The organism is Pseudomonas sp. Q12-87, from assembly GCF_001269755.1.
GTDB classification, from domain to species: Bacteria; Pseudomonadota; Gammaproteobacteria; order Pseudomonadales; family Pseudomonadaceae; genus Aquipseudomonas; species Aquipseudomonas fluorescens_S.
In genome coordinates, this window is the sequence record NZ_LHVI01000008.1 from 1 (window position 1) to 55,952 (window position 55,952).

Annotated in this window: 55 protein-coding genes (1 of these 55 running past the window's edge); 26 read left to right on the plus strand and 29 right to left on the minus strand. The window is 60.3% G+C overall.

The window, feature by feature from the left end; genetic code table 11:
- Window positions 1-32: 32 nt before the first annotated feature.
- The 6 genes from AD663_RS03955 to AD663_RS03980 form a co-directional block, all read right to left on the minus strand.
- On the minus strand, window positions 33-371 hold the full coding sequence (locus AD663_RS03955) for a HopJ type III effector protein (RefSeq protein ID WP_003178063.1): 339 nt from the start codon (window positions 369-371) through the stop codon (window positions 33-35).
- The gene (locus tag AD663_RS03960) at window positions 364-660 is read right to left on the minus strand and encodes a DUF1244 domain-containing protein (protein WP_003178064.1); all 297 of its coding nucleotides are present in this window, start codon (window positions 658-660) and stop codon (window positions 364-366) included. Before AD663_RS03960 ends, AD663_RS03955 begins: the two co-directional genes overlap by 8 nt.
- A 39-nt stretch (window positions 661-699) precedes the next feature.
- Window positions 700-1,071, minus strand: a complete 372-nt coding sequence (gene folX, locus AD663_RS03965) for a dihydroneopterin triphosphate 2'-epimerase (protein WP_003178065.1) — start codon at window positions 1,069-1,071, stop codon at window positions 700-702.
- Window positions 1,072-1,632, minus strand: coding sequence for a GTP cyclohydrolase I FolE (gene folE / locus AD663_RS03970; protein ID WP_003178066.1), 561 nt, complete (start codon window positions 1,630-1,632; stop codon window positions 1,072-1,074). It lies immediately after the preceding gene.
- Between the two features lie 20 nt (window positions 1,633-1,652).
- The gene (gene folM / locus AD663_RS03975) at window positions 1,653-2,363 is read right to left on the minus strand and encodes a dihydromonapterin reductase (RefSeq protein ID WP_003178067.1); all 711 of its coding nucleotides are present in this window, start codon (window positions 2,361-2,363) and stop codon (window positions 1,653-1,655) included.
- Window positions 2,364-2,484: 121 nt separating this feature from the next.
- Window positions 2,485-3,045, minus strand: a complete 561-nt coding sequence (locus AD663_RS03980) for an antibiotic biosynthesis monooxygenase (RefSeq protein WP_003178068.1) — start codon at window positions 3,043-3,045, stop codon at window positions 2,485-2,487.
- Window positions 3,046-3,266: 221 nt separating this feature from the next.
- Here AD663_RS03980 and AD663_RS03985 point away from each other — a divergent pair, with 221 nt between their 5' ends.
- Complete coding sequence (locus tag AD663_RS03985) at window positions 3,267-4,226, plus strand: MerR family transcriptional regulator (protein ID WP_053213314.1); 960 nt, start codon at window positions 3,267-3,269, stop codon at window positions 4,224-4,226.
- Window position 4,227: 1 nt separating this feature from the next.
- Here the strand turns inward: AD663_RS03985 and AD663_RS03990 are convergent, their stop codons facing one another.
- On the minus strand, window positions 4,228-4,833 hold the full coding sequence (locus tag AD663_RS03990) for a hypothetical protein (RefSeq protein WP_003178070.1): 606 nt from the start codon (window positions 4,831-4,833) through the stop codon (window positions 4,228-4,230).
- 54 nt (window positions 4,834-4,887) lie between these two features.
- The gene (locus AD663_RS03995) at window positions 4,888-5,364 is read right to left on the minus strand and encodes a PAS domain-containing protein (RefSeq protein ID WP_003178071.1); all 477 of its coding nucleotides are present in this window, start codon (window positions 5,362-5,364) and stop codon (window positions 4,888-4,890) included.
- Window positions 5,365-5,518: 154 nt separating this feature from the next.
- Between AD663_RS03995 and AD663_RS04000 the strand changes: the two genes are divergently transcribed.
- From AD663_RS04000 to AD663_RS04015, 4 genes are all read left to right on the plus strand, one after another.
- On the plus strand, window positions 5,519-5,974 hold the full coding sequence (locus AD663_RS04000; protein WP_003178072.1) for a flavodoxin: 456 nt from the start codon (window positions 5,519-5,521) through the stop codon (window positions 5,972-5,974).
- Window positions 5,975-6,113: 139 nt separating this feature from the next.
- Window positions 6,114-6,896 carry a class II aldolase/adducin family protein gene (locus tag AD663_RS04005; RefSeq protein WP_053213315.1) on the plus strand — a complete coding sequence of 261 codons (783 nt, stop codon included), beginning with the start codon at window positions 6,114-6,116 and terminating at the stop codon, window positions 6,894-6,896.
- Window positions 6,896-7,798 carry an alpha/beta fold hydrolase gene (locus AD663_RS04010; RefSeq protein WP_053213316.1) on the plus strand — a complete coding sequence of 301 codons (903 nt, stop codon included), beginning with the start codon at window positions 6,896-6,898 and terminating at the stop codon, window positions 7,796-7,798. The genes AD663_RS04005 and AD663_RS04010 overlap by 1 nt, the downstream gene beginning before the upstream one ends.
- 245 nt (window positions 7,799-8,043) lie before the next feature.
- A complete protein-coding gene (locus tag AD663_RS04015) occupies window positions 8,044-8,955 on the plus strand; it encodes an SDR family oxidoreductase (RefSeq protein ID WP_053213317.1) in 912 nt (303 codons plus the stop codon).
- A 212-nt stretch (window positions 8,956-9,167) separates the two neighbouring features.
- On the opposite strand, the gene AD663_RS04020 is transcribed toward AD663_RS04015, so the two are convergent.
- A complete protein-coding gene (locus AD663_RS04020) occupies window positions 9,168-9,419 on the minus strand; it encodes a bacteriocin immunity protein (protein WP_033045914.1) in 252 nt (83 codons plus the stop codon).
- Window positions 9,419-12,160 (minus strand): S-type pyocin domain-containing protein, encoded by a 2,742-nt coding sequence (locus AD663_RS04025; protein WP_053213318.1) that lies wholly within the window; start codon window positions 12,158-12,160, stop codon window positions 9,419-9,421. Before AD663_RS04025 ends, AD663_RS04020 begins: the two co-directional genes overlap by 1 nt.
- A 634-nt stretch (window positions 12,161-12,794) precedes the next feature.
- On the opposite strand from AD663_RS04025, the gene AD663_RS04030 reads away from it, so the two are divergent.
- From AD663_RS04030 to AD663_RS04040, 3 genes are all read left to right on the plus strand, one after another.
- Window positions 12,795-14,588, plus strand: a complete 1,794-nt coding sequence (locus AD663_RS04030; RefSeq protein WP_003178079.1) for a DUF1302 domain-containing protein — start codon at window positions 12,795-12,797, stop codon at window positions 14,586-14,588.
- A 22-nt stretch (window positions 14,589-14,610) separates the two neighbouring features.
- On the plus strand, window positions 14,611-15,978 hold the full coding sequence (locus tag AD663_RS04035; RefSeq protein WP_053213319.1) for a DUF1329 domain-containing protein: 1,368 nt from the start codon (window positions 14,611-14,613) through the stop codon (window positions 15,976-15,978).
- 150 nt (window positions 15,979-16,128) lie between these two features.
- Window positions 16,129-18,678 (plus strand): LuxR C-terminal-related transcriptional regulator, encoded by a 2,550-nt coding sequence (locus tag AD663_RS04040; protein ID WP_053213320.1) that lies wholly within the window; start codon window positions 16,129-16,131, stop codon window positions 18,676-18,678.
- Here AD663_RS04040 and AD663_RS04045 read toward each other — a convergent pair.
- Window positions 18,675-19,493, minus strand: coding sequence for an IclR family transcriptional regulator (locus tag AD663_RS04045; protein WP_003178083.1), 819 nt, complete (start codon window positions 19,491-19,493; stop codon window positions 18,675-18,677). The genes AD663_RS04040 and AD663_RS04045 overlap by 4 nt on opposite strands.
- A 151-nt stretch (window positions 19,494-19,644) precedes the next feature.
- Between AD663_RS04045 and hmgA the strand changes: the two genes are divergently transcribed.
- From hmgA to maiA, 3 genes are read left to right on the plus strand one after another with little or no spacing between them, the layout of a single operon-like run.
- A complete protein-coding gene (gene hmgA, locus AD663_RS04050; RefSeq protein ID WP_053213321.1) occupies window positions 19,645-20,949 on the plus strand; it encodes a homogentisate 1,2-dioxygenase in 1,305 nt (434 codons plus the stop codon).
- A gap of 3 nt (window positions 20,950-20,952) precedes the next feature.
- The gene (gene fahA / locus AD663_RS04055; RefSeq protein ID WP_053213322.1) at window positions 20,953-22,257 is read left to right on the plus strand and encodes a fumarylacetoacetase; all 1,305 of its coding nucleotides are present in this window, start codon (window positions 20,953-20,955) and stop codon (window positions 22,255-22,257) included.
- 11 nt (window positions 22,258-22,268) lie between these two features.
- The gene (maiA, locus tag AD663_RS04060; protein ID WP_053213323.1) at window positions 22,269-22,904 is read left to right on the plus strand and encodes a maleylacetoacetate isomerase; all 636 of its coding nucleotides are present in this window, start codon (window positions 22,269-22,271) and stop codon (window positions 22,902-22,904) included.
- Between the two features lie 23 nt (window positions 22,905-22,927).
- Here the strand turns inward: maiA and AD663_RS04065 are convergent, their stop codons facing one another.
- Window positions 22,928-23,731, minus strand: a complete 804-nt coding sequence (locus tag AD663_RS04065) for a SirB1 family protein (protein WP_003178088.1) — start codon at window positions 23,729-23,731, stop codon at window positions 22,928-22,930.
- Window positions 23,732-23,918: 187 nt separating this feature from the next.
- Between AD663_RS04065 and AD663_RS04070 the strand changes: the two genes are divergently transcribed.
- A complete protein-coding gene (locus AD663_RS04070) occupies window positions 23,919-24,938 on the plus strand; it encodes a Glu/Leu/Phe/Val dehydrogenase dimerization domain-containing protein (RefSeq protein WP_003178091.1) in 1,020 nt (339 codons plus the stop codon).
- A 64-nt stretch (window positions 24,939-25,002) separates the two neighbouring features.
- Here the strand turns inward: AD663_RS04070 and glyA are convergent, their stop codons facing one another.
- From glyA to AD663_RS04095, 5 genes are all read right to left on the minus strand, one after another.
- Complete coding sequence (glyA, locus tag AD663_RS04075; RefSeq protein ID WP_053213324.1) at window positions 25,003-26,241, minus strand: serine hydroxymethyltransferase; 1,239 nt, start codon at window positions 26,239-26,241, stop codon at window positions 25,003-25,005.
- Between the two features lie 11 nt (window positions 26,242-26,252).
- Window positions 26,253-27,506, minus strand: coding sequence for a threonine synthase (gene thrC / locus AD663_RS04080; RefSeq protein WP_003178094.1), 1,254 nt, complete (start codon window positions 27,504-27,506; stop codon window positions 26,253-26,255).
- Between the two features lie 94 nt (window positions 27,507-27,600).
- Complete coding sequence (locus AD663_RS04085; RefSeq protein ID WP_053213325.1) at window positions 27,601-28,032, minus strand: Rid family detoxifying hydrolase; 432 nt, start codon at window positions 28,030-28,032, stop codon at window positions 27,601-27,603.
- 27 nt (window positions 28,033-28,059) lie between these two features.
- Complete coding sequence (locus AD663_RS04090; RefSeq protein WP_003178098.1) at window positions 28,060-29,232, minus strand: FAD-binding oxidoreductase; 1,173 nt, start codon at window positions 29,230-29,232, stop codon at window positions 28,060-28,062.
- Window positions 29,229-30,434: a benzoate/H(+) symporter BenE family transporter gene (locus tag AD663_RS04095; protein ID WP_003178099.1), complete on the minus strand. Its 1,206-nt coding sequence runs from the start codon at window positions 30,432-30,434 to the stop codon at window positions 29,229-29,231. The genes AD663_RS04090 and AD663_RS04095 overlap by 4 nt, the downstream gene beginning before the upstream one ends.
- A gap of 349 nt (window positions 30,435-30,783) precedes the next feature.
- Here AD663_RS04095 and AD663_RS04100 point away from each other — a divergent pair, with 349 nt between their 5' ends.
- A complete protein-coding gene (locus tag AD663_RS04100) occupies window positions 30,784-32,172 on the plus strand; it encodes a PLP-dependent aminotransferase family protein (RefSeq protein WP_003178101.1) in 1,389 nt (462 codons plus the stop codon).
- Window positions 32,173-32,247: 75 nt separating this feature from the next.
- On the opposite strand, the gene AD663_RS04105 is transcribed toward AD663_RS04100, so the two are convergent.
- Window positions 32,248-32,508 carry a YebG family protein gene (locus AD663_RS04105; RefSeq protein ID WP_003178103.1) on the minus strand — a complete coding sequence of 87 codons (261 nt, stop codon included), beginning with the start codon at window positions 32,506-32,508 and terminating at the stop codon, window positions 32,248-32,250.
- A gap of 291 nt (window positions 32,509-32,799) precedes the next feature.
- On the opposite strand from AD663_RS04105, the gene AD663_RS04110 reads away from it, so the two are divergent.
- Entirely contained in the window at window positions 32,800-33,300 is a 501-nt protein-coding gene (locus AD663_RS04110; protein ID WP_003178104.1) for a phosphate-starvation-inducible protein PsiE, read from the plus strand.
- Here the strand turns inward: AD663_RS04110 and AD663_RS04115 are convergent.
- Entirely contained in the window at window positions 33,297-33,614 is a 318-nt protein-coding gene (locus AD663_RS04115; RefSeq protein ID WP_003178105.1) for a DUF3509 domain-containing protein, read from the minus strand. The genes AD663_RS04110 and AD663_RS04115 overlap by 4 nt on opposite strands.
- A gap of 176 nt (window positions 33,615-33,790) precedes the next feature.
- Between AD663_RS04115 and AD663_RS04120 the strand changes: the two genes are divergently transcribed.
- Window positions 33,791-34,075 carry a hypothetical protein gene (locus tag AD663_RS04120; protein WP_033045915.1) on the plus strand — a complete coding sequence of 95 codons (285 nt, stop codon included), beginning with the start codon at window positions 33,791-33,793 and terminating at the stop codon, window positions 34,073-34,075.
- Window positions 34,076-34,119: 44 nt separating this feature from the next.
- Entirely contained in the window at window positions 34,120-34,530 is a 411-nt protein-coding gene (locus tag AD663_RS04125; protein WP_003178107.1) for an HPF/RaiA family ribosome-associated protein, read from the plus strand.
- A 203-nt stretch (window positions 34,531-34,733) separates the two neighbouring features.
- Here AD663_RS04125 and AD663_RS04130 read toward each other — a convergent pair whose 3' ends face one another.
- On the minus strand, window positions 34,734-35,609 hold the full coding sequence (locus tag AD663_RS04130) for an AraC family transcriptional regulator (protein ID WP_053213326.1): 876 nt from the start codon (window positions 35,607-35,609) through the stop codon (window positions 34,734-34,736).
- A 136-nt stretch (window positions 35,610-35,745) separates the two neighbouring features.
- On the opposite strand from AD663_RS04130, the gene AD663_RS04135 reads away from it, so the two are divergent.
- Window positions 35,746-36,648 carry a DMT family transporter gene (locus AD663_RS04135; RefSeq protein ID WP_053213327.1) on the plus strand — a complete coding sequence of 301 codons (903 nt, stop codon included), beginning with the start codon at window positions 35,746-35,748 and terminating at the stop codon, window positions 36,646-36,648.
- An 82-nt stretch (window positions 36,649-36,730) separates the two neighbouring features.
- Here the strand turns inward: AD663_RS04135 and AD663_RS04140 are convergent, their stop codons facing one another.
- The 4 genes from AD663_RS04140 to norR form a co-directional block, all read right to left on the minus strand.
- Entirely contained in the window at window positions 36,731-37,702 is a 972-nt protein-coding gene (locus AD663_RS04140) for a D-glycerate dehydrogenase (RefSeq protein ID WP_003178113.1), read from the minus strand.
- Window positions 37,703-37,913: 211 nt separating this feature from the next.
- Complete coding sequence (locus AD663_RS04145) at window positions 37,914-38,663, minus strand: YkgJ family cysteine cluster protein (protein ID WP_053213328.1); 750 nt, start codon at window positions 38,661-38,663, stop codon at window positions 37,914-37,916.
- A gap of 225 nt (window positions 38,664-38,888) precedes the next feature.
- Window positions 38,889-39,791, minus strand: a complete 903-nt coding sequence (locus AD663_RS04150; protein ID WP_003178115.1) for a chemotaxis protein CheV — start codon at window positions 39,789-39,791, stop codon at window positions 38,889-38,891.
- A gap of 280 nt (window positions 39,792-40,071) precedes the next feature.
- Window positions 40,072-41,625 carry a nitric oxide reductase transcriptional regulator NorR gene (gene norR, locus AD663_RS04155; RefSeq protein ID WP_053213329.1) on the minus strand — a complete coding sequence of 518 codons (1,554 nt, stop codon included), beginning with the start codon at window positions 41,623-41,625 and terminating at the stop codon, window positions 40,072-40,074.
- Between the two features lie 147 nt (window positions 41,626-41,772).
- Between norR and hmpA the strand changes: the two genes are divergently transcribed.
- The 7 genes from hmpA (at window position 41,773) to cyoE (ending at window position 49,403) form a co-directional block, all read left to right on the plus strand.
- A complete protein-coding gene (gene hmpA, locus AD663_RS04160; RefSeq protein WP_003178118.1) occupies window positions 41,773-42,954 on the plus strand; it encodes an NO-inducible flavohemoprotein in 1,182 nt (393 codons plus the stop codon).
- Window positions 42,955-43,272: 318 nt separating this feature from the next.
- On the plus strand, window positions 43,273-43,782 hold the full coding sequence (locus tag AD663_RS04165) for a disulfide bond formation protein B (RefSeq protein ID WP_003178120.1): 510 nt from the start codon (window positions 43,273-43,275) through the stop codon (window positions 43,780-43,782).
- 774 nt (window positions 43,783-44,556) lie between these two features.
- A complete protein-coding gene (gene cyoA, locus AD663_RS04170; protein WP_003178122.1) occupies window positions 44,557-45,501 on the plus strand; it encodes a ubiquinol oxidase subunit II in 945 nt (314 codons plus the stop codon).
- Between the two features lie 3 nt (window positions 45,502-45,504).
- Window positions 45,505-47,535 (plus strand): cytochrome o ubiquinol oxidase subunit I, encoded by a 2,031-nt coding sequence (gene cyoB, locus AD663_RS04175; RefSeq protein WP_003178124.1) that lies wholly within the window; start codon window positions 45,505-45,507, stop codon window positions 47,533-47,535.
- Between the two features lie 3 nt (window positions 47,536-47,538).
- Window positions 47,539-48,165, plus strand: coding sequence for a cytochrome o ubiquinol oxidase subunit III (locus AD663_RS04180; RefSeq protein WP_003178126.1), 627 nt, complete (start codon window positions 47,539-47,541; stop codon window positions 48,163-48,165).
- Window positions 48,166-48,504, plus strand: a complete 339-nt coding sequence (cyoD, locus tag AD663_RS04185) for a cytochrome o ubiquinol oxidase subunit IV (RefSeq protein ID WP_003178128.1) — start codon at window positions 48,166-48,168, stop codon at window positions 48,502-48,504.
- Between the two features lie 11 nt (window positions 48,505-48,515).
- Window positions 48,516-49,403 carry a heme o synthase gene (cyoE, locus tag AD663_RS04190; RefSeq protein WP_003178131.1) on the plus strand — a complete coding sequence of 296 codons (888 nt, stop codon included), beginning with the start codon at window positions 48,516-48,518 and terminating at the stop codon, window positions 49,401-49,403.
- 174 nt (window positions 49,404-49,577) lie between these two features.
- Here the strand turns inward: cyoE and AD663_RS04195 are convergent, their stop codons facing one another.
- From AD663_RS04195 to AD663_RS04210, 4 genes are all read right to left on the minus strand, one after another.
- Window positions 49,578-50,282 carry a hypothetical protein gene (locus AD663_RS04195; RefSeq protein WP_003178132.1) on the minus strand — a complete coding sequence of 235 codons (705 nt, stop codon included), beginning with the start codon at window positions 50,280-50,282 and terminating at the stop codon, window positions 49,578-49,580.
- 139 nt (window positions 50,283-50,421) lie between these two features.
- Window positions 50,422-51,141, minus strand: coding sequence for a DUF72 domain-containing protein (locus AD663_RS04200; RefSeq protein WP_003178133.1), 720 nt, complete (start codon window positions 51,139-51,141; stop codon window positions 50,422-50,424).
- 8 nt (window positions 51,142-51,149) lie between these two features.
- The gene (locus AD663_RS04205; RefSeq protein WP_003178136.1) at window positions 51,150-52,163 is read right to left on the minus strand and encodes a sensor domain-containing diguanylate cyclase; all 1,014 of its coding nucleotides are present in this window, start codon (window positions 52,161-52,163) and stop codon (window positions 51,150-51,152) included.
- A gap of 140 nt (window positions 52,164-52,303) precedes the next feature.
- Window positions 52,304-53,221, minus strand: coding sequence for a LysR family transcriptional regulator (locus tag AD663_RS04210; RefSeq protein ID WP_003178137.1), 918 nt, complete (start codon window positions 53,219-53,221; stop codon window positions 52,304-52,306).
- Window positions 53,222-53,319: 98 nt separating this feature from the next.
- On the opposite strand from AD663_RS04210, the gene AD663_RS04215 reads away from it, so the two are divergent.
- The gene (locus AD663_RS04215) at window positions 53,320-54,495 is read left to right on the plus strand and encodes an aspartate aminotransferase family protein (protein ID WP_003178139.1); all 1,176 of its coding nucleotides are present in this window, start codon (window positions 53,320-53,322) and stop codon (window positions 54,493-54,495) included.
- Here the strand turns inward: AD663_RS04215 and AD663_RS04220 are convergent.
- Window positions 54,461-55,702 (minus strand): MFS transporter, encoded by a 1,242-nt coding sequence (locus AD663_RS04220; protein ID WP_053213330.1) that lies wholly within the window; start codon window positions 55,700-55,702, stop codon window positions 54,461-54,463. The two genes, AD663_RS04215 and AD663_RS04220, sit on opposite strands and share 35 nt — an antisense overlap.
- Window positions 55,703-55,806: 104 nt before the next feature.
- Here AD663_RS04220 and AD663_RS04225 point away from each other — a divergent pair, with 104 nt between their 5' ends.
- Window positions 55,807-55,952: the beginning of a helix-turn-helix domain-containing protein gene (locus AD663_RS04225; protein ID WP_003178143.1), read on the plus strand. 307 nt of this gene lie beyond the right edge of the window; only the first 146 of its 453 coding nucleotides appear in the window; the start codon lies at window positions 55,807-55,809; its stop codon lies beyond the right edge, outside the window.

Here is a 55,952-nt window from a genome sequence, read left to right on the forward strand (position 1 = left end):
AAAAGCGGATCTCACCACACAGGCAGGGTTGATCAGCGCCGTTGCAGCGGCTGCGCCTCGAATTTCACCCCCGCCAACCCATGGACCATCAGCGCACGGATATTGCCGTGATCGCTGCCTTCGGGCGTGGCCAGCACCGAGCGGTAATGTTCGCCAAACGCCAGGAGTGCTTCTTCATCGCTCAAGCCTTCGAGCAGCGCCAGGCCCAGGGTCTTGCACGAACCTTCGTTCTGCCCGGCAGCGTTTTCTACGCCGCCGTTGTTGAACGCCTGTGGCTGGTAGTCGTAGCCGGCGGCGATAAAGGCCAAGGTGTCGGCAAAGAGGTGTTCGCCGCTCTTGAGGCGGGTTCGCAGGGCATTCAGATCAAGCATCGGGTTTTCCTTTGGCGAACGCCGCTTGTTGTTCGGCGCTGGCTTCTTGCTGGTATTGGGCTTTCCATTCGGCGTACGGCATGCCGTAGACCACTTCGCGGGCGTCGTCGAGGCTGACCTCGATCTGGCGCTCATCGGCGGCGGCCTTGTACCACTTGGACAGGCAGTTGCGGCAGAAACCGGCGAGGTTCATCAGGTCAATGTTCTGCACATCCTTGCGGCTGTCCAGATGAGTGACCAGCCGGCGGAAAGCGGCGGCTTCGAGTTCGAGGCGTTCTTGAGGAGACATAGGACTCACTGCGAATGTAAGGATAGGGGTAGCTTGCGGCTAGCGGCTTGCAGCCAAGGTGATCGAGACCGACTCGGCAAATCGCAAGGCGTGGGGCTTGTCGACTTCGACCTCGGCGTACAGCACCGATTCGTTGGCCATGACCAGGTCGAGCAATTCCTGGGTCAGGCGTTCGAGCAGGGCGAAGCGATTGCCTTCCACGTGGGCGATGATCGCCTTGGTGATGGTGCGGTAGTTCAGCGCATGATCGATGTCGTTATCGCGGACTGCCTCCTGTGCTGCATACAGGATGGTCAGGTTGATCAGCACGTCCTGCTTGTTGAGGATTTCGTCCTCATTGATGCCGATGAAGGTGCGCAGGCGCAGGTCCTTGACCTTGATGCGTGCCATGGCTGGCTGAAGTTGTGGCATTTATTTGCTCCGTCGAATCAATTGCAAGAACTCCTGGCGGGTGGTGCTGGACTCGCGAAAGGCGCCGAGCATCACCGAGGTGTTCATGGTCGAGTTCTGTTTTTCGACACCGCGCATCATCATGCACATGTGTTGGGCTTCGATCACCACCGCCACGCCGGCGGCCTGGGTGACCTGTTGCACCGCGTCGGCGATCTGCCGGGTAAGGTTTTCCTGGATTTGCAGGCGGCGCGCGAACATATCCACCAATCGGGCGATCTTCGACAGTCCCAGGACCTTGCCCGTAGGAATATAAGCCACATGGGCCTTGCCGATGAAGGGCAACAGGTGATGTTCGCACAGCGAATACAGCTCGATGTCGGCGACGATGACCACTTCATCGCTGTCCGAGGCAAACAGGGCGCCGTTGACGATCTGCTCGACACTTTGTTCATAGCCGTTGCACAGGTACTGCATCGCCTTGGCCGCCCGTACCGGGGTGTCCAGCAAGCCCTCGCGCTCCGGGTCTTCGCCCAGGCCAATGAGGATCTCGCGGTAGTTCTGGGGCAGGGATAGCGTCATGGTGCATCCTCGGGGCAGGGCTATTTGACGTGCCGCCCGCCGTTGACGGTCAGGGTCGTGCCGGTGACGTAGGGATTGTCCAGCAAGTAACGCAGGCTTTGGTAGACCACTTCGCTGCCGGGTTCGATGCCCAGGGCGGACTTGGCCAGGGCCTTGGCACGGTAGGCCGCGTCGTCCTCGGGGTTGAACAGTAGCAGGGCCGGGGCGATGCCATTGACTTTGATGGCGGGCGCGAACTTCGCCGCGAACGACAGGGTCAGGCTTTCCAGGCCGGCCTTGGTGGCGCAATAGGCGATATGCCGACTGCTGCCCTTGCGTGTCACATCATCGCCGATATGCACGATGTCCGCTGGCGTCGAGCGCCGCAGCAGTTCGGCGCAATGCAGGTTGATCAGGTAGGGCGCAAGCATATGCACACTGAACATGGCGTTGAACGCCGCTGCCTCACTGCCCGGATTTTCGGCCAGCCAGGCCGAGGCGTTGTGCACGACAGCCCGCAGTCGGTCGGTGTGCTGCTTGAGCTGTTCGATAAAGGCCAGTATCCCCGCTTCACTGGAGAAATCAGCGAAGAGCATGATCGCTCCCAGCTCACGCAGCGTTTGCACGCCGGGACGTTCGGTGCGATAGGTCGCGATCACCGGTTGGCCGTCTTCCAGCAACCGTCGGGCGCAATGCAGCCCGACGCGCTGGGCTGCGCCGGTGATCAGGATCGGGGCGGTGGCGCTGGACATGGGTGGGCTCGGTTCACTGCAAAAGCAAAACTATAACAGCGACGCCGGGCGCGTCCTATGTACAAAGGTCAATCCGGTCGCGACTCAACTGCCCACAGGAATACTGTTGAGGCTGCTGGCATCAATGATTCTGAGCGGCCGGCTGCGTCCGTCGTGGCGTGCCGTTGAGCCAGTTCGCCAACAGATGAGTGGACATCGGAATAAACAGGTAGACCATCAATGGCGTCAGCACCAGCGTACTGATGAACACCCGGCTCAGCAGGCCCAATTCACCCAGCAGCGGGCCCAGCAGGAAATTGAACAACAGCGACACGGGGAAGAACGCGAGCCAGATCGCCACGGCCTGTTTCCAGCGCGGCGGCCGCTGGCCGACGGTACCGAACCAGCCATCGATACCACGAACCCGATGTTCGGAGGGATGGGCAAACAGATCACCGCCCCGTCCCAGCCAGGCCGTGCGGGACGCCGAGTGTTCCCAGGCGTGCAGGGTCTGCTCGTCGGCAAAGCGGAAAATAATCTGGAATTCGTCGTCCTGGGGCGGTGGCGCGAGGACGCCCGAGCCCAGGTAGCCGGGGAAATCGGTGGCCAATTGTTCGCCTTCGCGCAGCCAGGCGATCAGGTCTTGATAGCGGCCATTGGCGACGCGGCGGGCCACCATCAACGTGACGGGTGAGGTAGACATTTTGTATCTCCGTAAAACAGGCGCGGTGCTCCGGATAGGAGGTTCGCGGGGGACGCCCCGGGGTGGTGGGTAGCGTCTGGTCGCCAAAAAACAGGCAAGGATTATTCCCGATTGCGCGCAAAACAACAAAACCGCACGTCAAAGGCCGTTTGTTGTTGTAATGACGTGTCGGAGTGGGAGTAAACTGGGATCCAATTTGCCAGTCGGATTTGTCTGCCAAAATGAGCGTAAACACAGAAGACAACCTTGTTCTGCTGGCATCCGGTGCCTTGAAACGCGAGGAACTGTTCCCCATTCGCGAAGTGGCGCGCTTGACCGGCGTGAACCCAGTGACGCTTCGCGCATGGGAGCGGCGCTACGGTCTGATCCAGCCTACTCGCACCGAAAGCGGGCACCGTCTGTATTCTCTGGGCGATATCGAAAAAGTGCGCAACATCCTGGCCTGGATCGAGCGCGGCGTGGCGGTGAGCAAAGTCGGTAAGATCCTGGCAAAGACCGAGTCGGTGCAACCGGTCTCCACGCTGATCTCGTCCGATCTGGTCAGGGCCGATTATGCCCAGTGGCAGCAACAGGTGATGGACGCGGTCGGCAAGTTTGACGATGTGGAAATGGATCGTGTCTACGGGCAGATTTTTTCCACCTACGCCGTGCCGATCGTATTCCAGGACATCCTGCTGCCCATCTGGCGGCAATTGCTGCAACGCCAGCAGGAATTCGGCCGGACCAGCGAATGGGTATTCTTCGACGGCTTCCTGCGTTCGCGCATCATCCAGCGGCTTTTGCTCAAGCGCGAAGGCTATTCGCCGCGTGTGCTGATCTGCGGTATCTTCGGCCAGTGCCGTGAGTTGGATCTGCTGGTTGCGGCGTTGTTTCTTTCCAAGGCTGAGGTAGGCGTCCGGGTCTTGGCGATCGGCTTGCCCTTCGACGAGTTGACCCTGGTGTGCCAGAAGATCCAGCCTTTGGCGCTGGTGCTGGTGTCCAACCACGCGCCAGTCCCTGATTTACCGAAGCGCCTCTCGAGGTTGGCGATGAGCCTGGATTGTCCGTTGATGTTGGCTGGTGATGCGTCCGAGTTGGCACAGGATGCCCTGGCTGGGTCGTCGATCGCCTGTTTGGGGAATGAGGGAACCATGATGCCCCGGCGCCTGCGTCAATTTTTGGCGGGCAACCTGGACACCTGAATCAGAGGTGCATGGTCGGATGGGTCAAACGATGTTGCTGCAGGATGTATTGGCGCAGGCGCTCGGTCTCGTCTTGATCATTCTGGCTCAGGTGATAGGCGAACAACCCTTGGTCCGTTTCCCGCTCAAAGACGCCTCGCAACGAAATTCTCTCGTAGCCTGACGGGCTGAACCACAAAGAAAACTGCCTGGGTGGCTTGGCGCGACTGCGACTCTCCAAGAGGACGCCTTTACAGGAGACTTCGTGGACCCAGAGGGGGCCCGGCTGGCCCTTGATGTTTTCCAGGGCTACGGGCTCGTCGAGCGTCAGGCGCCACGGGCGGATTTTCGGCCCGTCTTCATAGATGCTCGGAACGCCCAGGCGCAAGTGCATCGCATGGAATTCGTCTTCTACCAGGTGCAACGGAAAGGTCATTTGCTGATTTTCGAAATTGGCTTGTAGCGTGACCTGCTCGTTTGCCGCCAGGCGCGTCAGCAGGTCACGGATCTGCGATCCACCATTCACCAGCAGGCTCGACGTGACATCCCGCTCGTTCAACTGCGGGTTGTGCTGCATGGTGCGGATGAAATCCAGTTCATCCTGGGTGAGAAGGGCGTCACGCTGCATGATCTGCTCGAAATAAAAATTTACGTTTTCACTGGTGATTGTAGTGACTGACCATTAATTCGGGGTTTTGTTTGAACCGTTCGTCGCTTCAAGACGGGCAATTGTCTCCCGCGCGTCGGCCAGGTCCTTTTCGAGCTGGATGACCCGTTGTTGAGCCTTGACCTGGGCGGTGACATCTTTTTGCACACCTACGAAATAAGTGCGCCCATCAGCTTCGTTTTTTACCGTGGACAGTGACAGCTCGTTCCAGAACGGAGTGCCGTCCTTGCGGTAATTGCGCAGCACTTCGCGACAGGCTCCGCCTTCCTTCAACGCCTTGCGGATGTGTTCCAAGGACGGCTGGTCGCGATCGCCCGATTGCAGGAACCGGCAATCTTGGTAGAGGACTTCATCGCGGTGATAGCCGGTCAGTCGTTCGAAGGCCGGATTGACATAAATGAGGATGTTGTCTTCGTCGCCTTCTTGTTCAGCGACGACAATTCCGTCGTTAGATGCATTGATGACCAGTTGCATCAGTTGAGCGTTGATCATGGAGAACCCCTCTGCACGTCCCTGTTGAAGCAGCATTCTAGAAGAAAGCCGGGGGCTGTCTACTGGCCATTACCGGTATTGAGAGCCATTCGCGGCTTTGTGGGCGCAACTGTTACCATGACGGCTCTTTTATACAGTTTCAGGGAACAGATTGATGAAAGTCGCCATCCTTTCCGGCTCGGTTTATGGCACCGCTGAAGAAGTCGCCCGGCATGCTGCCAAGCTGCTTCTTGAAGCCGGGTTCCAAGCCTGGCACAACCCCCGTGCCACCTTGGCGGAGATACAAGCGTTCGGCCCGCAGGCTCTGCTGGCGGTGACCTCGACCACGGGCATGGGCGAGTTGCCTGACAGCTTGATGCCGTTGTATTCGAACATTCGCGATCAGCTCCCAGCTTTTTTTCGTGGCTTGCCCGGCGCGGTGATCGGCCTGGGCGATGCCAGTTACGGAGATACCTTCTGCGCGGGTGGCGAGCAGATGCGCGAACTGTTCGCCGAGCTGGGGGTGCACGAGGTGTTGCCGATGCTGCGCCTGGATGCCAGCGAAAGTGTAACGCCGGAAACCGACGCCGAGCCTTGGCTGGCTGAATTGGTCGGTGCGCTGCGCTCTTGAGTCGTTTGGCTGACCCGCTCGGTCAGTAAGCTGGCTGCCAATGCAACTACCGCTGCTGGAGGAGCTGACTAGACTGGTTTTCTTGCATGTGAAGTCTTGATGACAGGATTCCTATAATAAGAAACCAGAGGTCAGAGCCGTGAGCGTAGCGCCCCTCCAAACGACACCCAGCGTCAAGGAACAGGTCAGTGCGGCCGAGTGGCAAACCCGGGTGGATCTTGCCGCCTGTTATCGGCTTGTCGCACTGCATGGGTGGGATGACCTGATCTTCACCCACATTTCCGCGAAAGTCCCCGGCACCGAGGATTTCCTGATCAACCCGTTCGGGTTGATGTTCCATGAAATCACCGCTTCCAGCCTGGTCAAAGTCGACCAGGCCGGTAACAAGCTGATGGACAGCCCCTACGAAATCAACCCGGCGGGCTACACCATCCACAGCGCGGTCCATGAGGTGCGCCATGACGTGGCCTGCGTGCTGCACACGCACACCGCGTCCGGCGTTGCGGTCTCGGCACAGAAGCAAGGCGTGTTGCCGATCAGCCAGCAATCGCTGTTCGTGCTGTCGAGCCTGGCCTATCACGCTTACGAAGGGGTGGCCTTGAACCATGAGGAAAAGGCGCGCTTGCAGGCGGACCTGGGCGAAAGCAACTTCCTGATGCTGCACAACCATGGCTTGCTGACGTGCGGCGGCACCATCGCCGATACCTTCCTGATGATGTTCACTTTTCAGCGGGCCTGCGATATTCAGGTCATGGCACAGAACGGCGGGGCCGAATTGATAGCCATTGAACCGCAGATCCTGGCCGGCGCCCGGGCGATGATCGCCGGCGTAACCAAAAGCGCCCAAGGCATGGGTGGCGCGCTGGCCTGGCCGGCGCTGCTGCGCAAGCTCGATCAACAAGACGGCGGGTATAGAAACTGATGCACCCCGCCCAGATCCCCCTGCGTATCTGGCGCCAGCGTAGCCAGACCTTCATGTTTCGCGGCCATGCCATCCGTTATTGGGTCGCGGGCCAGGGCGAGCCACTGCTGCTGATCCATGGTTTCCCCACGGCCAGTTGGGATTGGCATTACCTGTGGCAGCCGTTGGCACAGCGCTACCGTGTAATAGCATGCGATATGCTCGGGTTCGGCGATTCCGCCAAGCCCATCGACCATACCTACAGCCTGCTGGAGCAGGCGGATCTGCAACAGGCTTTGCTGGCGCATCTGAAAGTGAATCAAGCGGTGCATGTGCTGGCCCATGACTATGGGGACAGCGTCGCCCAGGAGCTCATCGCGCGGCACTACGAAGCGCGCACCCAGCTCGCCAGTTGCGTCTTTCTCAATGGCGGTCTCTTCCCGGAGACTCATCGCCCCGTACTGGTCCAGAAGCTGTTGCTCAGCCCCCTGGGCTGGTTAATCGGCCGGGCATTCTCCCGACAAAGCCTGGCGAAAAGCTTCCGCGAGATTTTCGGCCCCGACAGTGCCCCCACTGAAAGCGAGCTGGATGATTTCTGGAGCCTGATACAAACCCATCATGGCCCAAGGATCATGCACAAACTCATCGCCTATATTCCCGAACGACGGGTGCAGCGTGACCGCTGGGTGCGGGCGATGCAGCGCGGTGAAATACCGTTGCGGGTGATCGACGGCGCGCTCGATCCGATTTCCGGTGAACACATGGTGGCGCGCTACGAGGCCCTGATCCCGAACCCCGATACGGTGTTGCTACCCGATATCGGCCACTACCCGCACACCGAGGCGCCGTTGCAGGTACTCAAGCATTACCTGGCGTTTCGCGAAAACATCGCCGCGCCACACAGGCAGTTGGCCTGCTCATGACCCTGGCAGGCAGGCCTTCGGGCGTTTACGAGACCACATTCCACCGTAGATCCCTTGTGGGATCGAGCTTGCTCGCGATAGCGGTACGTCTGCCAGCAGCCAATCGAATGCGCCGCCGTGGCCTGGGCCCGCATCATCCCCCCGCCTTATCGCCCACCATTCACTCGCAATCGTGTTGATTGTGACCGGCTGATTTGTGCCGGACACTCGTGCCCATTGTCCTGTCGGCCTGCTGGAGTTCTGCCATGAATGAGTCTGTGCGCTTCGAAGATAAAGTCGTGATCGTCACGGGGGCCGGCGGTGGCCTGGGCCGTGCCCATGCGCTGCTGTTCGCCAGGCAAGGGGCGAAGGTGCTGGTCAACGACCTCGGCGGCTCCGCGCAGGGCGAAGGTGCCAACGCCTCGGCGGCGGACCGGGTGGTCGCCGAGATCCGCGAGGCAGGCGGCATTGCCGAGGCCAACCACGACTCGGTCACCGATGGCGACAAGCTTGTACAGAACGCCCTCGATGCCTTTGGCCGGGTCGACGTGGTGGTCAACAACGCCGGGATCCTGCGGGACAAGACCTTTCACAAGATGGACGACGCCGACTGGGACCTGGTCTATCGCGTCCATGTCGAAGGCGCTTACAAAGTCACCCGCGCCGCGTGGCCTCACCTGCGCGAGCAAAACTATGGACGGGTGATTTTCACCGCTTCCACCTCGGGCATCTACGGCAACTTCGGCCAATCCAACTACGGCATGGCCAAGCTCGGTCTTTATGGCCTGACCCGTACCCTGGCCATTGAAGGGCGCAAGAACAACATTCTGGTCAATGCCATCGCCCCCACTGGCGGCACCCGCATGACCGAAGGCCTGATCCCGCCGCAGGTGTTCGAGCAACTCAAACCCGAACTCGTCAGCCCTCTGGTGGTGTACCTGGCGAGTGAAACCTGCCAGGAAACCTCCGGCCTGTTCGAAGTGGGCGGCGGCTGGATGGGCAAGGTGCGCTGGGAGCGCAGCCTGGGCGCGGGCTTTGATCCGCGCAAAGGTTTTTCGCCCGAAGATGTCGCCGCTCATTGGCAGCAGATCTGTGATTTCGAGGATGCGGTGCATCCGAACGATAATCTTGAAGCGTTGAAGGAAATGATGGCGAATCTGCAGCGTTACGCTGTTTAGCCCGTTGCCTCGACCGCTTGCCGTCGTCAACGGCAACGACGGTCAGGGAAAGTATTTCTTCACCAAGGCCGTCCGGTTCGCGGCGGTCTCGATAGAGCACGGGTTTATCCCGTACGGCTTCTGTTGCGGGTTATTGGGGCACCGCTCTTGTATGATCAATGAACCCTTTCGCTGCATCTATCAGCAGCGAAAGGGCGCAGATTTAAACAGGCTCAGGGCTGCTTGAAGCCTGGTTTTCCGTTGGCCGCGCGCCAGTTTTTTATCTCGTCGACTATCGCCTCAGAGCTTTCCTTGCCAGGCTCGGGATAAAATAGAAGATCCGATCCTGCGGGGTGCTCTGAGATTCTCTCGAATTCTAGTACTGCATCGACATCGGCTTCTTCTGAAGGATAGTTGCCCTCTGAAATTTCTATTACAAATGCGAGGAACTCTTTCTCGGTTATGTCTGTTATTGAGTTTTTCATTACTTGCGCTCTCTATGAATTTCAATGTGTCTTTTAGGAGTGATGAGAGTAATGTTGTCGATATCGTAAACTTGACCATTTAAGGAGATGAAATGTTTGTGGTGAAGTTCATATCTTGTTCGGGCGCCAATTTTTTCAGCTTTCCTGACGTAGGCGGAGCGTCCTTTCTCCATACGAACCCGATTGCGTAAATTAAACTGTTGAGAAAGTATAGGATCCCCAGCGACGGCTTTCCAAAAAGCCTCCCGAAACCCCCTGAAATTCCTGAATTCCTTCCCTCTCAACTGTTCCGCAATCTGCGACGGAATAGGTGCCCCTTCTCCTTTTGATGCTGCATCCGCCCATATCCCTGAAACGGGAGTACCACTGCCCAGTGCAACCCCAGGATCTTCCCGCCGATCCCTGAACATGACGTACAGAGGCGGCAGGCCTGAGTCGATTGGGAAGACGAAAATATAATCATCGAAGCTGTTTACGGTTATTTCGGGGAACGGATCGATCCTTCCCGAAATGGGCGTAACCGATGCGCCTGTATAAACAGGCGGGGCAGGCGGTTCGGCGGGAAGCGCGGTGGAACTGTTTGCGGGTTGAACGACCGGCGTCCACGTCAAAGTTCTGGGTGGGGTTTCTTCAGTTTTAGCGATGTAGAGGTTCTGTTGCGCGTTATAGGTAACGGGCGCCACTCGGACTTTCGACGGGTGGGTTACACCATCAGTGTTGATCACCAGGATCTCTGACTGGTCATCCGCTGCTTCTTGGGAAGTGAGGCGTACCGGCAAGTCAACGACTCCGTCGGCCGCCGCGATTGCATGCAAGTCGTGGTGATGTGTCGGCGCGAGCTCGGAAAGTGGTGTGCTGAACGCATATCGCTCGGGTAATTCACCGTTCGCAAGCTTGGGTGAATAGAGCAGCGCGCCAAAACCCGCCAAGGCCGGCCCTGCCACTGCCGTGAGCGATTCGACAGCCATGGCGACTGCGGCTCGTAGCGCAGCCTGGATAGCCAAGGTCGCTTCCGGGCTTATGGCCAGGCTACTGCCGACGAGTGTGAACACTGGACCGGCTGCGGCTGACGCACCCGGTATTGGATATGCGCGCCCCGCCAGGACTTGTTCCAGTGCTTGTGCCTGGGCTACGCGTAGGGTCTCGGCTTCGGCCGCCTTGCGTGCTTCTTCCGCGGATACCCATTCATCAGAACTGTTAAAGACGGTATAAATCGGTGGAATACCCGACTCGACTGGGAACACCGTGACGAACCCGCTGCCAAAATCATAATCCTCTAGCTCCGGTTCCTCCGCTAACCAGTTGATAGAGGCCCAAGGGCTCCTGCCCTCATAGAGAACAATATTTGGGACGCTAAAAGGCCGAGTCGTAGATGCGTCGGTCCCTTTTACGATGGGCGTCCAGGTCATCCTGATAGACGAGCCGTCCGGACTGTAGGACCTATAGACATTGTTGTGGGGGTCGAGTGTCGCAAGCCTGATCGGCACGCTGGAGGGTACCGATGTTCCGTCGGCGCCCGCCACGACGAAATCCATTTCGTGATTGGTGGTCACTGAGCCCAAGACAACCGGGAGATCGATTTCTCCTTTTGATACTGCAACTGCAAGTAAATCATTGGCGTTGTCGGGTACAAACTCTGATAGCGGAACACTCAGGGCGTAGCGTTCTCCGTTGCCAAGCTCTGACGGGTCGACAAGTGTTGCAAAGCCTGCGACGGCGGGTAACGCTGTTGCTGCAACCGCTTCTAGGATCGCCGAAACCGCGGAGCGTAACTCATCCGCGATACCCGAGGCGGTCACAGGGTTGGGAGCAAGACTCCCTCCTGCAATTGTAAATACGGGGCCGGCGGCTGCGGCGGAGCCCGATACGGGAAATGTACGGGTAGCCCGGTCTGGTTTACGTGCCTTCTGAACTTCTGCCTGGCGCCTCGCTTCTTCCGCGTCCCGTTCTGCAATGCGGGCCCATCTTTCGGCCTCCCATAACGCCATGGCGGCCTCGTGGGCTTGTTTAGCCGCTACTGTTGCGGCAACCTGTGCAATCCGTGCTTGTTCTTCAGCAGCGCGTTTAGCCTCGGCTTCGGCTGCCTTGCGCGCCTGTTCCTGTGCCAGGCGTTCGGCTTCCGCTTGGGCCCTTGCCTGAGCCTCTGCGGCTGCTTTCGCGTTTGCCTCGGCAATGGCTTTGTTGTGTGCGGCTAAGCGAGCATCCATTAGCTTGATTTGCTCAGCCAGAAACTTCGCCTCGTACGCCGCAGCATAAGAGACATTCCACTTGGAAATGGCATTGTAATAAGCCCTTTGTCCTCCACGACGGCCAATGAGCTCGAAACCTTTATAACGTGCGTCTTGAGTTTTGTGTGTCAGTGGATCATGACCATAATAAAGATTAGCTATTGCTATGTGTTGTTGATGGTCTGTCCTCGCTTTGAAAAGTTGTAATTTGAGTGTTCGCAATTCAATTTCGATCGCATCGGTTCCAGGAGGAACCACCGCAGCAACGGCCGCTCTTGTTTTTGCGAGTTCGGCGTTGGTTATATTAATGATATTGCCGATATTTTCGTTGAAAAGTTCTTCCGTGGATGTGTTGCTTTCCTCCAGCCAATCATAGGCATAATCCATGGCGTCGTAGGCACGATCGGAGTGGTCTGGGCCTGATACGCGACTTGCGCTAAATCCAAACCCGTCAGATGACGAAGGTGTGCGAGGTATACCTCTATTCACAAGGATGTTTTTTTCTTGCTGCATATCGAGTTCCTTTCGAATCGAATCTGAATAGCCAAACCGTCATTCAGCACGTACGGTCGTTCGTGGCTATTTGCGTAGCCCCCCATCCTGGGCGACCAAGGAAACTATAAGTTCGATCTCTAAATGCAGGCAGGTGAGCCTTTCCGACAATAACGTAGGAAACAAGAAGTTTTAACTCGGAAATAACCCCACATAAAAAAGGCCGCTGCAAAAAGCAGCGGCCTAAGGCATGACGTTGCAAAGGAGCTACAAATCAACGTCGGTAAAACACGGGATGACGGACCGATACACCAGCCCATCCGAATGACGGTGCGCCAGGCATGAGGGATGCCGCGGCGACTTGTGCTTGCAGGCCCGTTGCCCTGCAAGCCCGGCCAGCATAGGCATCGAGCCCAGCGGGAAACAGCCCGGATCCGGACATGCACCGTTGCAGGGCGTGTAACAGTAGCAGGTGCCGCATGAATATGCGCGGCGCTGATAGTCCATCATCCAGAGCGTCCATGCGCAGCGCAAAGGCCCGTCTCGCATGGGCTGTAATCCTTTTTAGGTACAGCGCGAATACCTCCTTGGTGCGCTTATCGCCCATGGCGTGCGGCAGTAGGGTGAAGCCTCTGTCACTCACCGGGGAAGACGCATGACAACAATAACAATGCGCGCCATCTTCAAGCCGCAGGCGCTGGCCGCCGCGGTGGCCTTGGGCTGCTGTGCCCAGGCGCAGGCCGTTTCATTCAACATTGGCGAGATCGAGGGTCAGTTCGACTCGTCGCTGTCCGTGGGCGCGAGCTGGGGCATGCGCGATGCCGACAAGGATCTGGTGGGCACGGTCAATGGCGGCAGGGGCCAGTCCTCCACCGGCGATGATGGGCGGCTGAACTTCAAGAAGGGCGAGACCTTTTCCAAAATCTTCAAAGGCCTGCACGACCTTGAACTCAAGTACGGCGACACCGGTGTGTTCGTGCGTGGCAAGTATTGGTATGACTTCGAACTCAAGGACGAAGGTCGCGAATTCAAGGACATCAGCGACAGCAACCGCAAGGAAGGCGCCAAGTCGTCCGGCGCGCAAATTCTCGATGCCTTCGTCTATCACAACTACTCCATCGCCGATTTGCCGGGCACCGTGCGGGCCGGCAAGCAGGTGGTCAGTTGGGGGGAAAGTACCTTCATCGGCAACTCCATCAACAGCATCAACCCGGTGGACGTATCCGCGTTCCGTCGCCCGGGTGCGGAGATCAAGGAAGGCCTGATCCCGGTGAACATGCTGTTCGCTTCCCAGGGTCTGACCGACAAGCTCACCGTCGAAGGTTTTTATCAACTGGAGTGGGACCAGACGGTTGTGGATAACTGCGGCACCTTCTTCGGTAACGATGTGGTGGCCGATGGCTGTACGACCGGTTACACCGTTGGTAGCCCGGCGATTGCGCCATTCGTGCCATTGACGCGTGCGTTCGGCCAGGAAATCCAAGTGAACCGCGAAGGGGTCGTCGTTGCCCGTGGCGGCGACCGCGATGCCCGGGATTCCGGCCAGTGGGGCACGGCGTTGCGCTGGCTCGGCGATGACACCGAGTACGGCCTGTACTTCATGAATTACCACAGCCGCACGCCTACCGTCGGGACCACAACGGCGGGGCTCTCGACCTTGGCAGCGTTGCCGGGAATGGTCGGGATTGCCAACGGCCTGGCCCCTGGCAGCGGCGCGGGCCTGGCCCAGAGCGTGATGCTGGGACGCGGTCAGTATTACCTTGAATACCCGGAAGACATTCGCCTGTACGGCGCCAGTTTCTCCACCACGCTGCCCACCGGTACCGCGTGGACTGGGGAAATCAGCTACCGCCCCAACGCCCCGGTGCAGATCAATACCAACGACCTGACCCTGGCGCTGGTCAACCCCATCGCTGGCGGCGCGGCATCGCCGATTGCAACCACGCCGGGTGCGGATAACACCGGTTACCGGCGCAAGGAAGTGACCCAGATCCAGAGCACCATGACCCATTTTTTCGACCAAGTGCTGGGCGCTGATCGCCTGACCGTGGTCGGCGAGGCGGCGGTGGTGCACGTCGGTGGCCTGGAGTCCAAGGACAAGCTGCGTTATGGCCGTGATTCGGTCTACGGTCAGTACGGGTTTGGCGGCGACACCGATGGCTTTGTCACCTCGACTTCCTGGGGCTATCGCGCCCGGGCGATCCTCGACTATTCCAACGTCATTGGCGGCGTGAACTTCAAGCCCAACGTGTCGTGGTCCCACGATGTGGCCGGTTACGGCCCCAACGGCCTGTTCAACGAAGGCGCCAAGGCCATCAGCGTCGGTGTCGATGCCGACTACCGCAACACCTACACCGCCAGCCTGAGCTACACCGACTTTTTTGGCGGCGACTACAACGTCCTTGAAGACCGCGACTTCCTCGCGTTGAGCTTCGGCGTGAACTTCTGATCTGGCTGACAAGGAAAACCCAATGCGCAAGATGATCCTGCAATGCGGTGCCCTGGCCCTGAGCCTGTTGGCCGCGAACGTGATGGCGGCGGTTTCGCCGGATGAAGCGAACAAGCTGGGCACCAGCCTCACGCCCATAGGCGCGGAAAAGGCCGGCAATACCGATGGCTCGATCCCGGCCTGGACCGGTGGGATTGCGAAAAATGCCGGCGCCGTGGACAGCAAGGGTTTCCTGGCCGACCCGTTCGCCAATGAAAAACCGCTGTTTACCATCACCGCCGCGACGGTGGACAAGTACAAGGACAAGCTGTCCGAAGGGCAGGTGGCGATGTTCAAGCGCTACCCCGAAACGTACAAGATCCCGGTGTACCCGACCCATCGCAGTGTTGCGCTGCCGCCGGAGGTCTACGAGGCGGCCAAGCGCAGCGCCCTCAATGTGACATCCATCAACGACGGTAACGGCTTGTCCAATTTCACCGGCAACCGCTACTACGCGTTCCCGATCCCCAAGAACGGCGTGGAAGTGATCTGGAACCACATCACCCGCTATCACGGTGGCAACCTGCGGCGCATCATCACCCAGGCCACGCCACAGACCAATGGCGGTTTCACGCCGATCCGCTTTGAAGAAGAAATCGCTGTGCCGTTCCTGATCAAGGATGCCGACCCGGAAAAGGCCAGTAACGTGCTGACCTATTTCAAGCAGGAGGTCACCGCCCCGGCGCGCCTGGCCGGCAACGTGCTGCTGGTGCATGAGACGCTGGACCAAGTGAAGGAACCGCGTCTGGCCTGGATCTACAACGCCGGCCAGCGGCGCGTACGTCGCGCCCCGCAAGTGGCGTATGACGGGCCAGGCACCGCCGCCGACGGGTTGCGCACCTCCGACAACTTCGACCTGTTTTCCGGCGCCCCGGACCGCTACGACTGGAAGTTGGTCGGCAAGAAGGAAATGTACATCCCGTACAACAGCTACAAGCTCGACTCGCCCAGCCTCAAGTACGACGATGTGATCAAGGCCGGCCACATCAATCAGGACCTGACCCGCTATGAACTGCACCGGGTTTGGGAAGTGGTCGGTACGGTCAAGCCCAGCGAGCGGCACATCTACGCCAAGCGCCACATGTATTTCGACGAAGACAGCTGGCAGGCGGCACTGGTGGATCACTACGACGGTCGCGGCCAACTGTGGCGCGTGGCCGAAGGTCATGCCCAGTTCTACTACGACCATCAAAACCCGGGCTACACCCTTGAAGCGCTCTACGACATCATCGCCGGCCGCTACATCGCGTTGGGCATGAAGAACGAAGAGAAACACAGCTACGTGTACGGTTTCGAAGCCCGGGCGGCCGACTACACGCCGGCGGCTTTGCGTTCGACCGGGGTTCGCTAAGGGTTCGCCACGCTGGAACAATCACTAACGACCGGCAAGGGGCTTGCCGGTCGTTTTTTTATGGGCGCCAATCAGCGCGCTGAATACTTCTCCAAAGGTCAGCGACACAGGTCTAGGGTGGTGGAACAACAATAAACAGGATCTTCGCAAATGACTGCCATGACCCCGTGTCCGGACCGTCCAGGATTGCTGCCTCGCCTGTCCTCGACGCACATGCCGCGGCGGTCCTTGAGCGAGCCCCTGTTGAGCTCCGAAGCGCGGGTAAAGCTGCTGTGCGCGCCGGCGGGCAGTGGCAAGAGCGCATTGTTCGCCGAATGTTTTCTCCAAGCCCCCGGCGACTGTCGACTGCACTGGTTGCCGCTGGGAGGTGCTGCGCTGGATGCGGCGCAAATGTGCGAGCGGTTGGCACAGACCCTCGGGTTGCCGGTGATGGACGAAGCCGGGCTCCTGGCCCATCTGGCGCGGTTGCAGACGCCCACCTGGCTGTTCCTGGATGATTATTGCCGGGTGCCCAATCCCGGGCTGGACCAGTTTCTCGATCGTCTGTTGAGCGCCAGCAGTCCAGCGCTGCAACTGTGGCTCAATGGCCGGCGTCGGCCTCACTGCAATTGGCCGCGATTGTTGCTCAATGACGAGCTGCATGAATTTGACGTGCAGGCGTTGCTCTTCACCGCACAGGATGTCGAGCAGTTGCTTCGCCATCTGCCTGGCCCGCAGGTGACCCGCACCGCCCGCGAAGTGATTCAGCGCAGTGGCGGTTGGTGCGCCGGGGTGCGCATCACCTTGCTCGAACGCTGTGAGTGGGCGCGCAGTCACGCATCGCCGAGTCGGGCGGGGACCTTGCCAGATTACCTTGAGTACGAGTTGTTCAGCTCGCTGACTGCGGACTTGGCCCAGGCCTGGCGAGTACTGGCGCACCTGCCGCGCTTCAATGCGCGGCTGTGCGAGCATTTGTTTGGCGACACTGTGGGCGCGCAGTGCCTGCCCTTGCTGCTGGAGCTGGGGTGTTTCATCGAGCCGTGGGAGCAGACGTCGGACTGGTTGCAGATTTTCCCCGCCTTGGCGCGGTTGGTGCGCGAGGAGCCCTGGTCGCAACGGCGCTCCTGGCATCGACGGGCCTGCCAGTGGTTCGCTGCCGAGCAGGATTGGCAGATGGCCTTCGAGCAGGCCATGCTCGCCGAGGAGTTCGAGACGGCCGTCAGCTTGTTGCAGCATTTGAGTTTCGAGCACGTCTTGCAGCACCAGAATGTGCAGCTGTTGCTGAATCTGCATGATCAACAAGGCGAGGCCCTGAGCCTCGGCACGCCGCAGTCGGTAGGGTTGGTCACCGCAGCCCTGCTGTTCGCCGGACGTTTCGATCAGGCGCAGGTGTGCATCGAACAACTGTCCCGATTCGCGCCGCAACCGCTGGCGGGGCGGCAGCGCCAATTGGTGGCGCGCTGGCAGGTGCTGCGGGGCTGGCTTCTGCACCTCTGCGGTGATGGCGAGCCGGCGCGCGAGCATTTCCTCCAGGCCCAGGCCAGCCTCGATCCGCAAGCCTGGGCGTTGCGGCTGCTGTGCCTGTTGGGGTTGACGCAACAGGCGCTGCTCAACGGTGAACTGGCGTCTGCACAATGGACTAACCGCCAGGCGTTATGCCTGGCTCGCGCCCACGGCTCGCTGGTGTTTGAAGGTTTGCTGGAGCTGGACCACGCCCAAGTGCTGGAACAGCGCGGTGCGCCTCACCGGGCCGATCATCTGCTCAGCGAGGTCCAGGCGTTGCTCGATAAGCCAGGCCAGGATTTTTCCGCGCTGCTGGGACGCATTGCCCTGCGACGCGGGCGCCTGGCATTGCGCATGGGGCAGGAAGAGTGGGCCGCCGAGCAGTTTCAAACGGGCTTGGAAACGGGCCTGCGCAACCAGGACAAACAGGTGCTCTACGGCTTTCTCGGCAAGGCCTGCCTGGCTGCCCACCAGGGCGACTATGGCGAAGCGTTCGCGCAACTGCGCGATGCCGAACGGATCATGCAGCAGCGGCACATCCCCGACACCGTTTACCGTGGCGTCTTGCTGCAAACCAGTTGCCAGTTCTGGTTGCAACAGGGGCGTGCGGAGCTGGCCCATGAAGCCTTGACCCGAGTCCTGCGGCATTTTCGCGGACCGCAGGCCAAGCATGCGCCTCCGGCGACCCTGGAGCTGATTGCACGACTTGAATACTTGCTGGTGCTGACCGAGGTCTACCTGCATCAGGCACCGGACGCGGTAGCGCGCTTGCAGGCAATGATCGCCCGGGCCCAGCATAGTGAAATGCACAGCCTGGAAACGGAGCTGCACCTGGCGTTGACTGAAGTCGTCTGGTTGTCCGGTGACCGCGCCCAGGCCCGCGTGCTCATGCAGGAAGGGTTCAAGCGCGTCAGCTGTTGGCGGGCCGAGCAGGCTTTGCGCGAGCTGCGCCTGCGCCAGCCCGACCTGTTGCGCTGGGCTCAATCGACAACGCCGATCGAACAGGTGGCCGCCAATGAAGACACCTTGCTCAGTCATCGTGAACTGGAAGTGCTGGAGTTGATTGCCCAAGGGCATTCAAATCAGCAGATCGCCGAACGTCTGTTCATTTCGTTGCACACAGTGAAGACTCACGCGCGTCGCATACACAGCAAGCTGGGGGTGCAGCGGCGCACGCAAGCGGTGGCAAAAGCCAAGGTCATGGGTGTCATGGGCTAGAACGACTCGACGCGCAGGGTTTGATCCGAGCCAGGACTCGCCTCATAACCCATACGCCAACTCACGGCCCGGGTCGCCGACAACAGTCGTTGCGCCGCCGGGCCGTTTTCATCAGCGTGGAACAACGATGTCGGACCGACAATCGTCATGACCGCCGCCACCTGGCCGATCGCATTGAACACCGGGGCGGACAAGGCATCCACGCCCGGCATCAGCAAACCATGCACGTGATGCAGGCCGCGATTACGGATTTGCTCGCACAGGGTGGCATAGGCCTGGTCGTCGGCCAGGGCATGGTGGGTGGTGCCTTCGACTTCCTGTTCCCGCAAGCCGATCGTCTCGCGTTCCGGCAGAAAGGCACTGAATACCAGCCCCGTGGATGAGCTGAGCAGCGGCAATACCGAGCCCAGTTGTGTCACCACGGTCACGGCCCGCACGGCCGGTTCGATGCGCACCACGGTCGCGCCATGGTTGCCCCACACCGCCAGGAAACAGGTTTCGTTCAGGTCGTCGCGCAACTCGGCCAGGGGCAGGGCGGCCACTTGCAACACGTCCATGCCGTTCAAGGCCGCCAAACCCACGCGCAGGGCTTCGCGACCCAAGCCGTAGTGGTTGGTGGCCGCGTTCTGCTCGGCAAAACCACTGGCGATCAACGCCTGCAAGTATCGATGAACCTTGCTTGCCGGCATTTGCACGTGTTCGGCCAGGCGTGACAGTGACGTGGAGGGGGACAGTTCGGCCAGGGCCTTGAGAATGTCGGTGCCGACTTCGGCCGAGCGGACTTTCTGTTTACCGTTGCTGAGCGGGGTTTCCATGGCGGCGCTGGGTCCAGAGGCGAATGGGCGTCTTTATAGCTTGACGGTCGCTGTCGAGCAAATTACGTTATGCGTAATTGAATTACGATAAAAATAACCCAATGCGCCTTAATCGCTCCGAGGAGTGACGGGCCGCATGCCTGGAGGCTCCATGAAGCTCGATTCCACAGCGCCGGAGCTGGCTTACCAGTCCGGCTTTGGTAATGAATTCGCCAGCGAGGCGCTGCCCGGTGCGCTGCCCGTGGGCCAGAACTCCCCGCAAAAAGCTCCATACGGTCTCTATACCGAACTGTTCTCCGGCACGGCATTCACCATGGCCCGCAGCGAAGCGCGGCGTACCTGGATGTATCGCATCCGGCCCTCGGCCCATCACCCGGCTTTCGTCAAGCTTGAACGACAAGTCGCTGGCGGCCCGCTGGGGGAGGTGACACCCAACCGGTTGCGCTGGAACCCGTTACCGATCCCTGTCGAGTCCACCGATTTCATCGATGGGCTGGTGCGCATGGCGGCCAATGCCGGCGCGGATAAACCGGCCGGCATCAGTCTCTATCAATACGGCGCCAACCGCTCCATGGAGCGGGTGTTCTTCAACGCTGACGGCGAGTGGCTGATCGTGCCGCAGTTGGGGCGGCTGCGGATCGTCACCGAGCTGGGCATGCTGGACGTTGCGCCGCTGGAAATTGTCGTGCTGCCCCGAGGCTTGAAATTTCGCGTCGAACTGCTTGATCCCCAGGCCCGTGGTTATATCGCGGAAAACCATGGCGCACCGTTGCGCCTGCCAGACCTGGGGCCCATCGGCAGCAATGGCCTGGCCAACCCGCGGGACTTCCTGTCCCCCGTGGCCCATTACGAAAACCTCGCGCAACCGACCCCGCTGGTGCAGAAGTTCCTGGGTGAATTGTGGGGTTGCGAACTGGCCCATTCACCCCTCGACGTGGTGGCTTGGCACGGTAACAACGTGCCGTATAAATACGACCTGCGCCGTTTCAACACCATCGGCACGGTCAGCTTCGACCACCCGGACCCGTCGATCTTCACCGTGTTGACGTCGCCCACCAGTGTCCATGGCCTGGCCAATCTCGATTTTGTGATTTTCCCGCCACGCTGGATGGTGGCGGAAAATACCTTCCGTCCGCCGTGGTTCCACCGCAACCTGATGAACGAATTCATGGGCCTGATCCAAGGCGCCTACGATGCCAAGGCCGAAGGCTTCTTGCCGGGCGGTGCGTCCCTGCATAGCTGCATGAGCGCCCACGGCCCGGACGGCGAGACCTGCACCAAGGCAATCAATGCCGACCTCTTGCCTGCGAAAATCGACAACACCATGGCCTTCATGTTCGAAACCAGCCAGGTCCTGCGTCCGAGCCGTTTCGCCCTGGACTGCCCGCAACTGCAAACCGACTACGATGCTTGCTGGGCTTCGCTGCCTGTCACCTTCGACCCGACCCGGAGATAACCCATGACTCAACTTTCCAATGCCCGTAGCTGGGTTGCCTCCGCCAACGGCCATGCCGATTTTCCGCTGCAAAACCTGCCGTTGGGCATTTTCAACATCGAGGGCGGCGCCTTGCGCAGTGGCGTGGCTATCGGCGATCAAATCTTCGATTTGCAAGCCGGGCTGCATGCAGGGTTGTTCGACGGCTTGGCGCAAGATGCGGTCGAAGCCATGGCCGGCGGCCAGCTGAACGCGTTTTTCGAACTGGGCCGCGGCGCTCGGGCGGCTCTGCGTGAGCGTTTGCTGGAATTGTTGCGCGAGGACAGTCCGTGGCGTGGCAAGGTCGAGGCCCAGGATGCGAACCTGCTGTTGCCTGCGGCCGACTGCCAGATGCATTTGCCGGCGAAGATCAATGACTACACCGATTTTTATGTCGGCATCGAGCATGCGCAAAATGTCGGCAAGTTGTTCCGTCCCGACAATCCGTTGCTGCCCAACTACAAATACGTACCGATCGGCTACCACGGCCGCGCCTCGACCATTCGCCCTTCCGGCACCGATGTGCGCCGTCCCAAGGGTCAGACCCTGCCCGCCGGCCAGGCCGAACCGAGCTTCGGCCCGTGCGCGCGACTGGACTATGAGCTTGAACTGGGCATCTGGATCGGCAAGGGCAATGCCTTGGGCGAACCCATCGCCATCGGCGACGCTGCTGAGCACATCGGCGGTTTCTGCCTGCTCAACGACTGGTCGGCGCGGGACATCCAGGCCTGGGAATACCAGCCGCTGGGGCCGTTTCTGTCCAAGAGCTTCCTGACCAGTGTTTCGCCGTGGGTCGTGACGGCCGAAGCCCTCGAACCGTTCCGCCTCCCACAGCCGGCGCGCCCGCAAGGCGATCCGCAGCCACTGCCGTATCTGTTGGACAAACGTGACCAGGCCGGCGGCGCCTTCGATATCGAGCTGGAAGTCCTCTTGCTGACCGAAAGCATGCGTGAGCAGAACCTGCCGGCCCAACGCCTGACGCTGAGCAATACCCAGTACATGTACTGGACCGTGGCGCAGATGGTTGCGCACCACAGTGTCAACGGTTGCCAGTTGCAGGCCGGTGACCTGTTTGGTTCGGGGACCTTGTCGGGCCCTCAGAGCGGTCAGTTCGGCAGCCTCCTGGAAATCACTGAAGGCGGGAAGAAACCGATCGAACTGGCGTCCGGTGAAGTGCGCCGGTTCCTGGAGGACGGCGACGAAATCATCCTGCGGGCCCGTTGCCGTCGCGAGGGTTTCGCCTCCATCGGTTTTGGCGAGTGTCGCGGCAAGATCCTGCCGGCGCATTGAGAGGGCAGGGCATGGAACTCTATACCTATTACCGCTCGACCTCGTCCTATCGGGTGCGCATCGCGTTGGCGCTCAAGGGCCTGGATTACCAGGCCCTGCCGGTCAACCTGATCGCACCGTCCGGGGGCGAGCATCGCCAACCGGCCTATCTGGCGATCAACCCCCAGGGGCGAGTGCCGGCGCTGCGCACCGATGAGGGCGAGTTGCTGGTGCAGTCACCGGCCATCATCGAATACCTGGAGGAACGTTATCCCCTAGTGCCGCTGCTCAGCGCCGACCTGGCGGTGCGTGCCCATGAGCGTGGCGTCGCGGCGCTGATCGGTTGCGACATTCATCCGCTGCATAACGTCAGCGTGCTCAACAAGTTGCGCCTATGGGGCCATGACGAAACGCAGGTGACGGAGTGGATCGGGCACTGGATCAGCCAGGGGCTGGCGGCAGTCGAGCAACTGATCGGCGATGATGGCTATTGCTTTGGTGCCGCGCCCGGATTGGCGGACATCTACCTGATTCCGCAGCTGTACGCGGCCGAGCGGTTCAATGTCTCGCTGCTGGCGTATCCACGGATCCGCCGTGTGGCGGCGTTGGCGGCTGCGCATCCGGCCTTCCAGCGGGCGCATCCGGCGAATCAACCGGATACACCCTGAGGGCCTGAACAAAGTTTGTCTGCTCAATGCACAATTGTATTGGGTGGCAGATGCCCCAGCCGTTCGGTCAGCCGGATCCGCTGGATCGGGTCTTCGCTGAGCATCAGGGCATGCTCCAGGTCGAAGCGTTCGGCGTTGGGGCAGTCGAGCCGCTGGTACAGGCTGGCGCGGGCCAGGTAATCGGCCGCGCTGGCGTTGCCCAGCTCCAACACCCGCTCGGCATCGATCAATGCGGCGATGTAATCGTCATTGGCCAGATGCAACTGGCGCAGATTGCGCGACAGGCGCTGGAGCATTTGCGTCGGCTGGGCGTCGACCATGTGTTCGGCCTTGAGCTGCATGTTCGCGCCGTATTGACGTTGCAGTAAGTCCCGGCAGTCGTGGGGGTACAACCGGCGACCACCGCACGGATCGAGCAAATGGTCGGCACCGGGCACCTTCAGCAGGAAATGCCCCGGGAAATTGACACCAACCATCGGAATTTCCAGGCCTCGGGCCAACTCCAGGGCGATCAAGCCGAGGGCCAGCGGTTGCCCGCGTTTGCGCACCAGGACCTTGTCGAGCAACGCTGCCCATGGACGCAGCGGCGTGGAATCGTCCTGGGCGAACCCCAAGTCATTGAGTCGTCGCAATAGCGGCTGGCCCAGTTCACTGACGGGCAGCATCGGCAGGTCATGGCTGACCCGCCGTTGCAGATCCTTGAAATCCTTCAGCAAGGCCGCTACGTCCACGTCATGGTGATGTTCGGCAGCGATCCAAAGTGCTGCTTCAAACAGCGCCGGTGGCGAGCGGTGCAGGCAGTCGAAAAAGGCTTGGCGCGGTTTCATCGGACTCTCCGAGGCTATGCCCCGTTTTAGCTCTGCCATGGGTTTTCGTCCAGTCCCGGACAAACGCAGCAACGAGATATGCCCAAAAGCACTGACGGCCCTGGCGCCTTATTCCGGCCTGCTCCAGCAATTTTTGCCTGCACGCCTATACTGGCGAAACAAACAAAAGTGATTCGGGAGCCTGTCGATGTTCGCTCTCATGCAAAGCTCCCGCCTTGAATCGCTGCACTTAAGCGTAGACCCGACCACCGGGTTGAAGGCGGTGATTGCCATACATTGCAGCCGCCCCGGGCCTGCCCTGGGGGGATGCCGTTATCTTGCCTACCCCGACGATGAAAGCGCCGTGGCCGACGCCGTGCGCCTGGCCCAGGGCATGAGCTACAAGGCTGCCCTGGCCGGCTTGCCCGTGGGCGGTGGGGTGGCGGTGATCATGCGCCCGGCCCATGTCGAAAGTCGGGCGGCGCTGTTCGAAGCCTTCGGTCGCTGCATCGAGCAGTTGGATGGGCGCTACATCACCGCCATCGACAGCGGTACTTCGGTGGCCGATATGGACTGCATCGCCCAGCAGACTCGCCACGTCACCAGCACCACCGCTTCGGGAGACCCGGCGCCCCACGCGGCGATGGGAGTATTTGCCGGCATTCGCGCCACGGCCATGGCCCGCCTGGGCAGCGACAACCTTGAGAGCCTGCGAGTGGCGATCCAGGGGCTGGGCAATGTCGGCTACGCCCTGGCCGAACAGCTCCATGCGGCGGGCGCCGAGCTGCTGGTCAGCGACATCGACCCAGGCAAGGTGCAATTGGCGATGGAACAACTGGGCGCCCACCCGATCGCCAACGATGCCTTGCTCAGCACCCCTTGCGACATCCTCGCCCCCTGTGGCCTGGGAGGGGTGCTCAACAGCCACAGCGTGGCGCAACTGCGCTGCTCCGCCGTTGCCGGTTCGGCCCATAACCAGTTGAGCAATCTGCAAGTGGCCGATCAGTTGGAAAGGCGCGGAATTCTTTATGCCCCCGACTATGTGATCAACTCCGGCGGCCTGATCTACGTCGCCCTGAAGCATCGCGGCGAAGAGCTGCCGACCATCACCGCACACCTGTCGAAAATCGGTGCGAGGCTCACCGAAGTCTTCGCCCACGCACAGGCGCAAAAGCGCTCACCGGCGCGGGTGGCCGATGAGCTGGCAGAGCGTTTGTTGTACCGATAAAACCTGACAGCCCTCTTCTGGCAGGGCCGGAAGGGGGCTGTTACGTTCCAAGCCTCGCTCGCCGCTACCTCAGCAGGTACACCGGAAAGCACTCGCACAGGTGCATCACCCGGCGCCGGGTATTGTCCAGACGCGCGGCGTTGTCCGGTTGCTCCAGCAGGTCGGCGATCAGGTTCGCCACTTCGGCACATTCCGCTTCGCCAAAGCCGCGCGTGGTCAGCGCCGGGGTGCCGATGCGAATGCCACTGGTGATGGCCGGTTTCTGCGGATCGTCGGGGATCGCGTTTTTATTCAGGGTGATGTGGGCGCTTTCCAGCAATGCTTCGGCATCTTTGCCGGTGATGTTCATCGAGCGCAGGTCGAGCAGGAACATATGGCAGTCGGTGCCGCCAGACACTACCCGCAAGCCGCGTCGGGTCAGGATGTCGGCCATGACCCGGGCGTTATCGATCACGCGTTGCTGGTATTGCTTGAAACCATCGCCCAAGGCTTCGTTGAAGGCCACGGCTTTGGCGGCGATGACATGCATCAGCGGCCCGCCTTGGTAGACCGGGAAAATCGTCTTGTCGAGCAGGGCGGCGTACTGCGCCTTGGCCAGGATCAAGCCGCCGCGCGGGCCGCGCAAGGTCTTGTGGGTGGTGGAAGTGATGAAGTCGGCGATGCCGACCGGCGACGGGTATACGCCTGCCGCGATCAACCCGGCGTAGTGCGCCATGTCCACCATCAGGTAGGCGCCGATCTCGTCGCAGATCTTGCGAAAGCGCTGGAAGTCGATGGTCCGGGAATAGGCCGAGGCGCCGGCGATGATCATCTTCGGCCGGTGCTCCCGGGCCAGTGCTTCCATTTGCGCGTAGTCGAGGGTTTCGGTTTCCTTCTCCAGGCCGTAGGAAAATGCCCGGTAGATCTTGCCGGAGAAATTCACCGAGGCGCCGTGGGTCAGGTGGCCGCCGTGGGCCAGGGACATGCCCAGGATCGTGTCGCCGGGTACCAGCACCGCCAGGAATACCGCCTGGTTGGCCTGGGAGCCGGAGTGGGGCTGGACGTTGACGTATTCGCAGTTGAACAGTTTGCGAGCGCGTTCGATGGCCAGGTTTTCGATTTCATCGACGACCTTGCAGCCGCCATAGTAACGCTTGCCCGGATAGCCTTCGGCGTACTTGTTGGTGAGTACCGAGCCCTGGGCCTGGAGCACCTCCTCGCTGACATAGTTTTCTGACGCGATCAGCTCCAGGTGGGTTTCCTGGCGGTTGCGCTCGCGGTCGATCAGGCGGGCAATGGCGGGGTCGAAATTTTGCAGGCTCATGGTGTGGTTCCTTAAAGAAGTGCTTCGGCCGGCGACGCAGGCACGTGATACGGCAACACCCGTGGCTGGCTTTTGGTCGAATCGGATAGAAAAATGGACGTGTCTTTCAAGCCGCTGCCGGTGATCAGGATCACGGCGGTTTGCGGTGTGTCGGGGTGTGTTTGCGCATATTTCAACAGGCCGGCGAAGGCACTGGCGGCACCGGCTTCAGGGAAGACGCCGGTGCTGGCGGCCAATCTCGACGCCGCGGCGACGATGCTCGGGTCGCTGACACAGATGAACTCGCCGTCACTGGCGGTCACCGCGCGCATGGCTTTGAGCCGGTCGCGCGGCAACGCCACGTTGATGCTGCTGGCCAGGCTGGTGGGGGCGATGCGTTCGATGTGCTCCATCGGCTGATCGCTGCGCCAGGCGCGGTACATGAAATTACTCTGCTCGGCCTGAACGCCGATCAGGCGTGGGATGCGTTCGATCCAGCCCAATTGCAGCAGGTCGAAGAAACCCTTATAGACCGACCCCAGGATGCAACCGTTGCCGACGGGGACGAACACCAGGTCCGGCACCTGCCAGTTGAGTTGTTCGCACATCTCGAACGCCACGGTTTTCTTGCCTTCGCTCATGTACGAATTGATGCCGGTGGTGCGGTTGTACCAGCCGTGGGTCTCACAGGCTTCGAGGCATTGTTCGAAGGCTTCGTCATATTGCCCGTCGACCAGCACGATCTCGGCACCGTAGCCCTGCATCTGCGCGAGCTTCTCGCGAGGCGCGCTCTTGGGCAGGTAAATGACGTTGTGCAGGCCCAGGCTGGCGCTCATTCCGGCCAATGCCGAAGCGGCGTTGCCGGTGCTTGCCACCGCTACCGTACTGGCACCCGATTGCAAGGCGTGCGCTACCGCCAGGGCACTGGCGCGATCTTTCAAGGACCCGGTAGGTTGTCGCGATTCGTCTTTGACAAAGACTTTGATCCGGGCACCTTTACCGAGCAGTTCGGGGCGTGAGTACAGTGGCGTGTTCCCCACCAGCAGCGGCGGAATGAAGCGCGTGGAGCTCAATGGCATCAAGCGGTCATAGCGCCACATGCCACGGGCGTGATCCTGGGCCAGGCTGTCCCGGGACCATTGGCGCTTGAGTGTCGGGTAGTCGTAAAGCGCGTCCAGTGCGCCATCGGTCTTGCAATGGGGACAGTAGTAACTGACCTCATGGGGCTGGTAACTGCGATCGCAAACCAGGCACTGCAATACATACTCTCTGTACGAATTCTTCATGGTCACCCTCTGAAAGTACGCTGTGCTGGTGCTTTCCTTGCCGGCGTCGATCCGGTGGGCCGGACCGACGGGCACTTCGCTGGCAGAAGGTGTTTCAGATCACCATGATGGCGTCGATGGCGACCAGGGTGTTGCGTGCCAGGGCGCTGGCGCCGGCGGTGGTACGGGCCGGATAGGGCTTGGTGAAATACTCTTCCATGACGCGGTTGAGGGTGGGGAATTCGCTCAAGTCAGTGATGAACGCGGTGACCTTGACCACGTTAGCCAGGGTGCCGCCGGCCGCTTCGGCCATTTGCACCAGGTTGTCGAGGGTCTGGCGCAGTTGGCCTTCGAAATCCTGGGCCAATACTTCGTTGTTCAACGCCGAGACCGGAGTCTGCGCCGACAGGTAGATCGTCTGCCCGTGGCTGACCTTGATGCCTTGGGAATAGGTGCCCAGCGGCAGTGGTGCCTTATCGGTGAAAATGACGTTTTCTTCGCCGAGGAAAGGTTTGGCGGCGGACTGGATTTGAGCGGTGGTTTGCATGGTTACGTTCCTTGTTAAGTGGATGGGTTAGTGCAAATCGGCAACCTGCTTGACGGCCAGGCTGGAGAACTCTTCATCGCGGCACCGGGCCGGGGAAAAATGCTGGTAATTGAGTTGCAGCGCTGCCAGGTCCTGCGGCATGGCGATGCCCAGGGCCGCGTGGCTGCACAGGCGTGCAATCGCAGGCGCCGCCTGGATGCCGTAGCCACCGAGGGCTGCCAGCCAGATAAAGCTTTCTTGCAGAGGGTCCTGGCCGAGCACCGGCGAGCGGTCGGCGACGAAGGTGCGCAGGCCCGCCCATTTGTTGACGATCGAGCGTGGACGCAGGCGGGTGGTGTTTTGCAAGCGGTCCATGGTGATTGCCAGGTCAAGTTCGTCCGGCAACGCGTCGCAGGGCAGCGAGGGGTTTTCATCGCAGGGCGAAACGATCAATCGCCCAGCTTCCGGCTTGATGAAAATATCTTCGTCGACGGTGCCCAGGTAGGGCGTGTGGTGTACGTCGCACTGGGGATCGACCGCCAGTACGGTGCGGCGCAGCGGGCGCACGCCCACGGTGGGCACGCCGCAGCGCTCGGCGAACGTATCGGCCCAGGCTCCGGCGGCGTTGACCACGATGGCCGCCTCCCATCGTTGGCCGTCCCGGGTGTGCAAGGTCCAGTGTCCGTCGCGGTGTTCGCCGCGCATCACCTCGGCTTCACGCTTGACCACGCCGCTGCGGGCGCGCAGGCCGCCCAGATAGGCGCCATGGATGCCGTGTACGTCCAGGTCGAAGGCGCTGGGCTCATGAATGCCGGCGCTCCAGGCGCCTTCGGCCAGGTAAGGCACCAGCTCCATCACTTGTTTGGCGTCGAGGAGCTCGGCCGTAGGCACTTGTCCCAGTACCGCGCTGAAACGCGCTTTGAGTTTGTCCACCCGCGACGCCTGGGCGACGATCAACGCGCCCCGTGGCGACCATAGCGGATGCTCGGCCAGGCCCTCGGGCGGGTTCTCGAAAAAACTGCGTGATGCACAGGTCAGCGAGCGGATCTGTTGGTTGCCGTAGCTTTCCATCGAGATGGCCGCCGAACGCCCTGTGGTGTGGTAGGCCAGTTGCTGCTCCTGTTCGAGCAGGCAAACGCTGCCGTGGGCGGACAGTTCATACGCGGCGGACACACCGGCAATACCGCCACCGACCACAATGAAATCGTAACGGGCGGTCATGGTCGGCTGCCCTCGGCGATGGCGGCGGCTTTGCTTTCCCGGGTATAGGTCAGGACGAAATGCGCCACCAGGCCGAAGATCAGGCCCCAGAACGCGGCGGCCAGGCCCAGGAAACTCATGCCCGAGGCCGTCACCAGGAAGGTGATCAGCGCGGCTTCCCGTTGTTTGTCGTCGGCCATGGCGCCGGTCAGCCCAGCGCTGATCGCGCCGAACAAGGCCAGGCCGGCGAGGGAGGCGATCAGCTCTTTTGGTAGCGCGGAAAATACCGAGGCCAAGGTCGCGCCGAAGGTACCCATCAGAATGTAGAACACCCCGCAGGCGATCCCGGCGATGTAGCGTTTATCGCGGTCCTCGTGGGCTTCGCGGCCGGTGCAGATCGCTGCGGTAATGGCCGCCAGGTTGAATCCGTGGGAGCCGAAGGGCGCCATCAGCACCGAGCCGATAGCGGTGACCGAAATGATCGAGCGCGCCGGCGTGTTGTAGCCCGAGGTCCGCATTACGGCCATGCCCGGCACGTACTGGCCGGTCAAGGTCACCAGCGCCAAGGGCAGACCAATGTTGATGATTGCGTGCCAGCTCCATTCCGGGGCAATGAAGACGGGGTGGGCCACCGCAATGGTGATCGAACTGCTATTGAGCTCACCGAACGAGGCCGCCACGGCGCAGCCGACAATCAACACTGACAGAATCGCGTAGCGCGGCGAAAAGCGCTTGAAAACCAGGTAAGCCGCGATCATGGCCAGCACCAGCGCCGGCTGCAGCTTGATGGACGTGAACAGTTCGGCACCGAAGCGGAACAGAATGCCGGCGAGCATGGCGGCGGCGATGGCCTTGGGCAGGCGGCTCATCAACTTGTCGAAGGCCCCCGACAAACCGACCACCGCAATGATCACCGACGCCACTACATAGGCGCCGATAGCCTGGGGCAGGGAGACTGTCGGCAGCATCGATACCAGTAACGCAGCACCCGGCGTCGACCACGCGGTGATCACCGGGACACGCAGGCGCCAGCTGAGGAACAGGCCGGTGATGCCGCTGCCAATGGAGATGGCCCAGATCCATGAAGACACCACATCGTTAGGCAGGTGCGCTTCCTTGGCAGCCTGAAACACGATGATGAGCGGGCCGGCGTAGGAGATGATCACGGCGATGAAGCCCGCGATAACCGCTGACAGAGATAGATCCTTTCTGAGTGTGTCCATGATGTCTCGACTTGGCGCGGCAGGGGCGCGCGGTGATCAGGGGATGATTGAGTCGATTGCTTCGATTCTAGATCAGTGTATTTGAATGAATTGAGTTGATTCAATAGCGCGACGGATTGTTACCAGATATTTTTCTGCCATCAGGGTTCGTCGATGCTTTGTTTTAGCGATAACTGATTGATTTACAGAAATTTAATCTCAGCTGAACATTTTTTCATGATGTCCTTAAAAACGATCCAATAATCGAATCAATCGACTCAATGCGCAGATTGTTTCGAATTATTAGTTGCCTAACCTCCATGTGATATGCTCGGATATTCATCATTTCTACGATGGGCAGTGATCATTCATGTGGGTTCCCCAGCTAAGCGAGTTCAGCCAGCCGATGTATTTATCGATTGCCGATGCGTTGGCGCGCGATATCAGCAACGGCGTGCTGAACGAAGGCGACCGCCTACCGACCCTGCGAGAGCTGGCCAATACCTTGAATGTCACACCAGGCACCATCAGTCGGGCCTACAGCGAGGCCCATCGGCGCCGGTTGGTGCAGGGGGAAGTAGGGCGTGGTACTTATGTGCTCAACCAGAAGCAGCTGGAGCTGCCGGCCAGCAACAGCGCCGGGCCATTGAACCTGGGGCAATCGGAGCTGCTGGATCTTTCGATCATCAAGCCGTACAGCGAAACCCTGGAGTACTGGTTGCGCGGCGCGTTGGTGGGCATGGCCAAGAGCACCGATTTCGCTCGCGCCCTGGATTACGCACCGGACGGCGGCCATCCGGCTCATCGGGAGGCGGGCGCGCAGTGGCTGCGCCACTCGTTGCCGGATGCACAGTGGCAACAGGTGGTCATTACAGCCGGAGCCCAGCACGGCTTGATGGTCGCGATGAGCGCCCTGACCAACGCCGGCGACCTGGTGCTCTGCGAAGCGCTTTGTTACCCCGGCATCATTTCCCTGGCCCACGGTCTCGAACGGAGACTGCGTGGTGTGCCGATGGATGAAGAGGGCATCATTCCCGAGGCGCTGCGCGAACTGTGCCTGCGGGAAAAGCCGGCGATGCTGGTCTGCGTGGCGACTTGTCAGAACCCGACGGCGGCGATCATGTCGCAAAAACGCCGGGCCCAGATTGCGGCGCTGGCGGAGGAATTCGATTTCATCATCCTGGACGATGACATCTATGGCTTCCTTGCCACCGATCCGTCGATCAAGCCGCTGTCGGCCTTTGCGCCGGATCGTTCGGTGTACCTGACCAGTCTGTCGAAGTCGGTCATGCCGGCGCTTCGCGTTGGCTACATCTACAGCCCGCCGAAGCTGCTATCACGCCTGACCTCGATGGTGCGAAGCAGCGTCTGGATGCCATCACCGTTGACCGCGCAACTGGCCAGTAACGTCATCACCGAGGGCCTGGACAAGAAGCTGATCCGCATCCAGCGCAACGAAGCCGCGGGACGACAGGCGATTGCCCAGGAAATCTTCTCCAATTTCGAACTCAAGACCCAGCCGTATTCGTATCACGTCTGGCTGACCCTGCCCGAACCCTGGACCAGTGACGAGTTCACCATGCTCGCCAGGGCCAACGGTGTGCTGGTGCTCAGCGGCACGCAGTTCCAGGCTGAGCGGTCGGGGACGACTCGTTGCGTTCGGCTGGTGCTGATGTCCCCTACCAGCCAGGACGAGTTGCGCTTTGCCCTGACCAAGCTGGCCAGCCTGATCGATTCAGACCCGCGTCGTTATTACTAAAAAAGATCGCAGCCTTTGGTAGCGCCTGCATGGTGCAAACATGCAAGCACTGCCAAAGGCTGCGATCTTCTTGGGTCATTCGCCCGGCGGATTGAGCAGTTCGGACAAGGCGTCCGGTTGGCTCTTGAACGCCTTGGCGAACACGTCACGATTCTTCGCCATGTAGATCCCGGCTTCTTCCACCTGTTGCTCGCTCAGCGATGGGACGGCTTTTTGCAACACCTCGGCCAGCAATTCGGCGAGTTCCAGCATTTTGTCATGACGGTCAGCTTCGGCTTTATCCATGAACAAGCGCTCCAGATCTCGGCTGCTGCGGTATACCACTTCGACGGCCATTCACCACCTCACATGCCTTCACATTGGTTGTCTTTGTGACTACTGTATTTATATACAGGCAAAAGGATAAGCGAATCCTCTTCCTTTGGATAGTGGCTTTTTAATGTAGACCGATTTCCAGGTTTGTCCCATGGGCAACTCTCCCCGCGAACGAGCCAGAAAAAACACAAAAGTGTCGGATGCGAGCTCATTGCCATCTCAGCCCTAGCCGCTGGCCTTTTTTCTGCATGCAGAACAACCGTCACGTCCAACCCGCATCATCCGGTCGAGTCGACCTAAGGAAACTACATCGTGAAAATCAACTGGGCCGAGAACCTGCGCCAGAACGTCCACCAGATGGCCGAGTCCCTGGGAAACCTGTTCGTCGAGACCTTTCACTACCTGGCGCTGTTCGCCATCGGTGCGGTCACTGCCTGGGCGGCGGTGATGGAGTTCCTGCAGATGATCGAGGCGGGGCACATCAAGATCGATGACATCCTGTTGCTGTTCATCTACCTGGAGTTGGGGGCGATGGTCGGGATCTATTTCAAGACCAACCATATGCCGGTGCGGTTTCTGATCTACGTGGCGATCACTGCACTGACGCGCCTGCTGATTTCCAACGTTTCCCACCACAATCCGCCGGACCTGGGGATCATTTACCTGTGTGGTGGCATCCTGCTGCTGGCGTTCGCGATCCTGGTGGTGCGCTACGCCTCGTCGCAGTTCCCCTCGGTGAAAGTCGAATCCCCGCACCGTAAGGTCGGCGCGGGTTCCAGTGAGCATGGCGAGGTGGAGAAGGGCGAAATCTAGAGGCCGGCGGCAGGGGATGACGAGCCCTGTGCCTGGGGTGGCGGCAGCTTGATGTTGTCGCCACCGGTCATTGCTTCGAGGATGGCCACGGCGCTGTGGCCCTGTTCGATGGCAATGCCGAACTGAATGCTTTGCACCAGGCGCCTGAGCCGTTCCGGGTCATTGCGCTGCTGGGCGCTGATCATGCGTTTGGCGACGATGCGCCCGCTCTTGGACAAAGTCAGCATGATGCTGCCGTCCAGGCCTTGGATGCTCAGGTTGATCTGATAATGCGGCGCAAAGGCCTCGGTAATAATCTGAAAAGGGTTGTCCATGATGCGTCACCGCCTGATTGAACGTGCAGTTGTTGACCGGCCATGATCGGAATTAGTTCGCAACACCGGACCATTGGCCATTCCATGATCGTGTTCATCTCAAGGTTCAGGATTGAACAGGCGAAATCAAAAGGAACGCAGCCTGCACAGTGCCTGGAAGAGAGTTAGCAAGTGGCATGCCGGAAAAACTGTCGGACAATGATCGCGGCACTTGGGCGTTGAACGCTCTGGAATGCGGCTGTTGTGGCTGCCCGTTTCGGGGCAATTACGCGGGGATGTTCGTTGACGGTGCGCCAGGAGACGGGGATTTGCGCGAACAAAGCGAGGCGAGGCAACTCCCGACATTAACAGCGCTTTTGACCGTTGTCCGGCTTTTTTTGCAAATCCATATTTATCTTTTTGAGGGGGTTGAATTGTTCTTCCGCCAGCCCGACTCTGTACTCAAGGGGCCGTTGCGCTAACGTCAATGGGCCCCTGGCGAGCTAGCCGAAATAAGGGATGAACTATGCAAATCCAAGTCAACAGCGATAACCATATTCAAAGCAGCATCCGACTGGAGGAGTGGGTACGTACTACCATTGAAAGCACGCTCGAACGTTACGAAGAAGACCTGACTCGGGTCGAGGTCCATTTAGGGGATGAGAACGGTGATAAGCCTGGCCCCCACGACCTGCGGTGCCAACTTGAAGCACGGCCAAAGGGCCACCAGCCGATTTCCGTGACGCACAAGGCCGACACGCTGGAGCTGGCGATCGAAGGAGCAGCCGAAAAACTGGAACATGCCCTGGAGCATCTGTACGGAAAACTGCGCGGCAAGCGCGGTGGGGTTACGGCGCCGACCGAATCCGCAGCCTTGGCCGACGCCATGCTGGAAGAAGAATTCCTGGAGAATGAACGGGCTGCGCTTCACGGCTGAAGCCTCGCTCATTTTAAATTCCTGACTGAAAAACGGGCCTGCACTTGCAGGCCCGTTTTGTTTTTGGGCGCAGTCTCCCGGACGGCTCGCTCCCACAATGGATCTTCGGCGGGCTTGAATTGTTTGTTCGACGCAGATTCCTGTTGGAGTGAACTTGCTCGCGATAGCAGTACCTTGGGCACTACGAATGCCAGCGCCGTCCGCTAGCGCAAAAACGCCTGCCGGTACTCCCCGGGCGTTGCGCCCAAGGCCTGGCGAAAGCGGTTGGTGAAATGGCTGGCGCTGGAAAACCCACAAGCCAGTGCTACATCGCCCACCGCTTGTTGCGTGTTGCGCAGCAGTTGCCGTGCCTGCGCCAAGCGCCTGGCCAACACATATTGATGAGGGGGCAGGCCGAAGCTTTCGCGGAACATCCTTGCGAAATGGTATTCGGACAACGCACACAACGCCGCCAATTGCCCAAGGCTGATCGCGTCCGCCAGATGGCTGTCGACATAATCCACCAGCATTCGGCGCTGATGTGCCGCCAGGCCGCCCTTGAGGCGAAGTCCTTGGCGCTGGCCGACCTGGCTGAGGAGCAAATGATCGAGCAGATCGTGGGCCAGGCTGGTGGTCAGGAGGCGTTCGCCGGGCTCGTCCCAGTTCAGGGCGATCAGCTGGCGAAAACGTTGAGCCTGTTGCGGGTCGTCGAGAAACGTTCCCTCACGCAGTTGCAACTGTCGGGGTTCACGGTCCAGCAGCGTGACGCAGCCGAGGGCGAATTGTTCGGGGCTGAAATACAGATGGGCGAGACGGATGTCGCCGTTGATGACCCAGGCCGACTCATGCCCAGCCGGCAAAATGCAGAGTTTGTCGGGAGCGCCGGTGGTGTCGGGCTGTTCGCGGCGAAACGTGCCGGTGCCGCCGGCGATATAGCAAGACAGCGTATGGTGGGTCGGCGCCTCGTAGTCTCGGGCGTCATGATGGTTGCTCCACAAAGCGGCCGCCATGCCGTCTCCGAGCTCGGCGCTATGCTCCAGGCGAGCATTGGGCGAACTGTTGAGGGCTTGAAAGACTTGCAAGTTTTGCAGTGTGGGCATGATCGGTTCTCTCCAGACCGAATCCTACTCCGTCCTTCGGCCGCTGCCAGCCTGCAACCCGACAAAACCGCAAGTTTACGCAAGTGCCGGTTGGGCAACGGCGTGACACTGAGGGTCATTGTCAGGAGCCGTCACTATGAACCTCTCGTTGTACCTGCTCACCGTGCTCATCTGGGGCACCACCTGGATTGCCCTGAAACTGCAGCTTGGCGTTGTCGCCATCCCTGTGTCGATTGTCTATCGCTTCGGCCTCGCCGCCCTGATTCTGTTTGCGATGCTGCTGCTCAGCCGTCGCCTGCAGGTCATGAACCGGCGCGGCCATTTGATTTGCGTGGCCCAGGGCTTGTGCCTGTTCTGTATCAACTTCATGTGCTTCCTCACCGCCAGCCAATGGATTCCCAGTGGGTTGGTGGCGGTGGTGTTTTCCACGGCCACGCTCTGGAATGCCCTCAATGCCCGGGTGTTTTTCGGCCAGCGGATAGCTCGCAACGTGTTGTTGGGTGGCGCCTTGGGGTTGCTGGGGCTGGCGCTGCTGTTCTGGCCGGAACTGGCCGGTCACAGCGCGAGCCCGCAAACGCTGCTCGGGTTGGCGCTGGCACTGCTGGGAACGTTGTGTTTTTCGGCAGGCAACATGCTCTCGAGCCTGCAACAGAAGGCCGGGCTCAGGCCGTTGACCACCAATGCCTGGGGCATGGCCTACGGTGCGACGATGCTGGCGGGGTGGTGCATTTTCCAAGGCATTCCCTTCGACATGGAATGGAACACGCGTTATATCGGCTCGCTGTTGTACTTGGTGATCCCGGGTTCGGTGATCGGCTTTACGGCCTACCTGACGCTGGTGGGGCGCATGGGGCCGGAGCGCGCGGCGTATTGCACCGTGCTGTTCCCGGTGGTGGCGTTGAACGTCTCGGCGTTTGCCGAAGGTTATCAATGGACCGCGCCAGCGCTGCTCGGGCTGGTGCTGGTGATGCTGGGTAACGTGCTGGTGTTTCGCAAACCGCGGCCGCTGGCAGCGAATGGCGCGCTGGGTGCCCGCTGAGACATGACCTGTGATGAGGGAGCTTACTCCCTCGCCACAGGGGTGTGGTCTCGTGATGAATGGCAACAATCCGCCGGGCGGCTTATTTCCAGACTTGCGGGTTGACCAGGTTCTGCGGTCGTTCGCCCATCAAGGCGCTTCGCAAGTTTTCCAAGGCGAGGTTAGCCATGGCCTCACGGGTTTCATGGGTCGCCGAGCCGATGTGCGGCAAGGTCACGGCGTTTTTCAGCTGGAACAGCGGCGAATCGGCCAGTGGTTCTTTCTCGTAGACGTCCAGCCCGGCGCCGCGGATGCGGTTGTTCTGCAAGGCTTCGATCAGTGCCGGCTCGTCAACCACCGGACCACGAGAAATGTTGATGAGAATGGCGCTTGGTTTCATCAGGGCCAATTCGCGCTGGCCGATCAGATGGCGAGTTTTCTCGCTCAGTGGCACCACAAGGCAGACGAAGTCGGCTTCGGACAGCAACTGATCCAGTTCGCGGAACTGTGCGCCCAACTGGTTTTCCAGTTCGGTCTTGCGGCTGTTGCCGCTGTAGATAATCGGCATGTTGAACCCTAGCCGGCCACGCCTCGCAATCGCCGCTCCGATATTACCCATGCCGACAATGCCCAGCGTCTTGCCATGCACGTCGCTGCCGAACAACTGCGGGCCGACGGTGGCCTGCCATTGCCCGGCCTTGGTCCAGGCGTCCAGTTCAGCGACGCGGCGAGCGCTGCTCATCAGCAGGGCGAAGGCCAGGTCGGCGGTGCTTTCGGTGAGTACGTCGGGGGTATTGGTGAGCATGATCCCGCGTTCATTGAAGTACGCCAGGTCATAGTTGTCGTAGCCCACCGAGACACTGGACACCACTTGCAGCTTCGTCGCGTTTTGCAGCTGCTCGCGGCCAAGCTTGCGGCCGACGCCGATCAGGCCATGCACATGAGGCAGTGCTTCGTTGAACTGCGCGTTGATGTCGCCTTTCGACGGGTTGGGCACGATCACGTCGAAGTCCTGTTGCAGGCGCTCGATCATGGGCGGTGTGATACGACTGAAGGCGAGTACGGTTTTTTTCATCGTGCAAGGCTCATCTGCAGGGAATACCAAGCACGCTAACATTCCTGACGAGGGTTAGGCGAGACCGAAGCGTAATCAGCGTGCCGCGGATTCCATTTGTGGGAGCGGGCTCGCCCGTGAAGACGGTCTGACATTCCAACATCAATGTACGCTGCCCCGACACCTTCGCGAGCAAGCTCGCTCCCACAGGATGTTCGCAGTCTTCAGGAATTTACGCCGCCCGCAGCGAAATGAACGCGTAATTGACGGGGTCTTCGCAGAAGACCCGCGCACCACTGGCCAGGACCTGTTCAGCGACGTCGTCACCGGAAAGGTGGAACTGCCATTCACTGGCCTGCGGCTCCAGCAGTTGTAAGCGGACCTGGTCGATGGCCATGGCGAACGCTGTCATATCGGGTAAATAGGCGGTAAAGCCGTCGCCCTTCAGCGCGGTGGTATGGATCCCCAGGGATGCGCAGATACGTTCCTTCAACCCGATGTCCTCACGGTCGGCCTGGCGCGAGCGCTCGATCAGGCGCGCCAGTTCCGCATCGACCAGCTTGCCGCCGAGGATCAGTTGCGGGCCGGTTTCCCACGATTCCGGCGGGCATTCCTTTACGGCGATGTTGAGGGGAATGTGCGGGTTGATTTCCATCGGATAGATACGGCACACCAATGGCCGGCGCTCATAGATGCGGCACAGGTTCTCTTCATCAAGGTTGCGGCAACGACCTGCGTTATAGGCGGCGAAGGTGATGGCCACGAGGGCTTCGGTGGTGCCGCTGTGAACCACTGCCGAGCGGCGCTCGGCATGTTCGCGTTGCGCTGTCGGCAGGCCAAGGCCGTTGGGCAGGAAGGCTTCCACCAGGACAATCACCTGGCCGCCGTCTTCAGCCCACATCCGGGCCTCGTCGAGCGTCAGGGGAACGTGGTGATCGCTGCAGCATTTGCCGCACCCTACGCAAGAAAACGTTGTGTTCATTAATCAACCGATCGCATGAGGCTGGAGAGTGGCGACAGAAAAGCGCCGTGGTGAGCGGGCGAAGCAAGTTATGCGCCACTCATCGGGCGATGGCCGGGCGGGCAGCAGGACCGGACGAAGCCTGCGGTCCTGATCTCTCCTTGGGAATGAGAGTGCCAGAAAAAATCGCAGCCTCGCTCGGCCGCTGCTAAAGGCTACAGCGGGGCTACAGCAGGACAGCGGGCCTTAGTGGCCTTGCTCGGCGACAGCCTTGGCCGCCGTGATCAGGCATTTGGTCAGTTCAGGCGAGGAGAACTTGGTCAGTACTCCGTTGGCGCCGGCCAAGCGGGCTTTTTCACTGTTCATGGCACTGTCCAGCGAAGTGTGCAGCAACACGTAGAGGTGGGCGAAGTCCGGGGTTTCGCGCAGGGTTCGGGTGAGCGCGTAGCCGTCCATCTCCGACATTTCGATGTCGGAAACGATCAGGTTGATCTGTTGTGCCGTGCCTTGCAGGTCCAGCAGGCATTCGATGGCTTCCTTGGCGCTGCGGGCGGTGTGGCATTGCAGGCCCAGGTTGCGCAAGGTGTAGACCGACTGCTGCAGTGCGACCTGGCTGTCATCGACCACCAGGATTCGTGCGTTGCCCAGCACTTCGGCGTCTTCCATGCTCAGTTCGGTCGGCGCGGTTTCGATCTGCGCCGGGGCGATACCGTGGATGACCTTCTCGATATCGAGCACTTGCACCAACGTGCCGTCCACCGAGGTCACGCCGGTGATGAATGCGCGCACGCCGCCTGAGCCATACGGCGGCGGTTTGATGTCGGTGGTCAGGCAATGGACGATCTTGCTCACTGCCTGCACATGCAGGCCCTGCTTCGAGCGGCTGACGTCGGTGACGATCAGACACCCGCCGTCCGGATCCTCAAGTGGACGTTCGCCAATGGCGCGGCTCAGGTCGATGACCGACAGCGATGCCCCGCGCAGGGTGGCGATGCCTTTGACGTGCGGATGCGACTCCGGCAGCCGGGTCAGCGGCGGGCACGGAATGATTTCACTGACCTTGAGCAGGTTGATTGCCATCAGCTTGCCGCTGCGCAAGGTAAACAGCAGAAGCGAAAGTGAATCTGCGCGGGCTTTGTTGGAAGACATAAAAACCTTCTGTGGAAAAAAGGTGGGGCGAGCCTGGAGATCGCCAAAACAGCTTTTGATATTGGGTTATCGACTTGTTGGGGGCAGGCTTTAGGGCGAATCCTGTCGATGCTCGGTTCGTTGCTCCAAGATGCCTATGGTGAAGTCGCTTTTGTGGCGAGGGAGCTTGCTCCCGGCTGGAGTGCGAAGCGCTCCTGCCAGTGGTGTGATTTCGAGGTTTACGACCGCTGCGCGGCCGAGCGGGAGCAAGCTCCCTCGCCACGGGAGAGCGCACAAACAATCATTTAAGCCCCAGCCGCCGCGCCATCCGCCCCAGGTTTGCCCGATCCAGCCCCAGCTCCCGGGCGGCGCTGGCCCAGTTGTGCTGGTGACGCTCCAGGCTGGCAGTGATGAGCTGACGCTGGAACGCATCCACTGCTTCGCGCAGATCCCCCGACACGGACGGCATGGCAGGCCCTGAATCGACGGAAGGCATTGGGTTATCCACAAGAGGCCGAGGCAGATCGAGTTCCTGGGCGCTGAGGCTGAGGATTTTCGGGCGCACCGCGCACCTGCCCAAGGCCTTCAAGGCACTGCGGCCGATCAGGTGCTCAAGTTCACGCACATTACCCGGCCAGTCATAGGCCAGCAGTGCGGCCTGAGCATCACTGGTCAGGCGCAGGCTGCCCAGGCCCATGCGCGATCGATTCTGTTCCAGGAAGAAACCACTGAGCAGCAACACATCCCGTCCACGATCGCGCAGCGCCGGCACCTGCAACGGATAAACACTCAGGCGGTGATAGAAGTCGGCCCGATAACGGCCGTTACGCACTTCTTCGGCGAGGTCACGATTGGTCGCCGCGATCAGGCGCACATCGACCCGGTGTTCCTTGTCCGAGCCCAGGCGTTGCAACTGGCCGCTCTGCAGCACACGCAGCAATTTGGCCTGGACGGTCAGCGACAGCTCGCCCACTTCATCGAGGAACAACGTGCCACCGTCGGCCAGCTCGAACTTGCCGCGACGTTCGTTCGTGGCCCCGGTAAAGGCGCCCCGTACATGACCGAAGAGTTCACTTTCCACCAGCGTTTCCGGCAAGGCGGCGCAATTGAGGCTGATCATCGGCTGTTCGGCGCGTTTTGACGCGGCGTGAATGGCCTGGGCCACCAGTTCCTTGCCCACGCCGGTTTCACCGGTGATCAGCACTGTCAGGTCGCTGCCGCCCACCAGGTTGATTTCCTCGACCAGGCGTTTATGGGCCTTGCTCTGGCCGACCATGTCGCGGTGTTGTTGGCCGCTGGCCTGGCGGTAGACCTCGGCGCGACGGTGCTCGTCTTCGGCTTTCAGGGCCAGGCGGTCGATGCGTTCGGCAGCGCTGACCGTTGCAGCGGCGAGGCTGGCGAAGGCTTGCAGGGCATTGAGGTCGATGGGTTCGAAGCGCTCCGGGTCCAGCGAGTCAAGGGTCAGCAGGCCCCAGGGCCGCTCGTCGACGAACAGTGGGCAGCCCATGCAGTCGTGGACTTCCAGATGCTCGTCCAGGCCCTCGACCAACCCGTCGTAGGGATCGGGCAGGTCGCTGTCGGCGGCGAAGCGCGTGGGGTGCGGGTTGGCCAGCAGGGCTTCGAAGCGCGGGTGTTCGCTGACTTGGAATCGTCGGCCCAGGGTGTCGGTGCTCAAGCCGTCCACGGCCAATGGCACCAGGCAGTCCCCGTCGAGGCGCAACAGCGCCGCCGCGTCGCAGGGCATGAGGGCGCGCAACGTGCCAAGCAAGCGACGATAGCGCTCGCCTTCAGGCAGTTCGCGAGATAAATCGGCCACCAGCGGTAGCAGCGAGGTCAGCAGAGCGGTTGCGGTCATAAAGACTCCATGTAGTCTGGATGACTATAACGTTATCGAAGTCTTAATGACTACATTGTCGTTAACCTATTGATAATAAAGGGTAAAAAACCTGGCATGGAAACTGATAAGACTTATGCATCTGTTAACACGCCAGGAGTCACCCTTATGCTCAGTCGGGAAGAACGCGCCATCATTCGCTCCACCGTGCCATTGCTGGAAAGCGGTGGGGAAGCGCTGATCACTCACTTCTATCGCATGATGCTGTCCGAATACCCAGAGGTACGCCCGCTGTTCAACCAAGCGCACCAGGCCAGTGGCGATCAGCCTCGCGCCTTGGCCAACGGTGTATTGATGTATGCGCGACACATTGACCAATTGGACCAGTTGGGCGACCTGGTGGCGAAAATCGTCAACAAGCACGTCGCCTTGCAGATCCTGCCGGAGCATTACCCGATTGTCGGTACATGCCTGCTTCGGGCGATTGCCGAGGTGCTGGGCGAAGAAATCGCCACGCCCGAAGTGATTGCCGCCTGGGCGGGCGCCTATAACCAGTTGGCCGATATCCTGATCGGTGCCGAAACCGGCCTGTATGACAAGAAGGCTGCGGCACCGGGAGGCTGGCGCGGTGAGCGCGAGTTCATCCTGACGGCCAAGGTGCAGGAAAGCTCGGAAATCACCTCGTTCTACTTCGAACCGGAGGACAAGGGTCCGATCCTGGTGGCCGAGCCGGGGCAGTACATCGGTATGAAGCTGGTGCTGGACGGCGAGGAAGTACGCCGCAACTATTCGCTGTCGGCCCTGGCGGACAACGGCCAGTACCGCATCAGCGTCAAGCGCGAACCGGGTGGCCGGGTGTCGAACTACCTGCATCATCATTTTGAAGTCGGCAGCCGCATCCAGTTGTTCCCGCCGTCCGGGGACTTCTATCTCACCGCCAGCGACAAGCCGTTGGTGTTGATCAGTGGTGGCGTCGGCATCACTCCGACCCTGGCGATGCTGCAAGCGGCGCTGCAAACCGAGCGGCCGGTGCATTTCATCCACTGTGCGCGCAACGGCCGTGCCCATGCCTTCCGCGACTGGATCGACGGCCTGGCCGAGCGGCACCCGCAGCTCAAGCGCTTCTATTGCTACGACGAAGACGATGGCGTGAGCCCGACGGCTGACAGGGTAGGGCTGTTGAGCCAGGAGCAACTGGCGCAATGGCTGCCGGAACAGCGCGACGTGGACGCTTACTTCCTCGGACCGAAGGGCTTCATGGGCGCCGTCAAACGTCACCTCAAGGCCTTGGGCGTCCCGGACCAGCAGAGCCGTTACGAATTCTTCGGGCCGGCGGCGGCACTGGAGTAAGACGTCGGTACATCCAACCTCAATGCAAACTGATCCACCGCTTTCGCGGGCAAGCCCGCTCCCACAGGGATCTGCGCAAGTCTGATGCCAAGCGCTGCCTCCTTGTGGGAGCGAGCTTGCTCGCGATGGCGGCAGCAGGTCCATCCCTGTCCAACTGCCAGCATTAATCCGCACTTAACCCTCCTCCTGTTTATTCCCTTCAATGTTGGCGGCAGCCGCTCGTTCACTGTCACGGTCAGCGTGTAGACTTCGGCCATCCGATAGCGCGCCGGGTGTCACAAGGCTGCGCGTCGATCCATGCAGACATAGGGAAACGCAATGAATGAGCAAATGACGCGGTTGGGCCGTGAGCGGCGCTATCTGGTTTTGCTGGGGGTGATCTGCCTAGCGCTGATCGGTGGTGCGCTGTACATGCAAGTGGCCCTGGGTGAGGCTCCGTGCCCGCTGTGCATCCTGCAGCGCTACGCCCTGTTGCTGATTGCGCTGTTCGCCTTCATCGGCGCGGCCATGCGCAGCCGTCGCAGCCTGACGATTTTCGAAGGCCTGGTGGTGCTCAGCGCCCTGGCCGGTGCCGCTGTGGCGGGGCACCACGTGTATACCCAATTCTTTCCGGCGGTCAGCTGTGGCATCGATGTGCTGCAACCCATTGTCGATGACTTGCCGCTGGCAAAGATTTTCCCGCTGGGTTTCCAGGTCGATGGTTTTTGCTCCACTCCCTACCCGCCGATCCTGGGCCTGTCCCTGGCGCAATGGGCCTTGGTGGCCTTCGTGCTGACTGCCGTGCTGGTGCCGCTGCTGGTGTCGCGCAACCGCAGAAACATACGCTGAGACATCACAATGAAACGCCCCGGTTTTCTTCTTGAAGACCGGGGCGTTTTGCGTTTCAGTGTCGGGCCGGATCGGCCTTGATCCGAGACAAGAACGGTCTGCGACAATGTGCGACATGTTGTCACACATCTTGCGCCCTACAGCCTTTCTGAAGCCGAATAAACCTCTTCTACTGTAATAAAAAATTGCCTGGTTTCGAGAAACCTGCATCACTTGTAGCAGGCATTTTTAACAGCGAAGCGCCGAACCGCGAAGGCCCCGTAAAATGGGCGCTTGCGCGCAAAAGAAGTTCATCTCGCATGCACCAGGCTGTCTAAATCGGGCGCAGTAGGCCTACGTTTTTTGGGGTTCTTGTTGAGAATCTATTTCGATAAGATGCTGGCCTGGCGTGATAGCGGCGAAGGATTATTGCCGGATTGGAGAGAAATTATTTCGGGATGAGACATGGTCTACAGCGTCTCAGCTCACTACAATCGCCCGCACCGATTTTCCGACCCGGCTCAAGCTTGAGCACGAGAGTGGTTGAAGGGCGCCAGCGCCCCATGCGACCCCAGGTGTCGGTGCCTCCAACTACCCGCACCAAATGGAATTGGGCTTGAACTAGGCCTTTGACCAACGAATAAGAACTCACTGCTGGCCCAGGATGTGTTGAACAGCGTCTGACGTTCGACGGGCAGCCCTTATTCAATCCAAGAAAATGCCAACCCTTGGCAGGGTGAAGTGTTGGCGATCAAAACCCAACTGCATTGCGCAAGCTGCTTTAGAGGTCGTGAGATGAGTAAAAACAGGTACCCCCGATTACTAGGCTTGTTGCCGCTGCTCGGCACGTTGCTGCTGTCAGGCTGCAACATGACCTTGCTCGATCCCAAGGGCCAGGTCGGCCTGGATGAACGAAACCTGATCATCACCGCCACGCTGCTGATGTTGCTGGTCGTTGTGCCGGTTATCGTCATGACTTTCCTGTTCGCCTGGAAGTACCGCGCCACCAACACCAAGGCCACCTACACGCCGAAGTGGTCGCATTCGACCAAGATCGAAGTGGCCGTGTGGACCATTCCGGTGCTGATCATCATCGCCCTGGGTTACGTCACCTATAAATCGACCCACGCGCTGGACCCGTACAAGCCGCTGGAATCCGACGTCAAGCCGATCACCATCGAAGTGGTCGCCCTGGACTGGAAGTGGCTGTTCATCTACCCGGAACAAGGCATTGCCACGGTCAACAAGATCGTGTTCCCGGCGCATACACCGATCAACTTCAAGATCACTTCGGACGCCGTGATGAACTCGTTCTTCATCCCTGCTCTGGGCGGCCAGATCTACGCGATGGCGGGCATGCAGACCAAGTTGCACCTGATCGCCAACCAGAACGCTGAAATGGACGGTATTTCCGCCAACTACAGCGGCGCGGGTTTCACTGGTATGAAATTCAAAGCGATCGCAACGACTCAGGAAGATTTCGACGCCTGGGTCAGTGAAGTCAAAAAGGCACCTAAACAGCTTGAACAGGCTGAATACGCAGCCCTTGCCAAGCCGAGCCAGAACAACCCAGTCGAACTCTATTCCTCGGTCACGCCGAACCTGTTTCAGATCATCGTCGATAAGTACGAAGGCATGAAGCCGGGCAAGCCTATGCACCACGAGAAGAAAGAGCACGAAGTGGCCGCGATGGAAGGGATGGACATGAGTTCGCATTCAGCTGCCGGGGCAGAGGAGTAAACGATGTTTGGTAAATTAAGTTGGGAAGCGATCCCGTTCCACGAGCCGATTGTCATGGTGACCCTCGCCATCATCGCACTCGGTGGCCTGGCGCTGTTCGCCGGTATCACTTACTTCAAGAAGTGGACCTACCTGTGGACCGAGTGGCTGACGTCGGTCGACCACAAGAAAATCGGCGTGATGTACATCATCGTCGCCATGGTCATGCTGCTGCGCGGCTTTGCCGACGCCATCATGATGCGGACCCAGTTGGCCATGGCCACCGAAGGTTCGCCTGGCTACCTGCCACCTGAACACTATGACCAGATCTTCACCGCCCACGGTGTGATCATGATCATCTTCATGGCGATGCCATTCTTCACCGGCCTGATGAACCTTGCGGTGCCGCTGCAGATCGGTGCGCGTGACGTTGCGTTCCCGTTCCTGAACTCGTTGAGCTTCTGGCTGCTGGTATCCGGCGTGGTGCTGATCAACCTGTCCCTGGGCGTTGGCGAGTTCGCCAAGACCGGCTGGGTTGCCTATCCGCCGCTGTCGGGCCTGCAATACAGTCCGGGCGTGGGGATGGATTACTACATCTGGGCGCTACAGCTATCTGGATTGGGGACAACGCTGACGGGGGTCAACTTCCTGGCCACCGTGGTGAAAATGCGCACCCCGGGCATGAAGCTGATGGACATGCCGATCTTCACCTGGACCTGCACCTGGGCCAACGTACTGATCGTCGCTTCCTTCCCGATCCTGACCGCTACCCTGGCTTTGCTGACGCTTGACCGCTACATGGATTTCCACATTTTCACCAATGAACTGGGTGGGAATCCGATGATGTACGTGAACCTGTTCTGGGCTTGGGGTCACCCTGAGGTGTACATCCTGATCCTGCCGGCGTTCGGTATCTTCTCCGAGGTCATCTCGACCTTCTCCGGCAAGAAACTGTTCGGCCATCACTCGATGATCTACGCCAGCGGCGCGATCTCGGTACTGGGCTTCATGGTCTGGCTGCACCACTTCTTCACCATGGGTTCGGGCGCCAGCGTCAACGCCTTCTTCGGCCTGGCGACGATGCTGATTTCGATCCCGACGGGGGTAAAGCTATTCAACTGGCTGTTCACCATCTACCAGGGCCGTCTGCGTTTCACCAGTCAGGTGATGTGGACCCTGGGCTTCATGGTGACCTTCGCCATCGGCGGCATGACCGGTGTGTTGCTGGCCATCCCGGGTGCTGACTTCGTGTTGCACAACAGCCTGTTCGTGATTGCGCACTTCCATAACGTAATCATCGGCGGCGCTGTATTCGGCTACATCGCAGGCTTTGCCTTCTACTTCCCGAAAGCGTTCGGCTTCAAGCTGCACGAAGGCTGGGGCAAGGCAGCGTTCTGGTTCTGGATCACCGGCTTCTTCGTCGCGTTCATGCCGCTCTATGTATTGGGCTTCATGGGCATGACCCGTCGCCTGAACGCCACCACCAACCCTGAGTGGGTGCCGTACCTGTACGTCGCCATGTTCGGTGCGGTGATGATTGCCGTCGGTATCGCCTGCCAGCTGATCCAGTTGTACGTCAGCGTGCGCGACCGCAACAAGCCAGAGAATATGTGCGAACACGGCGACCCGTGGAATGCCCATACCCTGGAATGGTCGACCTCTTCGCCACCGCCGTTCTACAACTTTGCCGTGCTGCCGAAAGCGGACGTCATCGACCCGTTCACCGAGGCCAAGGAAAACGGCACCGCGTACCAGGCCCCGGCCAAGTACGAGCCGATCCACATGCCTAACAACACCGCTACCGGTGTGGTCATGGGCGCGCTGTTGACCGTGTTCGGTTTCGCGATGATCTGGCATATCTGGTGGCTGGCCATCGCCAGTCTGGTCGGTACCGTGGTGTATTTCGCCATCCATGCCGCCCGTGACGATCAGGGCTACATGGTGCCGGTGGATGTCATCGAGCGCATCGAAGCCGAGCAGCACAAACGCCTGGTAGCGGCCGGGAAAGTCCCAGCCACCGCCACCCGTGTTGAAACCTCGTTGGAACAGGCTTAAACCATGTCGAACTTAGTGACCAATGTTGGACACGCCCATGGTCATGACCATGGGCACGATGACCATCACCACGACTCGGGCGAGATGACCGTATTCGGTTTCTGGCTCTACCTGATGACCGACTGCATTCTGTTTGCGTCGATCTTCGCCGCCTACGCGGTGCTGGTTAACAACGTCGCCGGTGGCCCGTCGGGCCACGACATCTTCGAGCTGCCATACGTACTGGGCGAAACCGCTCTGCTGCTGTTCAGCTCGATCACCTACGGCTTCGCCATGCTGGCGTTGTTCAAAGGCAAGAAAACCCAGGTACTGGGCTGGCTGGCCATGACGTTCCTGTTCGGTGCCGGCTTCATCGGCATGGAAATCAACGAGTTCCACATGTTGATTTCCGAAGGCTACGGCCCTAACCGCAGCGGCTTCCTGTCCGGGTTCTTCACCCTGGTCGGCACCCACGGCCTGCACGTGACCAGCGGCCTGATCTGGATGGCGATCATGATGTACCAGGTCCAGAAAAACGGCCTGACCGCTACCAACAAGACGCGCCTGAGCTGCCTGAGCCTGTTCTGGCACTTCCTGGACGTGGTGTGGATCTGCGTATTCACCGTTGTTTATCTGATGGGGACCCTGTAAATGGCTAACGCTCATTCCCATGATGGCCACGACGACGCCAGCCACGGCAGCGTCAAGTCCTACGCCATCGGCTTCATCCTGTCGGTGATCTTGACCGTCATTCCGTTCGGCCTGGTGATGTACCCATCGCTGCCCAAGAGCCTGACGCTTTGGATCGTTTTGATCTTCGCTGTGGTCCAGGTCCTGGTCCACCTGGTGTACTTCCTGCACCTGGACCGTTCCGCCGCCCAGCGTAACAACGTGGTCGCGTTTGTCTTTGCCGCGATCGTGATCGTCCTGCTGGTCGGCCTGTCGTTGTGGATCATGTTCAGCATCCACACCAACATGATGGCGCACTGAGGAAAGTCCGGATGTCCTTAAAGCACTTTATCCAAATCACCAAGCCGGGGATCATTTTCGGTAACGTGCTTTCTGTGGCAGGCGGGTTTTTCCTGGCCTCGAAAGGGCATGTCGATCTGGCCATCTTCCTGGCGGCCATGATCGGCACTTCCCTGGTGGTGGCGTCCGGTTGCGTGTTCAACAACTGCATCGACCGTGACATCGACATCAAGATGGAGCGCACCAAGAACCGCGCGCTGGTACAGGGATTGATCCCGGTACAACTGGCCCTGGCGTTCGCCACGGTGCTGGGCGTGGCCGGTGTCGCGCTGCTGTACTGGGTGGCCAACCCGCTGGCGGCGCTGTTTGCGGTGATCGGTTTTGTCATCTACGTCGGCCTCTACAGCCTGTACCTCAAGCGCAAGTCGGTGCACGGCACGCTGGTGGGCAGTCTGTCGGGGGCGATGCCGCCGGTGATCGGCTACGTGGCGGTGAGCAACAGCTTCGACATGGCTGCGCTGACGCTGCTGGTGATGTTCAGCCTGTGGCAGATGCCGCATTCCTATGCCATCGCGATCTTCCGCTTCAACGATTACTTGGCAGCCTCGATCCCGGTACTGCCGGTCAAACGCGGCATCCGCGTGGCGAAGAAGCACATCCTGCTCTACATCCTGGCCTTCCTCGTGGCGACCTTGATGCTGACTTTCAGCGGCTACGCCGGCATGAGCTACCTCGCCGTCGCCGCCGCCATGGGCATGTACTGGCTGTACATGGCCTGGACCGGCTACAAGGCCGTGGATGACACCGTCTGGGCACGCAAGCTGTTCGTGTTCTCGATCTTCACCATCACCGCCCTGAGCGTGATGATGTCCCTGGATTTCAAGGTGCCAAGTGAGTTGTTGCTGACTTACGCGCCTTAAGCTCCAGACGCTGTAAAAAAAGCCCCGCCTTCGAGAGAAGAGCGGGGCTTTTTCACTAATATTCCTGTGGGAGCGGGCTTGCTCGCGAAAGCGGTGGGTCAGTGGAGTTGATGTTGACTGACACGGCGCATTCGCGAGCAAGCCCGCTCCCACAGGGGAAAAGTCAACTTGGGCTTATTGTTGGGCGATGCTGTAGCCGTCGAAGGCCGTTTTTTGTTGCAGGGCGGTGACGATGCTCTTGCGGGTGACGGGTTGTTCGGTGCCGTCGTTGTCCAGGAAGGTTTCGCTTTCCAGCTCGGCTTCTTCGCCTTCGCCTGCAAAACTGAAACCCAGGAACTCGAAGGCCTCGCGGTCGACGTTCGGCTTGGAGCGAGGTGTGCGCAGGGGCAGGGTGACGCTGATGCCGTCCTTGCTGATGACGAATACCTCGGCTTCTTTCTTGGCCCGCGAGGCTTTTCCCTTGCTGCCGCTCGGGTTGCTGATGGCCTGGTGGGTCTGGTTCAGCACCTTCAGGGCCAGGCCATAGACCAGTTCCTGGAAGGCCGGGTCGTCCTTGTAGCTGGAGAGGATGCGGCTGATGGGGAAGCGGCTGCCCAGGTCTTCCAGCGCCGCGAAATCGGCGGCTTCGGCGTCCTTGAGTTGTTTGAGCTGGCCCATCAGTTCGTAGGCCTTGTCGTCGTCGAACGCATCGTGGGCCTGGCGGATGGCGTTGCGCAGTTCGCGGATCTGGTCGCTTTCGCGGTTCGACTGGAACGCATCGAGGACCATCTCGCTGATGTTCTTGGCCTGGGGCAGATGCTGTGAAAGATTGATGGAGTTTTCGTATTCCGCTTTGGACGACAGGGTGACTACGGATTCAGCGGTGTTGGAATCGGACATTGAAATTTCACTACTTCTGTTAGCTGGATGAGGCGAGAAAGGCATTGAGCTTTTTTCCGGCCGCCTAATCTATTGGACGCGAGCGATGTTGTCACGGTCGGACCGGCAGCCGGTGACCGATTGTTGCCGTTGTCAGGCGTCAGGCGTGCATCAGTGCCAGCAATCGCAACGCATCGGCCGTCGCGGCGCCGCTGGCGGTGTTGTCGAAAATGCACCAGGTGGGCGTGTCCGGGTCGCTCTTCAATCGCTTGGCGAATGGCTCCAGCCAGTTGTCTTCGTAAGGCGAATAGTAGATCCGCGGCGAGCCATGCAACCGGTAGTAACGAATGCCGGGCCAACCTGCGGGCTGATCGCCACCGGGCAAGGGCGAGGGATCGGCGCCGACGCGACCGATGCGCAGGTTATGCAGCAGCGCCGACGCCTGGGGCGCAAGCCAGCTCGGATGCCGTGGCTCCAGCACCGCATGGCCTTGATAGCGATCACGCAAGATCCTGAAAAACGCCCCGGCCACCGCGTCATCGAAGGCCAGAGACGGCGGTAGTTGGATCAACAGGCAGCCGAGCTTTTCTCCCAGCAGCGAGCATTGTCCCAGGAACTCATCCACCAGCCCTTCGCAATCGAGCAGTCGTCGTTCGTGGGTGATTATCTTCGGCACCTTGACCGAGAACCGAAAGTCCGGCGGTACGCTGTCCGCCCACTTCGCATAAGTGGCGGGACGGTGGGGGCGGTAGAACGAGCTGTTGATCTCCACGGCTGGCAAACGGGCGCTGTAGCGCTGCAGATGCGTTCCCTCGACAGGGAAGGCCGGCCATTGGTCGCGGGGAAGCGACCAGCCGGCGCAGCCCAGGTAAAGATGCATGGTTTCGCTCATTCGCAAATGACGTTCTTGCCCGCCAGCTTGGAGCGATACAGCGCCTGGTCAGCCCGGTGCAGCAATCCCGCCTGTTGTTCATCCTCGAAGCGCTGGACCACACCAAAACTCATGGTGATCTGAAAATCGCCAACCGGTAGCAGGTCGGACAGGCTCCGGCGAATGGTTTCGGCCATCAGGCTGGCGTCGGCCAATGTGGTGTTGGGCAAAATCATGATGAATTCATCACCGCCCCAGCGCACCAGCAAGTCGCCGTCGCGCTCGCAGCGTTTGACCGCCTGCACCACTTGCACCAGCGCTGCGTCGCCGAAAGCGTGGCCGTAACGATCATTGATGTCCTTGAAATCGTCGACATCCATGGCGATCAGCGACAAGGGCTCGCGAAAGCGTTGGGCGCGCTCGCAGGCCAACGGCAGCGCTTGCTCCAGGCGATAGCGGTTGGCGACCCGGGTCAAGGCGTCGGTCTCGGCGAGCCTGCGGTTCTCGTCGAGCTGGATCTGCAACTGATGGTTGACCCGGGACAGTTCGCGGGTGCGTTCGTCGATGATGGCTTCCAGGGACTTGTTGCGCCGCTCCAGTTGTTCGAACAGGCGTTTCTTGTCGTCGATGCTGCGATGGGCCCCGATCATGCGGGCCACCGTGCCGTCAGGATTGCGGGCGATGATGTAACCGCGATCTTCGATCCAGATGTAGGAACTGTCCTGCGTGCGGCAGCGGTATTCGGCCTGATAGCCGTGGGATCGTTGTTCCAGGTAGTCGTCGAACAAGGCCATGACCCGTGGATAATCCTCGGGGTGGATCACGCTTTCCCAGGTCAGCACGGTGTTGTCCAGCGTGTGTGGCAGATAGCCCAGCATCGTGTACCAACCGGGGTTGCGGTAGACGAACCCGGTGTTGGCGTTCCAGTCCCAGATGCCATCGCTGACCAGTTCCAGAATGGTATGCAGCACGCCTTCGTCCAGATCGGACAAGTCGAACCGCAACATATCGATCTTCGAGGCATCCCCCATCATTGTTTCCTCAATCAGCCTTGATATCAAAATGCTCGTCCAAGGATGAAGAGTAGCCGATGGGGCTGGGCGCCACTAGCGGCGCAGGTGTACGGTCCCAAGCCAATGCTGTCGCGGGTGGACAGCCCCTTGCGGCGACATCAATTGGTTGCGAGTTGAGGCTTCCCCCATTTCTCCAACGCAAAGTCGACAAAGCTGCGCAACTTCGGCAAACGGTAGCGATCCTGGGCATACATCAGGCTCATCGGGCGATGGGGCAGTTGATAATCCTGCAGCAGTGCTATCAGCGCTCCATCCTTGAGGTCCTGCGCCACCAGCGCGTCGGGCAGCATCACCACGCCCATGCCGGCCTGGGCCGCGCGATGCAGGCCCGCAGAACTGTTGATCAGCATCGGCCCGCTCACCGGCACCTTGATTTCGCCTTCCGGACCGTTGATCGGCCATTGGTCCTGGGCGAAGCGCCACTCGTCGCCTGCCAGATAGGCGAACGACAGGCAGTCGTGCTGTTGCAGGTCGGTGGGTTTTTGCGGGATGCCTCGTCGTGCAAGGTAAGCCGGGGCGGCGCAGGCAGTCAGGGTGTAGTCCATCAAGGGGCGGGCGATCAGCTTCGAGTCGGGAAGGCCGAGACGGACGGCGACGTCGAAGCCGTGGTCGAGCAAGTCCAGGCGTTGATTGGTCAGCACCACGTCGAGCTTGACTTGCGGGTAACGCTGGCTGAATTCGGCCAGGGCCGGCGCCAGGCATTCAGTGCCGAAAGTCAGCGGCGCGGTGATGCGCAGGGTGCCGGTGGGCTCGCCCTGGGTCTGTTCGGCCAGGCGCTCGGAATCGGCCACCAGCCCCAGCACTTCCAGGCAGCGCTGGTAGTAAGCCGAGCCAAATTCAGTCAGGCGCTGACGCCGGGTCGTACGGTTGATCAGGCGCATGCCGAGGCGTTGCTCCAATGCGCGGAGGTGATTGCCCACCATGGTCGTGGACATTTCGCACGCCTGGGCAGCCGCTGTCAGGCTGCCGGTCTCCACCACCTTCACGTAAACGGTCATTGCCTGGAATAGATCCATTATCAAGCTCGGCTTTTAAATGATTGAAGTAAAGCAGCGTTTATCCAGCAGCAGTGGCTAACCATACTGGAAAAAACCACCCGATGGAGCTTGATGCCATGACCGCTGCCTGCCTGATGACCACTTACCAACCCTTGGCGCTGAACTTCACCCACGGGTTGGGCACGCGCCTGTGGGATCAGGACGGCCGTGAATACCTCGATGCGGTGGCAGGTGTGGCGGTGACCAACGTCGGACACTCGCACCCACGGCTGGTGGCGGCGATCAGCGAGCAAGCCGGCCTGTTGCTGCACACGTCCAACCTGTACAGCATCGATTGGCAGCAGCGGTTGGCGCACAAGCTCACCGAGCTTTCAGGGCTGGAGCGGGTGTTTTTCAATAATTCCGGGGCCGAGGCCAACGAAACCGCATTGAAACTGGCGCGCCTCTACGGCTGGCACAAGGGCGTCGAGCAGCCTTTGGTGGTGGTCATGGACAATGCGTTTCACGGGCGCACCTTGGGCACCATGTCTGCCAGTGACGGCCCGTCGGTGCGGTTGGGTTTCAATCGGCTGCCCGGGGATTTCATCAAGGTACCGTTCGGCGATCTCGCGGCATTGGAACAAATACAGCAGGCCCATGCGGAACGCATCGTCGCCGTACTGGTGGAACCGATCCAGGGTGAAAGCGGCGTACAGCTGGCGCCGCCGGGCTATCTTCAGGCCTTGCGCGAGCTGTGCACCCGGCGGGCCTGGCTGCTGATGCTCGATGAGATCCAGACCGGTATCGGTCGGACCGGCCAGTGGTTCGCCTTCCAGCACGAGGGCATCGTGCCCGATGTCATGACCCTCGCCAAAGGCTTGGGCAACGGCGTGCCCATCGGTGCCTGCCTGGCGCGGGGCAAGGCTGCCGAGCTGTTTACGCCCGGCAGCCATGGCAGTACGTTCGGTGGCAACCCGCTGGCCTGTCGGGTCGGCTGCACGGTGCTGGACATCATCGAGGAGCAAGCGTTGGTGGACAACGCCAGGCTCCAGGGCGAGCGGCTGATGAGCCGGCTGCGGACCGAACTGGCGGACAACCCGAATGTGCTGGCGATTCGCGGCCAGGGATTGATGATCGGTATCGAACTCAAGCAACCGGTCCGCGACTTGACGCTTTGTGCCGCCCGGGACCATGGCCTGCTGATCAACGTCACACGGGGCAAGACCATCCGCCTGCTGCCGCCGTTGACCATAGACGAGCGCGAGGTGGAGATGATCGTCAGAGGTGTGAGCCGCTGCCTCGCACAGCAATGAGTTCGGTCCAGGCCCAATACACCAGGGCCGACGCGCTGATCGACGCGCCCAACAGGCACACCGCGACCCAGCCCCACTGGGCATAAACCTGGGTCGCGGCGGCAGCGCCCAAGGCGCTGCCCACGGAGTAGAAACACATGTATGCGCCCACCAGGCGGTTTTGCGCGTCAGGGCGTGCGGCGAAGATAAGGCTCTGGTTGGTGACGTGCACTGCCTGCACGGCGAAATCCAGGGCAATCACCCCGACAATCAGGGCCAGCAATGAAAACTGCGCGAACGCCGTGGCCAGCCACGACAGCGTCAACAATGCCAAGGCGACGCCGGTGGTGCGTTGCCCGAATCCCCGGTCGGCCCAGCGTCCGGCCTTTGAGGCGGCCAGTGCGCCGGCCACGCCCGCCAGGCCGAACAAGCCGACCTCGGTATGGGACAGCGACAGCGGCGGGGCGCTGAGTGGCAGCACCATGGCCGTCCATAACACGCTGAATGCGGCAAAAATCAGTAAGGCCAATACGCCCCTGACCCTTAAGGTGCGTTCCGTGATGAACAGTTTGAACAGCGAGCCGATCAGCGTCGGATAGGACACGCCGGGCCTGGGCGTGTGGGTCGCAGGCACGGCGATGGCGAGTACAACGGTCAGCGTCAACATCAACCCCGCCGAAACGAAGAACACGGTGCGCCAGCCCGCCAGGTCTGCGATGACTCCCGATACCAATCGGGCCAACAGGATGCCCAGCACCACCCCACTGGTGACCGTGCCCACAGCTTGCCCCCGCTGTTGCGGTGAGGCGAGGGTGGCTGTGTAGGCAACAACGACCTGCACCAGCACCGCCATCATCCCCACCAGGACCATCGCGCCCAACAACATCGGCCACTTTCCGGCGCATCCCGCGACAACCAGTGCCACGGCTGACAGCAGGGCCTGGCACAGCATCAAGCGCTTGCGATCGAGCAAGTCCCCCAGGGCAACGATGAACACCAGGCCCACGGCATAGCCCACCTGGGTCGCGGTCACCACGACGCCTGCCAGGCCCGGGGAGACCTGCAGGCTTTCAGCGATGGCGTCGAGCAGCGGCTGGACGAAATAGACGTTCGCCACGGCCAGTGCGCAGGTGACGGAAAACAGCAGCGTCAACGAGCGGCTCAACCTGGGGGCATGAATCGGGGATGAATGTGCGACGGCTTCGGCGGCTTGCGTCTCTGAGATCATGAGCCCTCCTTGGTTAAAACAGGTTTTGTTTTGAAACTGGTTGTTTGATTTCTAGCTGTTTCGGTTTTAATCTGCAACCAGTTTTTCAACCAAGGGAGAGCGAAATGACACAGCAGGCATTGGCGGGCAAAGAGGAGTGCCCCGTGGCCCGGGCGGTTGAGGTCATTGGTGATCGCTGGTCATTGCTGATCATTCGCGACGCCTTTGACGATGTGCGCAGGTTCAGCGAATTCCAGAAGAACCTTGGGCT

Coding starts and splice junctions, on each gene's coding strand:
- AD663_RS03955 (WP_003178063.1), bottom strand. CDS start 371: ATGCTTGATCTGAATGCCCTGCGAACCCGCCTCAAGAGCGGCGAACAC.
- AD663_RS03960 (WP_003178064.1), bottom strand. CDS start 660: ATGTCTCCTCAAGAACGCCTCGAACTCGAAGCCGCCGCTTTCCGCCGG.
- folX (WP_003178065.1), bottom strand. CDS start 1,071: ATGCCACAACTTCAGCCAGCCATGGCACGCATCAAGGTCAAGGACCTG.
- folE (WP_003178066.1), bottom strand. CDS start 1,632: ATGACGCTATCCCTGCCCCAGAACTACCGCGAGATCCTCATTGGCCTG.
- folM (WP_003178067.1), bottom strand. CDS start 2,363: ATGTCCAGCGCCACCGCCCCGATCCTGATCACCGGCGCAGCCCAGCGC.
- AD663_RS03980 (WP_003178068.1), bottom strand. CDS start 3,045: ATGTCTACCTCACCCGTCACGTTGATGGTGGCCCGCCGCGTCGCCAAT.
- AD663_RS03985 (WP_053213314.1), top strand. CDS start 3,267: ATGAGCGTAAACACAGAAGACAACCTTGTTCTGCTGGCATCCGGTGCC.
- AD663_RS03990 (WP_003178070.1), bottom strand. CDS start 4,833: ATGCAGCGTGACGCCCTTCTCACCCAGGATGAACTGGATTTCATCCGC.
- AD663_RS03995 (WP_003178071.1), bottom strand. CDS start 5,364: ATGATCAACGCTCAACTGATGCAACTGGTCATCAATGCATCTAACGAC.
- AD663_RS04000 (WP_003178072.1), top strand. CDS start 5,519: ATGAAAGTCGCCATCCTTTCCGGCTCGGTTTATGGCACCGCTGAAGAA.
- AD663_RS04010 (WP_053213316.1), top strand. CDS start 6,896: ATGCACCCCGCCCAGATCCCCCTGCGTATCTGGCGCCAGCGTAGCCAG.
- AD663_RS04015 (WP_053213317.1), top strand. CDS start 8,044: ATGAATGAGTCTGTGCGCTTCGAAGATAAAGTCGTGATCGTCACGGGG.
- AD663_RS04020 (WP_033045914.1), bottom strand. CDS start 9,419: ATGAAAAACTCAATAACAGACATAACCGAGAAAGAGTTCCTCGCATTT.
- AD663_RS04025 (WP_053213318.1), bottom strand. CDS start 12,160: ATGCAGCAAGAAAAAAACATCCTTGTGAATAGAGGTATACCTCGCACA.
- AD663_RS04030 (WP_003178079.1), top strand. CDS start 12,795: ATGACAACAATAACAATGCGCGCCATCTTCAAGCCGCAGGCGCTGGCC.
- AD663_RS04035 (WP_053213319.1), top strand. CDS start 14,611: ATGCGCAAGATGATCCTGCAATGCGGTGCCCTGGCCCTGAGCCTGTTG.
- AD663_RS04040 (WP_053213320.1), top strand. CDS start 16,129: ATGACTGCCATGACCCCGTGTCCGGACCGTCCAGGATTGCTGCCTCGC.
- AD663_RS04045 (WP_003178083.1), bottom strand. CDS start 19,493: ATGGAAACCCCGCTCAGCAACGGTAAACAGAAAGTCCGCTCGGCCGAA.
- hmgA (WP_053213321.1), top strand. CDS start 19,645: ATGAAGCTCGATTCCACAGCGCCGGAGCTGGCTTACCAGTCCGGCTTT.
- fahA (WP_053213322.1), top strand. CDS start 20,953: ATGACTCAACTTTCCAATGCCCGTAGCTGGGTTGCCTCCGCCAACGGC.
- maiA (WP_053213323.1), top strand. CDS start 22,269: ATGGAACTCTATACCTATTACCGCTCGACCTCGTCCTATCGGGTGCGC.
- AD663_RS04065 (WP_003178088.1), bottom strand. CDS start 23,731: ATGAAACCGCGCCAAGCCTTTTTCGACTGCCTGCACCGCTCGCCACCG.
- AD663_RS04070 (WP_003178091.1), top strand. CDS start 23,919: ATGTTCGCTCTCATGCAAAGCTCCCGCCTTGAATCGCTGCACTTAAGC.
- glyA (WP_053213324.1), bottom strand. CDS start 26,241: ATGAGCCTGCAAAATTTCGACCCCGCCATTGCCCGCCTGATCGACCGC.
- thrC (WP_003178094.1), bottom strand. CDS start 27,506: ATGAAGAATTCGTACAGAGAGTATGTATTGCAGTGCCTGGTTTGCGAT.
- AD663_RS04085 (WP_053213325.1), bottom strand. CDS start 28,032: ATGCAAACCACCGCTCAAATCCAGTCCGCCGCCAAACCTTTCCTCGGC.
- AD663_RS04090 (WP_003178098.1), bottom strand. CDS start 29,232: ATGACCGCCCGTTACGATTTCATTGTGGTCGGTGGCGGTATTGCCGGT.
- AD663_RS04095 (WP_003178099.1), bottom strand. CDS start 30,434: ATGGACACACTCAGAAAGGATCTATCTCTGTCAGCGGTTATCGCGGGC.
- AD663_RS04100 (WP_003178101.1), top strand. CDS start 30,784: ATGTGGGTTCCCCAGCTAAGCGAGTTCAGCCAGCCGATGTATTTATCG.
- AD663_RS04105 (WP_003178103.1), bottom strand. CDS start 32,508: ATGGCCGTCGAAGTGGTATACCGCAGCAGCCGAGATCTGGAGCGCTTG.
- AD663_RS04115 (WP_003178105.1), bottom strand. CDS start 33,614: ATGGACAACCCTTTTCAGATTATTACCGAGGCCTTTGCGCCGCATTAT.
- AD663_RS04120 (WP_033045915.1), top strand. CDS start 33,791: ATGCCGGAAAAACTGTCGGACAATGATCGCGGCACTTGGGCGTTGAAC.
- AD663_RS04125 (WP_003178107.1), top strand. CDS start 34,120: ATGCAAATCCAAGTCAACAGCGATAACCATATTCAAAGCAGCATCCGA.
- AD663_RS04130 (WP_053213326.1), bottom strand. CDS start 35,609: ATGCCCACACTGCAAAACTTGCAAGTCTTTCAAGCCCTCAACAGTTCG.
- AD663_RS04135 (WP_053213327.1), top strand. CDS start 35,746: ATGAACCTCTCGTTGTACCTGCTCACCGTGCTCATCTGGGGCACCACC.
- AD663_RS04140 (WP_003178113.1), bottom strand. CDS start 37,702: ATGAAAAAAACCGTACTCGCCTTCAGTCGTATCACACCGCCCATGATC.
- AD663_RS04145 (WP_053213328.1), bottom strand. CDS start 38,663: ATGAACACAACGTTTTCTTGCGTAGGGTGCGGCAAATGCTGCAGCGAT.
- AD663_RS04150 (WP_003178115.1), bottom strand. CDS start 39,791: ATGTCTTCCAACAAAGCCCGCGCAGATTCACTTTCGCTTCTGCTGTTT.
- norR (WP_053213329.1), bottom strand. CDS start 41,625: ATGACCGCAACCGCTCTGCTGACCTCGCTGCTACCGCTGGTGGCCGAT.
- hmpA (WP_003178118.1), top strand. CDS start 41,773: ATGCTCAGTCGGGAAGAACGCGCCATCATTCGCTCCACCGTGCCATTG.
- AD663_RS04165 (WP_003178120.1), top strand. CDS start 43,273: ATGAATGAGCAAATGACGCGGTTGGGCCGTGAGCGGCGCTATCTGGTT.
- cyoA (WP_003178122.1), top strand. CDS start 44,557: ATGAGTAAAAACAGGTACCCCCGATTACTAGGCTTGTTGCCGCTGCTC.
- cyoB (WP_003178124.1), top strand. CDS start 45,505: ATGTTTGGTAAATTAAGTTGGGAAGCGATCCCGTTCCACGAGCCGATT.
- AD663_RS04180 (WP_003178126.1), top strand. CDS start 47,539: ATGTCGAACTTAGTGACCAATGTTGGACACGCCCATGGTCATGACCAT.
- cyoD (WP_003178128.1), top strand. CDS start 48,166: ATGGCTAACGCTCATTCCCATGATGGCCACGACGACGCCAGCCACGGC.
- cyoE (WP_003178131.1), top strand. CDS start 48,516: ATGTCCTTAAAGCACTTTATCCAAATCACCAAGCCGGGGATCATTTTC.
- AD663_RS04195 (WP_003178132.1), bottom strand. CDS start 50,282: ATGTCCGATTCCAACACCGCTGAATCCGTAGTCACCCTGTCGTCCAAA.
- AD663_RS04200 (WP_003178133.1), bottom strand. CDS start 51,141: ATGCATCTTTACCTGGGCTGCGCCGGCTGGTCGCTTCCCCGCGACCAA.
- AD663_RS04205 (WP_003178136.1), bottom strand. CDS start 52,163: ATGGGGGATGCCTCGAAGATCGATATGTTGCGGTTCGACTTGTCCGAT.
- AD663_RS04210 (WP_003178137.1), bottom strand. CDS start 53,221: ATGGATCTATTCCAGGCAATGACCGTTTACGTGAAGGTGGTGGAGACC.
- AD663_RS04215 (WP_003178139.1), top strand. CDS start 53,320: ATGACCGCTGCCTGCCTGATGACCACTTACCAACCCTTGGCGCTGAAC.
- AD663_RS04220 (WP_053213330.1), bottom strand. CDS start 55,702: ATGATCTCAGAGACGCAAGCCGCCGAAGCCGTCGCACATTCATCCCCG.